Origin of the sequence: Neolewinella marina (assembly GCF_002631205.1) — a bacterium.
Classification (GTDB): domain Bacteria; phylum Bacteroidota; class Bacteroidia; order Chitinophagales; family Saprospiraceae; genus Neolewinella; species Neolewinella marina.
On the sequence record NZ_PDLO01000004.1, the window covers coordinates 115344 to 173014 of the forward strand.

Sequence of the window (57671 nt, forward strand, 5' to 3'; positions counted from 1 at the left end):
TGCCGTCCGCCATGACGGTGGCGCCGATCAGGGGGTCCGCCGCGTCGGTGACGGTACCCGTAAGGGCCCGCTGGGCGCCCAGGCTGCCGGAGAGCAGTAACAACAGCCCGCAGAGGTGGTGTAGAGGTAGTTTCATATACTAGTGGAATGCTGCCCTGTAAGGCGTGAGAAATGGGGGTCAATTCAGGAATCCGATCGGTCAAACTGTTACCCAAAGTTGACGAGGCGCCGCGGAGGGCATCAAATCAGAAAGAAGTCTATTTTGTGATGGGATAATCCGGTGCCGGGCCGGTTTCCGGGGTGCTACTTGCCGGCTATCGGGTGGAAACCCGGGATCCATCCGGCTCACTCCGCGCATATTTTATCCGGCAACGGGCGCATCCGTACTGACACATCACCTCCGTTTTGCTATGTCAATTGCCAAAAAAGAGCTCCTGATCGAGCTGATTCAGAGCCTGGACAGCTCCGAAAAGCGCTTCTTTTCCCGCCAGGCCCGCGCGGAGGGGGAAGGGGAAGACGACAAATTCTACCGCCTTTTCCGCTTTCTGAGCGAGGGCGGCTCCCTGGATGACCCCGAACTGCCCACCCGGCTGGGGATTTCCGGCCCGGGCCAACTGGCCAACCTGCAGCGCCACCTCTACGGCCGCCTGCTCGACGCCCTGCGGCTGCAGCACCGCCGCCGCGACCTCGGCATTCAGGTCCGCGAGCAGATCGACTACGCCAACCTCCTCTACGACCGCGGGCTCTACCTCCACGCCCTGAAGCTGCTGGCCCGGGCCAAGGAGCAGGCCATCCGCTTCCACCTGGACCTCCACCACCTCCTGATCGTCGACTTCGAGAAGGTGATCGAGAGCCGCCACATCACCCGGGCTACCGCCGAACGGATGACCTCCCTGACCTCCGAAAGCCGGCGGCGGCAGGAAATTATGGGCAGTACGGTGCGCCAGTCCAACCTGCAGCTCATGCTGCAGCGCCACTTCATCCAGCACGGTCACGTGGGCTCCCCGGCCGAGGCGCGGAAGTTCTACCAGCTGTTCCACCACTACTTCAGCGACCCGGTACCGCCGGGAGCTACCTTCCAGGAGCGCATCCTGGGGCACCAGTGCCGCTTCTGGTACCACTACAACCAGCTGCAACTCGCGGAGGCCGCCCACCACGCCCGCGCCTGGACGCTACAGTTCGCCGGGCGGCAGGAACTGCGGGAAAGGGACGTGAACTACTACATCAAGGGGCTGGACCGCTGTCTGCTGGTGGCCTTCTTCCGCTACGACGCCCCCGAACACGCGCGATTGCTGGAGGAGTTGGTGGCTTTCGAGCAACAGAGCCGCCACACCCGCCAGCAGCGCAACAGTCAGATGATGGCTGCCCTGGTCCGCCTACGGGCCGAAATCAATCAGCACTTGCTCACCGACCCCGGCACCTGCGCCCCCGCCACGGTTGCCGCCTTTGCCCGCCGGATCGCGGAGCTGAGCGGGGTGGACCGCCACAAGCAACTCGTGATGTACTACAAACTGGCGGTGATCAGCGTGGTGAACCACCGCCTGGCGGAGGCCCTGGACTACCTGTCGCCCGTCCTGGCCGAAGGCAGGCCGCTGCGCTACGACCTGATGGTGTACGCCCGGCTGCTACAGCTGGTCTGCCACTACCGCCTCGGCCACCTGGAGTTCGTCGGGTACGGCGTCAACAACCTGGCCCGCTACCTGGGGCGGATCAGCTACCGCAGCGAATACCCCACGCTGGTGATCCAGCTGCTGCGGGGACTGATGCGGGAGGAAGTGGACGCGCCGGCGGCCTTCGAGCGGGGGCTGGCTCCCCTGCGGGAGCGCATTTTCAATCTGCGGGAATTCAGGTACTTCGACGCGGCAGGGCTACTCGCCATGTAGCAAACTCCTATATTGTCGCACTTTCCAAGGTCGGCGTCCCACCCCGCCGGCCCCACTCATCCAAAACGTCATCATGCAACTAGGCCAACTGGGTACGATCGATACGGTCATCTTCGGAGCATACATCATCGGAGTAATCGTCTTCGGAATCTGGATCGCGAACCGGGAGAAGACCTCGACCGCCAGCGACTACTTCCTGGCCAGCCGCAGCCTGCCCTGGTGGGCGGTGGGCGGCTCCCTGATCGCCTCCAACATCTCGGCCGAGCAGATCATCGGCATGAACGGATCGGGCTTCGAGCTGGGGCTGGCCATCGCCGCTTACGAGCTCATGGCCGCCATCACCCTCATCCTGGTGGCCAAGTTCTTCCTCCCCGTCTTCCTGAAAAAGGAGATCTATACCATGCCCCAATTCCTGGAAGACCGCTACAACGGCACGGTACGCACCATCATGTCGGTGTTCTGGATCGCCCTGTTCGTCTTCGTCAACATCGCCACCGTGATCTACCTCGGGGCCCTGGCCATCGAGACGCTGCTGGGCGTGGACCTCATCTACGGCATCATCGGGCTGGTACTGTACTCCGCTTCCTTCTCCATCTTCGGCGGACTGAAGGCCGTGGTCTGGACCGACGTGGTGCAGGTGGTCGTCCTCATGCTCGGGGGCACCATTGCGGCCTACGGCATCCTCAGCGTAGTCGGCGACGGCAGCGTATTCACCGGCATCGCCAACCTGTACCAGGCCCTGCCCGGTCACTTCGAGATGCTCTTCGAGCCGGGTGATACCTACCTGGACGTAGCCAACGCCCACGAATTGTCGACCGGCGTGACGCCCTACGGCGAGCCCACCGACCTGGAGCCGGGAGCGGAGGTGAAGTCCAGCTTCCAGCTGCTGCCCGGCATGGCCCTGCTGCTCGGGGGCATGTGGATAACCAATAGCTACTACTGGGGCAACAACCAATACATCATCCAGCGGGCACTGGCCGCCAAGGACCTGCCCGAAGCCCAGCGGGGGGTAGCCTTCGCGGCCTTTATGAAGCTGTTCATTCCCTTCTTCGCCGTACTGCCCGGCATCGCCGCCTGGTACCTGCTGCGCGAACAGGATCCCGCCAACCTGCCCATCACCAAAGCCGACCAGGCCTTCCCCTGGGTACTGGCCAACTACGTCGGCGTGGGCTTCACGGGACTGACCTTCGCCGCCCTGGTGGCCGCCATCGGTTCCTCGGTGAGCTCGATGGTTAACTCCACCTCGACCATCTTCACGATGGACATCTACAACAAGTTTATCAACCCCGGCGCCACGGAAGGCCGCCAGGTAAAGGTGGGGCAGATCTCGGCCGCCGCCGCCCTGCTTATCGGCGCCGCGGTGGCTCCGGCCCTGGCGAACGCCGGCCAGGTATTCCAGGTCATCCAGGAGTACACCGGCTTCATCAGTCCCGGCGTACTCACGGTCTTCATCTTCGGCTTCTTCTACCGCCGGGGCACGGCCCAGGCCGCCCTGGTGGTAGTGCTGGCCTCGGTGCCCCTGTCGTGGGCCTTCCAGCAGCTGATGCCCGACCTGCCGTTCCTGGACCGCATGGCCTTCATCTTCCTCATCTCGGCGCTGCTGATGGTGGTCATCAGCCAGTTCACCGGCCGGACGAAGGCCGAGGCGGCCGCGGAGGGCGGGTTCAATGCGGAAGAGAAGCGCCAGATGGGCGAAAAGGTGATCAAGGACGTCAAGCTGCGCAACGGACTGTCCGTGGCCGTCATCGGCATCGGACTGGCCACCGGCGTGCGCCTGCTGCTGCAGCCGGTCCCCGGCGTGCCCCTGAGCATGTCAATCATCTTCATCATCCTCTCGTTGGTGGTGATCGCCCTGATCTACACCGACAAGACGGCCGACGACTACAAGGCCATCGACCTCCACCCCTCCCTGTTCCGCACGCGGATGGGCTTCAACATCGCCGCCCTGGCCATCATCCTATTGCTCACCTTCATCTACACCTGGCTGGCCTAAACCAGACCTGGGCCATCTGGTAACCGACCAGGTGGCTCAGCCCCGGGTCCGAAAACGACTACGCCCCCATCCTGCCGAGGCAAGATGGGGGCGTAGTATGTCCGGCAAACCGGGGGGAGTAGCGGCCTAGAGGCCGTTGAGGTCGGCTCCGTCGCCTACGGAACCCACGGCCAGGGCCGTCAGGATACACAGGGTGAAGAGGGCGATCGCAAGGCCCCAGGTGACCTTCTCGATCACGTCGGTGGAGCGGGACGCGCCGAGCATCTGGTTCGCCTGGCCACCGCCGAAGGTCGAATCGATACCGCCGCCTTTGGGGTTCTGGATCAGGACCACCAGCATGAGCAGCAGGCAAACGACACCGGTCAGGATAGTAAGGAGGTTGACCATGGGGCTATAATTTTTCCTTCAGTTTTTCAATCAGGCCGGCAAAGATCGGTTTTTTCTCCGGATAAAGCAAGATCAGCCGGCGGTACATCTTGATCGCGCTCTGGTACTGCTCCTGGCGGACCAGGAGGGCGGCCAGGGTTTCGCTCACCACCACCCCTCCCTCACCGCCGGTATCGGGCGAAGATTTGCGGGGGCTGGCGGCCTGTTGTCGCCGCCGCAGCTTGCGCAGCCGGTCGCTCAGGTTCGCGTTCCGGCTGCGGGGGGCCACCTTTGCGGCGAATACCGCGGGGTCTTCCGGCCGCGCCGCCCGCACCAGCGCGGGCAGCAACTGGCTGTAGGTGGCCGCCACGGATACCCACTCCACCATACCCGCCCGGGAGGGCGGCGGGGGCGGCTCCTGCCGTGGCGGCAGAATGACGGGCTCGTCGGGGTAATCCATATCAAAGGAGACCGGGGCGGGCTCCGGGGTGGGCAGTTCGTTCAGCCGGGAAGGCAGGGCTTCGCTGAAGGTATTCTCCAGAGGCGTGAGCTCCAGCTCTTCCAGTTCCAGCAGCTCCAGCACCTCTCCCCGCTCCTCTTCCTTGAGGTCGAGGGAAGCCAGCAGGTTGTAGAGGTGGGCCCGGTCGAAGGTGGCCGAGGCGAAGCGACTGAGGTATTCTTCGTAGCGGGGATCCTTTTCCTGTCGCGCCTTGAGCAATAGGAGTAGCCGAAGGTTCGTTGCATAAGGGTAACGCGCAATCAACTCCAGCAATTCGTCTGAAGAGATTTCCGCAAGCAGCGCAGGCCGCTCAATGTACTGCAGTAACGACTGTTGCATAGGCCACGAGAACGGACCCAAGGTCGGGGGAAACCCCGGAATTCCCGACATCTGGCACCCGGTTTCTGCGCTTTCAAAAAAAATTGAATCCTTTTTCGGCTTTTGTGTTGTGATTAATGTCAGTTCGACTATCTTTGTCAGCGCCGAGAAAAAATACAGGCCCAAAACTGGGCATCTTTAAGATCTTGTGTTGTTCATAGTGTTTGTTATGTAGCCTTTAACCGAGCGTTAAAGGCTTTTTTTTGCCCCCTACCCTCGTACCGCTCCGCCCTTTCTGGGTTCGCTCCTTGTTTCCAACTGGCAGAGGCGTTATATTAGGAACGGTTATACTGTAAACCATGTCCAACTCACCCAACCCGCCCTCGCCGGACGATTCTGACAAGAGCACACTAGTAGACGCTTCCACCTTATCCAAGGCCGTTTTACTGCTGCGCGCCCTGAATCACGATTTGCGCCAGCAAATCATTCGCCTGCTGTCCGACAAGGAGCAACTTACGGTTACCGACATCTTCATTTCGCTCCGGGTAGAGCAGTCGGTGGCCTCCCAGCACCTGGCCATCCTGCGCAAGGCCAACATCGTCAAGCGGGAACGGCAGGGCAAGTACATCCTGTACAGTCTCGACCACGAGCGGCTGACCCACGTCAACCAGCTGGTCAAGCGCCTGGCCGCCGACCTTTAGCGTTTAGCGGCGGAACGGCCGACTGAACGTGGCCCGGTTGCCCCGGGCGTCCACAACTTCCAACTCGAACTGGTGGGTGGTATTTCCCCCGATCGGATGACTCTTCTCAAAGGTGTGGGACAGGGTGCCCGACTTGGCGTCGAACTCCAGCAGCACCCACTTCCCGTCCACCGTTGCCCGGTACGTCAGCTCTCCCCCCACGGCGTCGTCCACCAGCAGGCTGAAGGCCGACCGCCCCCGCAGGTCGGTGGGAAAATCGCGGATCCGGATGCGGGGCGGCTCGCGGTCCAGTAGAATGGCGTAGTCTCCGAACGAGCCGATCTCGACCAGCATACTCCCGTCGGGTTGCCAGGTCCCGCCTACCGCCCGGGGGCTGCCCCCGTTGCCGCACTTGCCGATGTAGGCGCGGGAGCGCAAGGAATCGGGTACCGCTACCCGCGGGCGGATGCGCAGCCGGGCACGACCGTGGAGGGCCGTCTCGGTATCGTGCAACTGGTGTACGTCGCTCAGGTACCCTTCCGAACCATCTACCAGTCGGGTGTAGCGAAACCGCAGGTCCTCGTACAGGGCGGGGGCTTCCAGTTCAAGCCGCATGCCCCCGGTGTCGATGATGCTGGCCTCCCCCGAGGGCAGGTAGTATTGGTAGCGCGGAGCTGGCGGTGCCGTCGTGCCCGCCGAAGGCGAGTCTGCCGGACGGTGGACCACCACCAGGCTGACGGCGGAGGTGTTCCCGGCGAAATCGGCGGCCGTGATGCTGATCCGTACCGGCACCCCCGGGCACAGTTCAATCAACCCGGCACCTGCGGCGGGCGCCGTATCGGCCCAGAAGGCCGCCTCCGCGACGGGGGTGAACAACCGGTAGTACCACGAAGAATTCCGCTGCCACTCCCCGTAGTCGGTGAGGGCATTGATGTACTGGGTCTTTTCCAGGGGGACCCGGTCGAAGTCGAAGGAGAACACCTCGGTACTGTCGGTGCAGAGTGTGGCCCGGTAGATCCCGTTCCAGTTGGGCATGGAGTTCTGGCGGTCGTAGGCCTTCAGTCCAAACCCGATGCGGGTGGCGTCCACCACCAGGGTATCCGGCAGTTCCTTGCGGATCAGGTCGTAGGATTTGGCGGTGGGATCCTCCCCACCTTCTTGCCAGGTATACACCCGCAAATTGCGCAGCTGGGGGGTACGGGTATCGGCCACCGCGTAGCCCAGCGAGAGGGGGTTCAATTGAGCGTCGGTAGCCGCTTCCCGCAGTTCGAAGTGCAGGTGGGGGCCGAAGCTGAATCCGCGGTTCCCTACCCCGCCGATGGTCTGCCCCCGGCGCACGGGAAAGGCCGTGGAGTCGGGACGAAAGTCGATCTCGAAGGACTCCCGGGCGTACTGCAGCCGGCGAATGGTATCCTTCAGTTCGGGGGCCAGTACCTCCAGGTGGCCGTACACGCTCCGCTTCCCGTCGGGGTGATCCACGTACACGGCCTGGCCGAAGCCACCGCTACTGATCTTTACCCGGCTGACGAAGCCGTCGGCTACCGCCAGTACCGGCGTACCCACCGCGGCGCGGAAGTCCAGTCCGCCGTGGTAGTGGTTGCTGCGCAGCTCCCCGAAGGTGCCGGTAATCAGCAGGGGGCCGCGCAGGGGAGGCGCGTACTGACCAGCAAGAGAGAACGAAAGCAGCAGACAGAAAAGGATCCAGAAAGGGTAACGCACGGACGCAGGATTGGGGGCGCCAAAGATAACATTACCCCGCAGGGCCTGGAACCGGTCGGCTATCCGAAAGCGTTGAGGCCGGTGATGTCGTGACCGGTGATGAGCAGGTGGACGTCGTGGGTACCCTCGTACGTCAGCACCGTTTCCAGGTTCATCAGGTGGCGCATGATGGGATACTCGTTGGTGATGCCCATGCCGCCGTGGATCTGCCGGGCCTCGCGGGCGATCTCCAGGGCCATCATCACGTTGTTCCGCTTGGCCATGCTGATCTGGGCCGGGGTGGCTTCTCCGCGGTTGGCCAGGGTACCCAGCCGCCAGGCCAGGAGCTGGGCCTTGGTGATCTCGGTGATCATCTCGGCGAGTTTCTTCTGCTGGAGTTGGAAACCGCCGATGGGCTTGCCGAACTGCTCCCGCTCCAGGCTGTAGCGCAGGGCCGAGTCGTAGCAGTCCAGCGCCGCGCCGATGGCTCCCCAGGCGATGCCGTAGCGGGCCTTACTCAGGCAGCTCAGGGGTCCGCGCAGCCCTTTGATGTCGGGGAAAACGTTCTCCTTAGGTACGCGCACGTTTTCGAAGACCAACTCCCCGGTAATGCTGGCGCGCAGGCTCCACTTGCCGTGGATTTCCGGGGCGCTGTAGCCCGGGGTGCCGGCCTCGACGACCATGCCCCTTACGGTGCCTTCTTCATCCTTCGCCCAGACGACGGCCAGGTCGGCAATGGGGCTGTTGGTGATCCACATTTTGGAGCCGTTGAGGAGGTAGGCGTCGCCGTCGTCGACGATGGTGGTGCGCATTCCGCCGGGGTTGGAGCCGGCGTCCGGCTCGGTCAGGCCGAAGCAGCCGATGAGGTCCCCGCTGCCCAGTCCGGGCAGGAATTTTTGCTTGATTTCCTCGCTGGCGTAGCGGTAGATGGGGTACATCACGAGGCTGCCCTGCACGGAGGCCATGGACCGCAGTCCGCTGTCGCACCGCTCGAGTTCCTGCATGATCACCCCGTAGGCGATCTCGTCCATTCCGCCGCCGCCGTACTCCACCGGGAGGCTGGGACCGAAGGCCCCTACCCCGGCCAGCCCCTTGAAGAGGTGGGTGGGGCACTTGCCCCGCATGGCGGCGTCCTCGATGATGGGGCTCACTTCGGCCTTCACCCAGTCGCGTACGGCCTGCCGGGCCATGCGGTGCTCTTCGTCCAGCAGGTCATCGACCAGGTAGTAGTCGTGGAACTGGAAGCGGTCGGCGCGGGCCTGCTGGTGAAAGTCTTCCTTGGTGGTGAATCCGGCGCGGGATTGGGCGGTGGTATCGGGCATGAGTTTATGGTTGGTCTGGCAAGGTAAATGTAATTAATAAGCCCCCGACCTGCCGCCACTATTGCCGCCGGCGCCGCGGTGGCGCCAAAGAATACCTGGCAAAGTGTAATTTACCCCACAACATCTCCTCCATGCTGAAGTACCTCCTGCTCCTCTTTGCCTTTCCCCTGGCCGCCCAGAGTGGCTACGTGAACGACAACCTCAGCGTCACCTCCCGCATCCTGGGGGGAGAACGGCATTACGCCGTCTACCTCCCGCCCGATTACGAGGCTTCCGCACGGAGCTACCCGGTACTGTACCTGCTGCACGGCGGCGGGGACGACCACAGTGGCTGGGTGCAGTTCGGCGAGGTGGCCCGCATCGCCGACGAGGCCATCCGGTCCGGCAAGGCCACCCCCATGGTCATCATCATGCCCGATGCCAACACCGGCCACCGGGGTTACTTCAACCGGGTGGGGGGCAACTTCCGCTACGAGGACTTTTTCTTCGAGGAGCTGATGCCTGAGGTGGAAACCCGCTACCGCATCCGCCGGGAGAAGCGCTACCGCGCCGTGGCCGGGCTGTCGATGGGCGGGGGGGGAACCTTCATCTACGCCCTGCACCGCCCCGACCTGTTCTCCAGCGCCTGCCCGCTGAGCGCGTCCATCCGGCTGCTGGACCGGGAGGAGATGGCCGCGCGGCTGCGGCAAGCGGGGGATACGGTATTCACCGACCAGCAGCTGGCCGACTACCACGAAAAGTACAGTGCCCTGGAACTGGTACGCAACGGCGATCCGGAGCAGATCGGCTCCGTGCGCTGGTACATCGACTGCGGCGACGACGACTTCCTCTACGAGGGCAACAGCCTGATGCACATCCTGATGCGCGAGCGGGAAATCGCACACGAATACCGGGTGCGCGACGGCGGCCACACCTGGACCTACTGGCGGGAATCGCTGCCCGAGGTACTGGACTTCGTCTCCCAGGCCTTTCACCAACACTAACCCCTCCCCCGGAACCCGCGCGCCGGCGCCAACCTTTCAGCAGCATGAACGCCATCATTACCGGAGCCTCCCGGGGAATCGGCCGGGCCTGCGCCGAAACCTTCGCCGTGGCCGGCTACCGGGTGACGGCCGTGGCCCGCACGGAAGCCCAGCTGCGCGAACTCCAACGCAGCCACCCCACGGTGGAGCCCCTGGTGGCCGACCTCACGGTGAGCGTGCCCACTGGCATCTACGACGTGGTGATCCTGAACGCGGGCTACTACGCCCCCGGCGGACTGCTCGATCCCGGCCGCGACGTCTTCGGGGAAAGCTGGGAACTGAACGTGATGGCCAACCACCGGCTGGCCCGCGCCCTGCTGCCGCCGCTGCTGGAACGGGGGCATGGCCACCTCGTAGTCATCGGCTCCTCAGCGACGGACGATACCTCGGCGCACATGACCGCTTACGGCGCCACAAAAAAATGCCTCCGTATACTCTACGAAGGCTGGGAACGGGAACTGAAGGGTAGTGGCGTACGAACTACGCTCGTTGCGCCTGGCGCTACCCTGACGAGCAGTTGGGCGGAAGAAACTCCCCCGCCCAACATCCTGCAGCCCGCAGCGGTGGCCGAACTGGTGCTCCGCTGCGTAACGGAGGGACTCACCGGCCGAGTGACGATCTAGGCATAGTGGCTCTCCATGCCGAGCTCCTTCAGTACCAGGTAGTAGAACACGGCGCGGTGCTTGCTGCGCTCGGTGTACTGCTGACAGGCGGCCTGTACGGCGTTCATGGCCTTGTCATTGTCGGTCACTCCGAGTTTCTTCTTGCAGAAGTTGTCCACGACCCGCTGCAGTTCGGTCTTGTCGCTGCAGGCTACCTTGTTGGAGTCGTTGTTGTAGATGGACGGACCGAGCCCCTTGGCGACCTTGCGGAGCAGCTCCAGGTCGGGCTTCACGTTGATCTTGGCCATGGAAGCCTCGTAGGCGGTCATCTTCTCATCGAATTTACTCACGTGCGGAATGTGTTGTACCGGCGCGGTGCCGGCGGGTGATAAAGTGGTAAAATAGGAAATTGCCGACAGTCGGGCCCCACCGCGGGCGGGCGAATCCGGAGTATATTCGTTCAACCGCCATGTTTCTCCGCCGCGCTACCCCATTGCTGATCCTCCTCCTGCTGTCTCCCGGCCCGGCCCAGTCCTCTACCGTCTTCCCCGAAGACCGCTACCGGGAACTCCGCGAAGAGGTCCGGTTCCTGCCACCCGCGCCCCGGGAACAGCCCGGCCCCGCTAACCCCGCGGACTGGGACTGGCTGTACTGGCCTACCCTGGTGCTGCTCTCCGCGGTTTCCGTAGGGGGGCTCGCATTTCTCGGGTACCGCAGCTGGCACGAAGGCCGCCGCGGAAGTGGAGTGGCGGAAGCGCCAGCTACCGTCAGCAACCGCAACCCAGCAAAGGAGGAAACCCTACCCCAAGACGCGCCCGAGGAGCTGCTCCGCCTGGCAGAAGCCCAGGGCAGCTACGACCTGGCCGCCCGGTTGTTGTTCCTGGACCTGCTGGCGGAGTTGCAACGGGCCGGCACCCTGGTGTACCGCCGGGACTTCAGCAACCGGGAGTACCTGCGGCAACTCGCGGACCATCCCCTCGCGGTGGATTTCGGCGCCGTTACCGCGGTTTACGAGCGTGGGTACTACGGAGGCTACCCCCTGGACCGCCTGGGTTACCGGGCCCTTCACCACCGGATCACTGCCTTGCGCCAGCGCCTGAGCTCACCACCGACCGTATGCGCTGTTCCCTGACCGTCCGGCTGCTGGTAGCTACCGGCTGGTTGACGCTGTGCGGCTGCCGGCCCATGGACTGGTCAGAGGGTTACCACATCGACGGTAAGGACCCTTACGACCTCTATGCCCTTTACGAACTGCTGGAAGCCCGCCCGCCCGGCCTGACTTTGCTGAACGATTCGGCGGACCTCGCCCAGCTGCACAATCCCACCGGGACCAGTTACGTATTCGTGGGCCACCACCCCTACTACGATACCGCGGCGGTGACGGCCCTGCTCGGCTACGTCGAACGCGGCAATACCGCCTTCCTGGCCACCGGGGAAGTGCCGGAAGACCTCGCCAGTCACCTCTTCGGGGCAGACTGCTACGCGGCACCCCTTGCCGCTGGAAAGGAGCGGTTTCCGGCCACCTGGGCCGATTCGGTAATCGCATTTCTTTTCCCGGCCGGCGACAGCTTCCACCTGGTCAACATCCGCTACTGGGAGGCGGCCCCCGCGCTCCTCCGCACAATGAACGACCAACTGTTGTGCGACCCGGCTTTCGACCTTGAGGTAATGGGTAGCCTGGACACCCTGGGGGTTAATTTCCTGCGCGTCGGCTGGGGAGCGGGCAATTTCTATCTCTTCACCACCCCCCGCTACCTGACCAACTGGTACGTCCTCGACTCCACCACGGTCCCCTACCCCGCCGCGGTGCTCTCCGTACTGGATACCGGCCGGGTGTACTGGGACGAGCACCACCGCCGGTACCGGCAGGACCCCGCCACCGCGACCGCCGATCCCCCGCCGGCCTACACCGGCGGCCGTAACCTGCTGCAAGGCAACCCTACCCTGCGCTACATCCAGCAGCACCGGGCGCTGGCCCTGGCCTGGTACCTCATCATTGCGGGGGGGCTGCTCTACATCCTGTTCCGGGGGAAGCGGCGGCAGCGGGTCATCCCTGTGGTGGCGCCCCGGCCCAACGCCAGCCGCCGGCTCATCGAGACCATCAGCCGGCTGTCGTACCAGCAGGGCAATCACGCCGCCCTGGCCCGGCGGGAACTGGCCCAACTGCGCTTTTACCTGGCCCATCGCCGCGGGGTAAACTGGCGGGAGGGGGAGCCGCCGCCGGCTGACCTGTCCGCGCGGCTGGGGCTGTCAGCGGCCGTGGCCGACCGGGCGCTGGCCGAAATCCGCAGGGCCGGAGAGGGGAAGGTGCTCCGGGAAAAAGATTTGCTGCGGTTCTACCGGGCGATCGAGCCCCTGTACCGCTGAAACTGCTGGCCTAAAGGATCTTGATGTCGTAGCTCATCTCGTAGACCTCGTTGGGCTCCAGGCTGATGATGCCTTCCTTGTGTTCGAACTGCCCGTCGCTGTGGGCGCTGTCGGCCAGGCCGATCCAGGGTTCGATGCAGACGAAGTCGCCGTGGGGCTTGGCCCAGATGCCCAGGTGGGTCCAGCCGGCGTAGTCCAGCTTCAGCACCGGACCGTGGTTGCGGGATTCGAGCAGGACGCTGCGGGAATTGAGGTCCTTGAAGACGAGGGCATCCTGGCGGAACAGGTCGTGGGTCAGGGGCAGTACGGTCCCGTTCTCCGTCCAGGGTACTTCATGGGTGTCGTCGCCGATGGTGCCGGCGTCGGTCACTTCGTAGGTCCGGCTCGTTTCGGGGTGCTCGAAGCGCAGCAGGTAATCCTCGTAGCGGTCGCCCTCGAAGAAGGGGACGCGGAAGGCCGGGTGGCCCCCCAAGTGAAAGAGGATGGGGCGCTCATCGGTATTCATCACCTCGTGGTAGATGATGAGGTGCTCATTGCGCAGACGGAAGGTGATCCGGAAGTCGAAGTGAAAGGGGTAGCGCTCCAGGGTATCTTCGTTGGAGCACAGCCGGAAGATGATGCGGTCCTCGACCTTGGAGAAGAACTCCAGCTGGTCGTTGTGGCGGATCAGCCCGTGCTTCGGGATACGATATTCCTTGCCGTCGATCGTTGTCTTACCGTCCTTCAGGCTGCCGATGATCGGAAACAGTACGGGGGCGGTGCCGGCCCAGACGTCGGGGTCTCCCTCCCACATATACTCCTGCCCGGTTTCTTTCTTGATCAGGCTCTTCAGCTCCGCGCCGGTGCCGTTGATCTTAATACTGAGCTGGTCGTTTTGCAGGCTGAAATCCATGGGGAATTTGGTAAGTTGTTGCGGCTGATGCCCGCCACAAAGTAATCATTTAAGGCATACTCTTCTTGCACCTGCTTCTGCCCATTCTGACCGCCTTGCTCTGTGCCCTGTCCGCCCCGCTGCGGGCGCAGGAGGGGCTCGTGTTGGAACCCACGCCGGGCAGCTACGTTACCGATCAGGAGGTGGTGATCCGGGGCGGGGACGCGGGTGCCGTGTACTACACCACCGATGGTTCCCGGCCCACCCTCCAGTCCTCCCGTTACCCCGGTGGCCCCATTCACGTGGGCCATTCCCAGGTGGTGAGGGCCGCCGTATTCGCCGACGGTGAACGCCGGGCCGAGGTGGGGGGCAGCTACCTCATCGACGAACCCCGCAGTCCACTGCTCACCCTCTCGGTGGGCATCGACCCGGGGCGGCTGTTCCATCCGCGCACCGGCTGGTTCGAAGCCGGGGACACCCCCCGCCGCCCGAACTGGGACACCCACCGCGAACACCCGGTCCACGTCGACCTCCTCGAGGCCGACGGCACCCCGGTGTTCGGGGGCACGGTCGGCTTCCGGCTGTTCGGGGGCACCAGCCGCTCCCACCCCCAGAAGTCCTTCTCCCTCTCCGCCCGCAAGACCTACGGGAAAAACAAGATCGAGTATCCGCTCTTCGGTCCCAACGGGCTCGACGAATTCCGCTTCCTGGTCGTGCGCAACGGCGGCTCCGACTGGGGGCGCAGCTACCTCCGCGACGCCCTGATGACCGGCCTGCTGCAGGACCCCAGCTGGGACCTGGAGCGCCAGGACAGCCGCCCCGTACGGGTGTTCCTCAACGGCCGGTACTGGGGCGTTTATCACCTGCGCGAAAAAATCAACCCCCGCTTCCTGGCCGACCACCACCGTGGGGTCGACAAGGACTCCCTCAGCCTACTGGAACACCGGCTCACCGCCAAGCACGGCAGCACCACCGAGTACGAGCAGCTGCTCTCCTACCTGGAGCGATCCGACCTGAGCGACCCCGCCGCCTACGCCGGGCTCCAGGAGCTGATGGACGTCGACAACTTCCAGCGGTTGCAGATCGCCCAGACCTACTTCGACAACCGGGACGCGGGCGGTAATATTCGCTACTGGCGCCCCGACGGGCCCGACGGGCGGTTCCGGTGGATTCTCTACGACGTGGACCAGGGCTTCGGCCTCCACCGTGATTCCGGCTGGACGGCCAATACCCTAGAACTGCTCACCGCCCCCGACGGGCCGGTCTGGCCCAACCCCCCCTGGGCTACCCTCTTCCAGCGCAAATTGCTCGCCAATCCGACCTACCGGCGGCAGTTCGTCAACCGCACCCTGGACTACCTCCACACCGACTTCAGCGCCGAGGCCGTCACCGAGCGCCTCGAAGCGGCCATCGCGGCCGTGGAACCGGAAATGCCCCGCCACCTGCGGCGGTGGGAGCAGCGCGAACACTACTGGCGCTACCACCTCGACCAACTGAGGCGCTTCGCCCTGTTCCGCCCCCGCTACCTGCGCGAGCAGTTCCGCGACTACTTCGGTGGCGGAGCGGACCGGGAAGTGGCCATCACCGCCGGGCGGGGCGGCTACATCGTCCTGAACCAAAACCTGCACGTCGGGTCGGACGGGCTGGAAGGACAGTACTTCTCCCGTTTTCCGATCAGCCTGGAGGCCGTGGCCGAGCCCGGCTACCACTTCGCGGGCTGGGAGGGGCTTGCCGACCTTTCCCCCTCCCTCGACCTTTCCTTGGCCGAAGACCGCCCCTACCGGCTGAAGGCGAAGTTCGTACCGGCGCGCCACGCCGCCGCGGACGCCGTCATCATCAATGAAGTCTGTCCCCGCCACCCCCAAGCCGGCGACTGGCTGGAGATCCACAACCGCGGCGACTCCCTGGTGGACCTCTCCGGCTGGTACCTGATCGACGACAGCGACCGCCGCTTCGTATTGCCGGACGCGCGGCTGCCGGCCGGGGGATATCTGGTGATCTGCGAGGATACGGCGGCCTTCCGGGCGGCTTACCCCGGCGTTACGGAGGTACTCGGGAACCTGCCCTACGGGCTAAACAAAAGCGAAGACCGCATCGGCCTGTACGCCCACGACAACAGTTACGTAAACGCCATCAGCTGGCAACTGCCCACCACTGCCGACACCATCTTCACCTACGCCCTGGCCCTGCCGGGACTGGACAATGGCCGCCACCGCAACTGGGTACAGGAGGCCGGCGACGGCACCCCAGGAGGGCCGAACCCGGAGCACCTGCAGGCGGCCATCATGACCCGGCAGCGGTTCTGGTTGCGGGTGGGCATCGGGCTGGCGGTCCTCCTCCTCGTGGGGGTGGTCCGGACCTGGCGGCCGGATTAAGCCCGACGGCCCCGGCGGCGCTATCTTGCGGCATGAAACAACGCGACGATCTCATCTACGGACGCCATCCCGTACTCGAAGCCCTGGCCGCCGGCCAGCCGGTAGACAAGGTGTACCTACAGCAGGGCACCCGCGGTGAATTCGAAAAGGAACTGCGCGCGGCCTGCAAGCTGCACGAAGTGCCCATGACCATCATCCCCCAGGCCAAACTCCAGCGGATGGTGCGCGGCAACCACCAGGGCGTGGTGGCCCAGCTCGCCGCGGCCCGCTATCAGCAGGTGTCGGACGTGCTGCCCCAGCTTTACGAAAAGGGGGAAACGCCCTTGGTGCTCCTCCTCGACGGCGTAACCGACGTGCGCAACCTCGGGGCCATCGCCCGGTCGGCGGAAGTCTGCGGGGCCCATACCCTCATCATCCCCCAGAAGAACAGCGCCGGGCTCACCGCCGACGCGGTCAAGAGCAGCGCGGGAGCCCTCAGCCGCCTGCCCGTCTGCCGTGAGAAAAGCCTGGTGAATACGGTAAAGGAGCTGCAGCTCAACGGGGTAAAGGTGATCGCCAGCGACCTGGCCGCCGAAAAGCAGCTGCACGAACTGGACCTGAGCGGCCCCCTCTGTATCGTGCTGGGCGCCGAAGACGAGGGCATCAGTACCGGCGTGGGGCGCGCCGCCGACCACACCTTCCGCATTCCCCAGGTGGGTACCCTCAACAGCTTCAACGTTTCGGTAGCCGCCGGCATCCTGCTGTTCGAAGCCATGAAAGTGCGCCTCGCCAATGGCACGGTGACCGACGCGGCGGGACTTTGAAGACAAGCCGGTGAACCGTATATTTACCGCAAATTGTTTTAAAATCGGATGTCCTCTCCCGTGACCAAGGCCGGTTTACTCGATCGCGGCATCGCCACCGTCAAGGGCATCGGCCCGGCGAAGGCCGAACTGCTGGCCAAGGAGCTCGGCATCTTCTCCCTCGGCGACCTGATCCACAGCTACCCCTTCCGCTACGTGGACCGGACGCAGTTCCACCGCATCATTGACATCCTGCCGGACCAGGGCACCGTGCAGGTCAAGGGAAAGCTCGTCAACCTCACCGTCAAGGGGGAAAACCGCAAAAAGCGGCTGGTCGGGCGACTGCGTGACGAAAGCGGGGCCGCTCTGGAACTGGTCTGGTTCCGCGGCATCCACTACCTGGACCGCACCTTCAAGATCGGGGAGGAATACGTCTGCTACGGCAAGGTAGAGGAATTCAACGGCCGGATGAGCATCACCCATCCGGAGATGGAAGTGGTCCAGCAGGCGGTGCCGGAAGCCTCGGCCACCTTCGAGCCGGTGTACGCCAGCACCGAGAAGTTGAACAAGCGCGGCCTGGACGCCCGGGGCCGGCGCAAGATCATCCGCGAGATCCTGGACGCTCTCCGCCCCGCCGACCTGCCGGATATGCTGCCCGAATACCTCGTGCGGGAGCTGCGACTGCTCGGGCACTACGAGGCCGTACGCGCCATCCACCTGCCGGCTAACCAGGCCGAACTGGACGCCGCCCGCCGCCGCCTGAAGTTTGAGGAACTCTTCCTGCTGCAACTCCGCCTGCTGCAGCTCAAGGTGAGCCGGGAAGCGCGGGTAGCCGGCTACGCCTTCGCCCAGATCGGCGAAACCTTCAACCGCTTTTACCAGCACCACCTGCCCTTTGAACTGACGGGCGCCCAGAAGCGGGTGCTGCGGGAGATCCGCCAGGACCTCGGCCGCGGCATCCAGATGAACCGCCTGTTGCAGGGCGACGTGGGCTCGGGCAAGACCATGGTGGGGCTGATGTCGATGCTGATGGCGATCGACAACGGTTTCCAGGCCTGCATGATGGCCCCCACGGAGATCCTGGCCTACCAGCACTACGAATCCCTGAAGGAATACCTGCAGGGAATGGACCTCCGGGTGGCCTTCCTCTCCGGCAACGTGAAGGGGAAAGCCCGCAAGGAGATCCTGGCCGACCTGGCGGAAGGCAATATCCACATCCTGGTGGGTACCCACGCCCTGATCGAGCCCCCGGTGGTGTTCCAAAACCTCGGGCTGGCCATCATCGACGAGCAGCATCGCTTCGGGGTGAAGCAGCGGGCCAAACTCTGGAAGAAGAACCTGCCCTACCCTCCCCACATCTTGGTCATGACGGCCACGCCGATCCCCCGCACCCTGGCCATGACGGCCTACGGCGACCTCGACGTTAGCGTGATCGACGAACTGCCGCCCGGCCGCACCCCCATCAAGACCGTCCACATTACCGAGCACCGCCGCGAAAGGGTTTTCGGGCGTATCCGGGAGGAGATAGCCAAGGGGCGGCAGGCCTACATCGTCTACCCCCTCATCGAAGAGAACGAGAAGCTGGACCTGCTGGCCCTGGAAGCCGCCTACGAGGAAATGCTCCACCGCTTCCCGCGGCCGGAGTACCAGATCAGCGTGGTCCACGGCAAGATGAAGCCGGAAGACAAGGATTTCGAGATGGCCCGCTTCAAGAACGGGGAAACCCAGATTATGATGGCCACCACGGTCATCGAAGTCGGCGTCAACGTGCCCAATGCCACCATCATGGTGATTGTCCACACGGAACGCTTCGGGCTCAGCCAGCTCCACCAGCTGCGCGGCCGGGTGGGCCGGGGCGCCAAGGAGAGCTTCTGCATCCTGTTGTCCAGCGTAAAGCTCAGCAAGGAAAGCCGGCAGCGCATCAATACCATGGTGGAAACCACCGACGGTTTCAAGATCGCCGAGGCCGACCTGAAACTCCGGGGCCCGGGCATGATCGACGGTACCCAGCAGAGCGGGGTCCTGCAGATGCGGATCGCCGACCTGGCCCAGGACGGCCGGATACTGTCCGCCGCCCGCGACCGCGCCAAGGATATCCTCGAGGCGGACCCAGAGCTCCAGCGGCCGGAACACCGCCTGCTTTCGCGCTACCTCGATCGCCATTTCCGGGCCATCAAGGGGTGGAGCCTGATCTCCTAGAATGTTCAGCCCTGGGTAAAAGCAAACGGCCCGGAAGGAGTTTCCTTCCGGGCCGTTTTGCGGTCCAGTTTACCGTCGGTTCGGCTACTGCAGCTTCACGAACTTCCGTAGCAGCTGGCGGTCGGCTTCAAGTACCCGCAGGGTGTAGGTACCCATGGGCAGCTGGGAGATGTCGAATCCGTCCTGCAGCAGGGCGTCTTCCTTATCGTAATCCATCTCCCGGATGGCGCGTCCGTGGATGTCGGTAATCATCACCTTGACCCGGCCGAGGTGGCCGCTGCGCAGGGTGAAGTTCAGGCGGTTCACCGCGGGGTTCGGGAAGAGGTCGACGACCGGTTCTTCCGCGTTCATCCCCGTAGGTCCGACCAGCGGGGTATCGGAGAACTCCAGGTCGGAATCACCGGCTTCCAGGTTGGTCGCACAGTTGCTGGCCGCATCTCCCATTCCGGTCGGAGCGGTACGGGTCTTGGTGATCAGCAGCTTGTCCAGCAGGGTGTAGGACCCCCGGTTCGCGATGCGAATGGTGTGGGGGCCGGCATCGAGGAAGAAGGTCATGTCCACTCCGCTGTTGTTCAGCTTCACCCACTGGAACCCTTTGGTTGTGATGGGGCTGCCTCCCACGAAGGTGGAGAGATTGATCCACGGGGAGTTATCTACCTGTACCCAGAAGGAGTTACTGTTGCTGCGCCAGGCGTGCATCCGCAGGAAGAGGTGGAAGTTTCCATCCTCAACGATGTCCACGTTGGCTACCAGTTGCGAACCGGGATCCTCACTGGTGGGGGCGGCCATTCTGCTCAGTCCACGGTAGGTACGGTACTTGCGGTTCGACGCTGCCGAACTGGAGGCCTCGAACCAGTTGCCGGGGTTATCCAGGCATTCGGCTTCCAGCCAGTAGTTACCATCGTGGGTGACGGGTTCCTGGCAGGCGTCGCCTACTCCGTCGCCGTCGGTGTCAGCCTGGTCCGGGTTGAAGGTAGCGGGGCAGTTGTCGCCGAAGGTGGCGACGTAACCTTGTGGCTGGGTGCACCCGAAGGTGTACTGCCGGGAATCCCCGATGCCATCGTTGTCCGGATCGGCGTAGTAGATGTGCTGGTAGACCACGGTGGGATCCAGGGGATCACAATCGTACTGATCGGCCGTGCCATCATTGTCGTCGTCGGGGTCACAGGGGTTGCCGATGCCGTCGCCGTCGGTATCCGAGAGATCCGAGGAGCTTACGGTCGGACAGTTATCCAGGCTATTGGCCACGTACCCGTCCGGGGCGATACACGCCTGAACGAAGCTGGCCGGATCACCGTAACCGTCACCGTCGAAGTCGGCGTAGTAAGTCGGCAGGGTCTGGTCCGGGTTGGCAACCGTGGGACAGTTATCGGTTTCGTCGGGCACTCCGTCACCATCGGTGTCATTGGGCGCGGGGTCGACCACGACGGTCACCGTATCGGTGCCGGTGGCACCATCGTCATCGGTTACCATCAGTACGATGGCGTAGGTGCCGGGGTCGGTCAGTTCGACCGAGGGCGAATCGCCCGAGGCCGTACCACCGCCGGTCCACGACCAGGCGTAGGTAACGATCGTTCCGTCACTGTCCGAGGATCCGGTACCGTCCAGTTGCACCTGCAGCGGGGCTTCTCCCGTCGTCGGTGTAGCCAGGGCTACCGCCGTCGGGGCCACGTTGGCCGGGTCAACCACCACGGTCACCGTATCGGTGCCGGTGGCACCATCGTCGTCGGTTACCGTCAGTACGATGGCGTAGGTGCCGGGGTCGGTCAGTTCGACCGAGGGCGAATCGCCTGAGGCCATACCGCCGCCGGTCCACGACCAGGCGTAGGTAACGATCGTTCCGTCACTGTCCGAAGATCCGGTACCATCCAGCTGCACCTGCAGCGGGGCTTCTCCCGTCGTCGGTGTAGCCACGGCTACCGCCGTCGGCAGTTCATTCGGCCGCTCCAGTACCGTTACGGACATGGTATCCGAATCCGTAGCTCCGAGGTTGTCGGTAACGGTGAGGATAATGTCGTAGACGTTCGGGGTATCGAAAATTATGGTGTCAATAACCCCCGTGGTGCTTCCGCCTTCCCACCGCCAGTCGTAGCTGACGATCTCCCCGTCCTGATCCGAAGACAGGCTACCGTCCAGGATGACGGTTAGGGGGGCGTATCCGCTGGTCACGCTGGGGTGTCCGCTGGCTACGGGGAAGATGTTTTCCGGTTCCGTAGCACAGTTGTTGGCGGCATCGCCTTCACCGGTGGGCAGGGTGCTGTCCTTGTCCACGTGCAGCTTATCGAGTTTGGCACCCGATTCACGGAAGGCAAAGTCGATGGTGTTCCGTCCGGTGTCGAGGGTTATCGGGCTACCGGCAACGGCATCCCAGACGAACTGGGTGTAGGAACTGAATTCGTTCCATTTCACCCATGCTCCGCCGTTCACCCGGACCCAGTAGGAATCCGAAGCGAAGTCGTCACCCCATACCCGGGCAAAGAGGTGGAAGGATCCGCCCTCCGCGTCTTCCAGGACGAAGCGGACGTAGTTTTCGGCCAGCTCGGCAGGCGGTGCATCGCCGGCGTCGGTTCCGCGGTAGACGACAAGGGTGTCGTTGGAGGCGGCCGCATCAACTTCTCTCATCCAGGCTCCACCCACTTCGGCGCACTCGGCCTCAAGGGTGTAGGAGGTATAGCCCACCACCAGGTCGTCGCAGACATCACCTTTGCCATCGCCGTCGGTATCCTTCTGATCGGGATTGGAGATTGCGGGGCAGTTATCGGTATTGTCCAGGACGTATCCCTGCGGTTGCGCACAGGCAACCAGGGGATCGTTCGGGTCACCGAATCCATCGTCATCGGCGTCGGCGTAGTAGGTTAAGGCCGCACCGATTGCCGGATCCAGGGGATCACAGTCGTCGGCGTCCGGCACGCCGTCGCCATCGTCGTCATCGTCACAGGCGTCGCCGAGACCGTCATTGTCCGTATCCGTCACGTCGGTAGAACTGACGGTCGGGCAATTATCGTCGGCGTTGGTGACGTACCCGTCCGGGGTTTCACAGGCCTGGATAGAATCGTTGGGATCACCCAGCCCGTCTCCGTCGGCATCGGCGTAGTAGACCGTAAAGGTCTGGTCGGGGTTGGGCGTCAGCGGACAGGTGTCTTCCGCATCCACTACCCCGTCGCCATCAGTGTCTACCCCGGCGTCGAACACCTCGATGGTAACCACATCGGTGGCGGTGGCCCCGTCGTCGTCGGTTACCGTCAGCGTTACCGAGTAGCTGCCCGTCGTGAAGACGTGGGACACTTCGGCTCCGCTCAGGGGGTCTTCACCCCAATTCCAGCTGTAGGATACGATGCTGCCGTCGGAATCGGAGGAGCCCGCCGCGGACAGGTTTACGGTCAAGGGTGATTCACCGCGGTCCGGAGTGGCGGTCGCAACCGCTACCGGGCCCACGTTGTCGGGCTCGTCTACCGTGATGGTTACCCGGTCGGTGGCCGTGGCTCCCTGGTTGTCGGTGACCGTCAGGGTAACCGTGTACACGCCGGGGGTATTCAGGGTGATACTGGGGCCGACGCCGCTGGCCGAACCGGTTTCCCAGCTCCAGTTGTAGCTGACGATCGAGCCATCGGAATCCGATGAACCTCCTCCGTCGAGCTGTACCGTCAGCGGGGCCTTGCCCTGGGTCGGCGTAGCGGCCGCCAGGGCTACAGGGCGGAGGTTCTCCGTGGTAGTGGAGCCACAGTTGGTGGCGCTGCCCCCCATATCGGTCGGCAGGCCGCTCTCGTAGTCGAGGTGAAGTTTATCCAGTTGGGCCCCGTTCTCGCGGACGGCTACATCGATGGTGTTGTATCCTTCGCGCAGGTCGAATGGCCCCTTCGGCACTTCGTTCCAGTTGAACTGTCCGTTGATGATGATTCCGGTAGACCACTGGATCCAGGTACCGTTGTTGACGCGTACCCAGAAGGAGTCGTCTCCATTGGTCGGTGCCAGTACCCGGGCATACATGTAGTAGCGGCCGGCCCGGACCTTGTCCATCACGAACCGGATGCGGTTCGCCGGGATGTCCTGGGGGGTGGCACCCCGTTCTTCCGCGACGGGGCTGACGGCGTACTTGCCGTTGGAGGCATTGGCGTTGTTGACTACCGACCAGTATTCACCTACCTGGGCGCACTCGGCTTCCAGCCAGAAGACGTTGACTCCGGGAATGGAGGGGTCGCATACGTCCCCGATGCCGTCGTTGTCGGCGTCCGTCTGGTCTGGGTTGGAGATCGAGGGGCAGTTATCCGTATTGTTCAGGACAAAGCCGGCCGGCTGGTTACAGGCGGTGATCGACTCGTTCGGATCCCCGAAGCCGTCTCCGTCGCGGTCAGCGTAGAAGGTGGGTCCCGTACTGCGGGAGGGATCCAGCGGGTAGCAGTCCTGCCCATCGGCCACGCCGTCGTTGTCGTCGTCGGGGTCACAGGCATCGCCCAGCCCGTCGCCATCGGTGTCGGTCAGGCTGGAGGAGGTTCGGTCGGGACAGTTGTCCAGGTTGTTGTCGACGTATCCGGCCGGGGGTTCACAAGCCAGGATGGTGTCGTTCGGGTCGCCGTATCCGTCGTTATCGAAATCAGCGTAGTATACATTCTGGCTCTGGTCCGGGTTGGCTACGGTCGGACAGTTGTCCTCCACGTCCCGGATGCCATCGCCATCGGTATCGGTGTTGTTGCGCTGGACGTTGATGGCTACGACGTCCGTATCGGTGGCCCCGTCATCGTCGGTGACGGTGAGGGTTACGTTGTAGCTGCCGTCGTTCAGGGTAACCTCCGGGTTAGGCCCGACGGCGCTTCCGCCGCCGTTCCAGGCCCAGCCGTAGCTGATGATGGTGCCGTCGGCATCCGTGCTTCCGTTACCGTCCAGCACCACTTTAAGGGGGCCGAACCCGGAAGTGGGCGAAGCCGTGGCTACCGCAACGGGTGCCTCGTTCGGCTCCTCACCGCAGTTTGAAGCGATGGCTCCGGTGCCGGTGGGCATTACCCCGGTTACGTTCAGGTGGATCTTGTCCAGCTGTCCGCCGTCTTCCCGGTAGGCGATATCAATGGTGGAGGTACCGTCGGGGAGGGAGAAGGGACTGTCCAGCAGTTCGTTCCACTGGAAGGTGGACCCGCTCTTGATCCCGCTTGACCACTTCACCCAGGAGCCGCCGTTGACGCGGAACCAGAAAGAGTCATCGCTCGCGTCCTGTGCCTTGATCCGGGCGTAGACGTGGTAGGTTCCGGGCTGGGCCTTTTCTACCACGAAGCGGATGCGGTTGGCGGGTACGTCGGCGGGGGGCTCATTGTAGGAGTTGCCGCTGGGGAACACCACGTACTTGCCGCGGGAAGCTCCCGCGTCATTGCCCTGCGTCCAGTTGGCGCCAACCTGGGCACATTCCGCCTCCAGCCAGAAGCTTTGGCGGCCGGTGACCGAAACATCACAGGTATTGCCGATGCCGTCGTTGTCGCTGTCCATCTGGTCCGGGTTGTAGACCGAGGGGCAGTTGTCGGTATTGTCGACCACGTAACCGTCGGGGCGGGTGCAGTCGGTAACGCTGTTGGCGGGATCACCGAAGCCGTCGTTATCGAAATCCGCGTAGTAGGTCGTGAACTGGCCGACCCGGGGATTAAGCGGATTACAATCTTCCGCATCCGGAACTCCGTCGCCATCGTCGTCGTCATCACACTGGTCGCCGATACCGTCGTTGTCGGTATCCGTCCGGTCGGTGGAGGTGAAGTTCGGGCAGTTGTCCAGTGCGTTGGACACGTAGCCCGGGGGAGCCTCACAGGTTTCCACGTATACGGAGGGGTCACCCAGTCCGTCGTTGTCGGCATCCGAGTAGAAGGTCGGCAGCAACTGGTTCGGGTTAGCGAACAGCGGGCACACGTCCTCGTCATTGTTGATGCCGTCTCCGTCGGTGTCCTGGTCCGGGTTCAGTACCCGCAGCGTCTTGGTAGCGGTGCCAGCGGTGCCCTTGTTGTCCAATACCGTCAGGGTGATATTATAGGTACCCTCGTTGAAGGTCACCTTCGGGCTGGCGCCCTCGGCGGTGCCGCTGCCCCAGTTCCAGGAGTGGCTGGCGATGGTGCCGTCCGGATCGGAGGAGCCGGTGCCATTCAGGGTAACGGTCAGGGGGGCGTTGCCGTAGGGTGGCTCCAGTACGACTACCGCCTTGGGCACCTGGTTCAGGGCCGGGGTACAGTTCTGGGCTTCACCGCCGAGTCCGCCGGGAGCACTACCCTCCAGCGACATGTAGAATTTGTCGAAGAGGACTCCGGGCTCACGGTAGGCAATGTCGATGACGTTTTCGCCGTCGGGCAGTACGAAGCCGGTCTGCGACAGGGCATTCCAGGCCCATACGCCATACTGGAAGTTGTCCTTCCAGGCTATCCAGCTTCCGCCGTTGATGCGAATCCAGTAGGAGTCATTGGCCGGGCTGGTGGCGAAGAATCGTCCATAGATGCGGTAGCGTCCGGCCTGGACGCCAGGGATGCGGAAGGTGATCAGGTTGTCGGCGTTATCGGCCGGGGGGTTCGCGGTCGACTTTTCTCCTTCGTAGACCACGTACTCCCCGTTGGAGACGGTGTCGTTGCGCACGCGGTTCCACTTGAATCCTACCTCGGCACATTCCGCTTCCAGCCAGAAGACGGAGGATCCGGCGGCGGATTCGTCACAGACGTCGCCTACACCATCCCCGTCGCTGTCCGTCTGGTCGGGGTTGTAGTTGAAGGGGCAGTTGTCGAGGTTGTTGGCTACGTAGTTTTCCGGCGCCAGGGCGCAGGTGCCAAAGCCGTTGTTCGGGTCGCCGAAGCCGTCGCCGTCAAAGTCGGCGTAGTACATGGTGGCCCGGCCCACGCGGGCGTTGAAGGGCTGGCAGTCGAATTCGTCGGCCACCCCGTCGTTGTCGTCGTCCGGATCACAGCCGTCACCGATTCCATCACCGTCGGCGTCGGCCAGGGTTTTGGAGTGCACGGTCGGGCAATTGTCCGCCGCGTTGGTGACGTAGCCCGGGGGTACGACACAGGACAGCAGGGGATCGTTGGGATCACCGTACCCGTCGCGGTCGATGTCCGAGTAGTAGGTTTGGGGAGCGGTGATGGTCACCTGCAGCTTGGCAAAGTCATTGCCGCATCCATTCTTCCCGCCGACGGTATAGGTGTATTCACCCGAGGCGTAGGTCTGGGGATTGAACTGATCGCCGACCACCACGCCATTGTAGGTCCAGGTACCGCCCGCCTGGGGGTTGCCGCCCAGGGCGGCCAGCTTGGCGTACAGGCTGAAGGATTCGCTGTTGCCACAGACACTGATCGCGCCGTCGGCACCGGCGCTGGGCGCCGACAGGTTCTGGTTGATGATGATGGATTTGCTTACGACACATCCGTTGGCGGAGGTCGCCTCCACCCGGTAGGTACCGGCCTGGGTCACGGTGAGTCCGGCCGAGGAGCCCAGCAACTGGTTGCTGGCATTGTACCACTTGTAGGTGGCATTGGCGTCTCCCGATTTACCGGTGAGGTCGATCGAGGAAACCGTACACGTCAGGCTGTTATAGGGTGCCTCGATCACCAGCGTAGCGGGGGTCGGCCGCGCGGCTACTACCACCGAGCTGGTCAGCGGGCAGTTGGGCGCGTTCGTGCGCAGGGTATACGTACCGGCCACCGATACCAGCGGATTCTGTTCGGAGGAGGTAAATCCGTTAGGTCCGGTCCACTGGTAGCTGCCGGCTGAGACACTGCCGCTCAGGCGTACGGTGCCCGTGTTGCAGTCCAGCATCTTGGGTTGTCCGTTGGCGTTGGCATTTACCGTACAGTCGATGTCGGTATCCCGTACCGTGATGTTGAAGGTGGAACTGACCGTGATATTGTTGAAGTCGGTGGCCCGTACGGTCACCCGGATCTGCTGGTTGGCTTGCGCTACACCAGGGGTGATACGGAAGGTTCCCAGCAGGGAATCCAGTTGTACCCAGTTCGGAAGGGGCTGCCCATTCTCCAGGGTAGCGGTATAGGTAAGCCGGTTGCCGGGGTACCCCTTGTTGAAGGACGAGGTAACGTCGTAGTTCCGCTCTTCCAGTACGTCCAGTGTCACGTTGGCAATGGCCGAAGCCGAGGGCTGGTTGACCGGGCGGACGTTGATCAGGTACACGACGTTGTCCTGGAAGTCACAGTTGCCCTCACCGGGTCCGCAACCGTTGCCGATGGCGTCCTGGATGGCGATGTACTCATTGGGAATGACCTGGCCGTTGCGGTCGATGGCCTTGTAGATTCGGACCCCGAGGATCTGATCGGCTAGCTGGCCCTTGTTATTACCTCCGCGTGAACTGTACCCGTCCATCGAAATCGAGAAGGGAACGTCAATCTGGTTGTTGGAGACGCCGGTCAGGAAAGCCAGGTCGTCGCGGTTCCAGGGTAGAACGGACTGGAACCAGGAAGGTCCGTGGTCCATTTCCATCCGGTTGATCTTGACCTTATTGGCGTCGTAGAGGATGGTCTTGTTGGCGCCCCGTGCGTGCAGGGCTACCAGCTGAACCATCTCTACCGGCTCATTGGGGTTGGCCTGGACGAAGAAGTCGGTCAGGATCATGTCCCCTTCCTTGCCGGAATCGATCTGCTCCTGGGTTGGGATGTATGATCCGGGGTTGGTGATGTATTTGCCATTGGCATCCTTGCCCATTTGGGTTTTGAAGCCGAAGGCCTCGAAAACCTGCTGGGTAGTGATTTCACTACTTCCTTCGGGAGTGTCCATCCAGGCCCCTACGAGGGTAGCCTCAGTTTCCAGGGCGTTGTCGGCGTTGGAAGCGATCACCAGCTTTTCGGTGATCAGGCGCCGGTAGGGGGGCGCTTCGTTGACGAAGCGCATCACCACATCAATGTACTGTCCGGGCTGCACTACCAATCCGCCGGCGGGAACCGAAGGTTGGACGATGATGAAGTGGTCCAGGTCGGTCGTCGTGAGTTGATCGATGACCAGCGGGCTCGTTCCGTCGTTGTGGATGCGGGCGGTATTCTCCAGACGGGTGGTCGTGGGAGTGCCCTGGAAGTTAATTGGCCGTTCGATCTTGTTGAAGACGAACCAGTCCTCCGCGGGGATGCCCCGGTCGCGGAAGCGGATGGTAGCCATGTTCTCCAGGCGGATGCGCGCCCCGGTACTCTTGATCAGGGTAAAGGGACGGTTGAGCGTACCTACGTTCCCCCGCCCGTCGGTCACCGTAACCTTCAATTGGTTGGCCTGGGCCGTCATTCCGGCGGGAATCGTCACCTGGAAGGGTCCGGTGTACTTGGTGGAGCTGCCTCCGTTCAGGGTGTAGAAGATATCTCCCAGGGGTCCGCCACCGGAACGATCCGCGGCGGTAAGGGTAACCGTCACGCTGCCGTAGTACTCTCCGGCCTGGTTCTGGTTACCAACGATATCGGCGGTGATCTGGGGCGCGAATCCGCTGCTGTCTACCGGGACGATATTGACGTAGATGATCTTGGTGTTCCCATCTTCGGGAGCCCCCACATCGTCAATGGTCAGCTTGCCGTCGGAGACCCGGATGGTGTCGATCCCCACCTGGAAGGTGCTGTTCGACGAGGGGATGAAGCGATCGATGATGACCTGTCCCTCGGCGCGCAGCGTGTGCTTGCCGTTGGTACTGCTCTGGTCGCCGGCGGCCAACTCTACCTTATACAGGCCGTTGGGCAGGGAGATTTCCCAGTCGTGGGGGGCGTTCAGGCCCGGGACATCTAACTGGTTGAAGGAGCGCAGCAGCTTATCCTGGTCGGAGCTCAGCGAAGTGATTCCCCGCTCGTCTCCGCGGGCGGCGGAGGTATTGTCGAGGGGCTGCTTGGTGGTCGGGTTGATCCACCCATAGGTGAGTCCGTTGCCGCGGGGGCCATAGGGCAGACCAACGTCCGCCACGTAGCCGGCCGGTGGATCAAAGGTATCGTCTTGGAAATTGACTTTGACCGTTCCGGCCTTCTCCTTCTCATTCACGGTAGCCACCACGCGTAACACGCCGGAGGCAAATCCGGAGGCCCGCGCCGTCACGGTTCCTTCGTACACCCCGAACTGGAGTTGGGAGGCATCGATGGTTACGTCGATGAGTTCACCAAAGGTGAAACTGGTGGGCAGAATGATCCAGGGGTGACTGGCCGAGAGGGTTACGGCGTTGTCGGCGATCGGCGTATTGGACGTCAGTTCTACGGTGTAGCGACCGGAGAGTTGCCCCGTAACCACGTTGGCCTCTACCGTAGCGGGCTCAAATGCCAGCGCCGGAGGGGGGGCCACGTAGGGCTGGGCATTGGTGATGAGGAACAGATAATCCTGGTAATCCCCGTTGGTAGCGTCCTCAAAGCCGACCAGGTAACTATTGGGAATGAGCTGCCCGGCCCGGTCGCGGGCGGGGTACACCCGGGCCCGGTGGGGAACTTCCTGGTTCAGTTCGTCCTGGGTGTAGTTGTACCGGCCGAAGGTGTTGGAGTAGACGTACAGTCCGAAGGCCCCACGGGGGTTGAAAGTCGTGGTCTGGTTGCCGGACTCCCGCGGGGGGTAAAGCATCTGGGAGGCGGGGACACCGTCCTGGAGTACCCCGATCTGGTTGCGGATGGTGTTGCCATTGCCGTCCACCTGGTACCAGCCGAAGGGCAGGCGCTCGGCCGGAGAGTAACGGGCAATAGCCGTAATCTGCACCCCTGCGGAGCTGGCCGCCTGGAAGAGGGGTTCGGCTACTTCCTCGCCCTGCAAGGTGGCGTCGGTGGTGTTATTGAGGGTAGTCCAGCCAACGTTGACGTTGTAGCCCAGGGTTTTCACCACGTCCTGCAGGGGCGGCTCGCCGCCGCCACCGGAGCCCCGTTTCTTGAGGCCGTGGAGGCCGAGGACGAAGGTGCCCGATTCGGTGTTGGTCTGGAAGGTCAGTTTCGCTTCCTGGTAACCCAGGTTGTCCCCGTTGTTCGGCGGGTCAAAGATGACGGTGTACTGCTGTTTCGAAGCGGGTTCCAGGGTTACGTTCTGGGGGCCCGTGAACTTGTAGTTGTTCTTGATCTGACCACCGAAGGGACCACCCAGGGTCACGGAGGTGATATTCAGGGTGGCGTTGCCGCTGTTGGTGAGGGTCACCACGGCGGTGTCGGCCTGGGGTCCCTGGGCCAGTTCCATGGCCTCAAAGATCAGTTCCGGCGGGGTGGCCGTGATCCGGGGGGCCAGGACGACATCCGCGGGTTCGACGTTGCGCACCAGCACTACCAGATCCTGGTAGTCGAAGCCGTCGATGTGCTCCTCGAAGGCAATGATGTAGGTGTTGTCGACGCCCGGAATCTCGTACACCCTCACGTGGTGGGGGATGGCACTGGGGAACTGGTTCAGCACATCCTCGGAATACAGGTAGCGGTTGCCGAAGAAGGGCCAGCGGCTGTAAAAGCCGAATACCTTGCTTCCGGCGTTGAACTGCAGTACGCCGTTCTCCACGGGGTTCAGGGTCTGCCCGTTACCGGCCACGTTGTTGCGGATGGTGAACAGCTCCGACGCCGAGGCCGTAATGCCGCTTTCGTACCAGCCGAAGCCCACGATGGGGTCATTCGCCTCGGGTCCGAAGACACTCAGGATTTCTACTTCGATCGGCGCATCGGTGGCCTGCTGGAAGTACTGAATGGAGGTCTCATCCCCCAAGAGGGAGTTGTAGTTCTTGCCCGCGGGCAGGTCGATCTTGTTGGTCGTCGGATCGGTATCGCCAACCGCGATCGGGAAGCCGTAGGTATCGAAGATCTGCTGGAGGGACGGTTCGTTTCCGCCACCGGTTCCCTTCTTGCCCAGGCCACTCAGGGCGACCTCAGCGGAGACCACGGCATTCTCACCGGTGATGACGATACTCGCGGTCTTGGTACCCGGGGTGGTAGGGTTGAAGGTCACCAGGAAGGAGGCCGACTGGGGCGCATCCAGCACCTCTTTGGGTACGGTGGCCAGGTTCAGGGAGAACTGGTCGGCGTCCGGTCCGGTTAGGGTAACCTTCGGCTTGCGCAGGGCGGCGGTACCGGTATTGGCGAAAGTGACAAGGATTTCCTTGCCGGGATTGCCGTCCGCTACATCGTCCGTAACGATGGAGGTGGGGGTTACGGTGATGGACGGCTGGGCAACTGAGTTGTCGCTCGGCTTGACCAGCACGATGCTCCGCTCTCCGTAATCGGCGATATAAAGGTTACCCGTTTCCCGGTGCTCGACGATATCGAGAGGGTCCTGGAAGCGGGTGAGGCCGGGAATGCCGGCCTTGGCGGTAAGGATGTCACCGTTGGGGCCGTTGGGCACCAGGGCGATGATATCGCTGCCTCCGCTGTAGCGGCACACCAGCAACGCGCCCCGGAGCTTACCACCCACGGCGGAACTCTGGTATTCGATGACGCCGTTGGGCGAGATGCCGTAGTCAAAGTTGTAGGCGAAACCCCGGTAATTTGGGTCGGGCTGGATGCTGTTGGGGTAGCCGTCGACGTCGACCGGTCCGCGGTTCAGCACGAATTCACCGCGGCGGGGGTTGGCGTGGCCGAAGTAAGGCAGGGGTTCGGCCAGGGGGTCTACCCGGAACAGGAAGTCGCGCTGGGTATTGTTGCCGAAAGTGGCCGGTATCACGGGGTATTTACCGGAAGGATCCTGGTAGTCGTAGAAAGTGCCGTCGGGGCGGCGGGTATCGTCGACGGAGGCTGGAGTGTTGCTGCCGCCCGCGGTACCGTTGGTCGGGATGTACAGCTGTCCGTTGGAGTGCCACACCAGGTCGTAGGCGTTGCGCAGTCCCGTGGCGTACAGCTTCAGGGGGGCATTGACGTAGTAGGGGTTATAGGTTCCGTCGTCGGGGTAGGTTACTCCGTTTTCGGTATAGGTGCCCGTGCCGGTGCCCAGGGTAGGCGAATTGACGTTGGCGGCGTTGATGGCCGACTGGTCCATGGTCGTCTTGGCGTCCAGGGGCCACTTGCTGGGGGGCAGCAGGTCGAGGTCCAGGCGCAGGGTAGCGCCCGAGAGGAGGGTTTCCTCGCGGAAGCCCCAGGCCTTGTCCGGTGCACCACCCGCGGTGTTACTGCCCACGTTGAAGTACATCACGCTGCTCTGGTTCGGATCGAATACGATGCCGTTGGTCAGGTGGTCGCGGCGGGAGCGCGGCAGGTTGGTGACCACCAGTTTCTCGGTGCCCAGGCTGGGGCCCGTCAGCTGGCTGATCTTGCCATCCCAGGCCGGCGCGTTGTTCAGTACGCCCGTGGAGTGGGTTACGTAGACAATGGGCTCGCTGAGGGTAGACAGGGGAGAGAAAACCATCCCGATGGCAGCCCGTACTCCGTATTTATCTTCCAGGGTACGAATGGTTTCCTTGTTGCTCAGGCTCCCGTCGGGCTCGATCCGCCAGCGGTCGATGGTGCCGGACAGGCGCAGGGCGTACAGCTTCTGGTCGGGACCAACGGCCAGCGAGGAATAGGTTTCCCCGGTAACCACGTTGCCCACCTTGGTGAAGGATACCCCGTCCAGGGCGGATTCCTTGCCACTGTTGTCGACGGCGGTCGTAAAGGTGGCGGTATAGGGCTCGAAGGTGGCGCCGGTAAGGTCCTTGACGCCGTTGATCTCGAAGCGGTAGGTGGTGTTCGACTGCAGGGAGAAGGTAGGAGAAAGCACGATGGCATCTCCGCCCCCCGTGCCGTTCACCGAGGCACTTACGTATTGATTGAGCTTGACGTTGAAGAGCTTGACGGTCTGCTCAGTGATGGTAGCGTTATCAACGCCGAAAATGCCGTCCTTGTCGTTGGGGATATACAGGTCGTCGGCCCGGACGGAGGTCGTCAGGGTTACGCCGGTAGCACCGTTGGCCGGTATGCTGCTTTCCACCCGGGGGATGGAGCTGGCCGCCGAAACCTGCAGGCTGATGTTCATCTGGGCCGGCTCGTAGTTCGCCGCCGTGGCCGTCACCGTCGTGCTGTAGTTACCGATCGGCAGGTTAGGCTGGGTATAGAAGTAGTAGGTGCCGGGCTTGTTGGCATCGGCGGGCATCACGAGCCAGCTGTCCGAATCGGGATTATCCGTCAGGGTGATGGTCGGGTTCTTGCTGTCGTTGGCCAGCAACCGGACCTCCACCCGCGCCGGATCGTCGCCCTCGTACTGGGTCAGGTTGACCGTACCGGGTGACAGGATAAGCGAGGGCGTGAAGGGGGCAACCTCGATACTGAAGTTGTCAAAGGAGAAGACGATGGCCTCCGCGGTGGGGGCCAGGCGGTGGGTGGTGAAAAGTCCGCCATAGGTAAGGTTGGGGGTAGCGGAGCTTCCATCGTGGTCGGTTCCTGCACCGAAGGAGTCCGGCAGTGGCAGGGTGCTCTTTTGGGTATTGCTTACCTGTACTTCGCTGCCACCATCGATGGTGAAGAATCCGCTTACCGTACCGAAGACGGGGTCAACCCGCAACCGCAGCTTGATCTGGCCGGCGTCGCTGCGAAAGGTACTCGAAGACAGCTCTTCGATGATGACCTGGCTCGGGGCGCTAGGGTTGATGCGCTCCACCTGAAGTTGGACTTTTTGGACCTGCTCGGAAACCTTTACCAGGGCGAGTTTGACGTAATTGTCTTCGTCGAGGCCGTACCATAGTCCGCCCTGCTGCTCGCCGGCGGTGGCGCTGGAGCTGAAATCGGGCTGGGCGAGCTCCACTTCCAGGTCAAACACGCTGCCCGGCGCCTGAAAACCGACGCCCAGGCCATTGACCTGGGTATTGTTGTCGCTTCCGGCCGGGGGAAGTTCATGGCGGGTACCGCGGGTGCTGGTGATGTTGAAGCGGCCGTTGTTCACGTTGAGCAGGCTGGCTTCGAGGCCCGGCACGCCCGGGTTCGACGGAGTGGCGGGGAACTGGTTAACCGAAGGGGGATCTACCATGGTGAATCCCGTTCCCAAATCCTGGCGATCCTGAATTCCCCCCTGGGCATTGCCAAAAGTGAGGACAAAGGGCAGGGCTACCTCAATCTGGTTACAGTCGAGCGTACTGATCGGGGAACACCCCGCCACGCTGGTGGCGGGCAGCGTTTCCGGGTGCCCGGTACCGGGGCCAGCCAGAACCAGAACCGAGAAAAGCAGCGAAATCGATGTCAAAAAGGTGCGTAAAGTGTTGTTCATTAGTGTCAATTTGGGTACCCTGCGTACCACTTGTCCCGGTACATCCCCCAGGACAATCAGGGTTAAAAAGTAAGATCCGGAAGGCCAGTCGGAACCTGAATGTGTATCCCAAGCAAGGGATACTATAGCTGTTGTGTAGGGTTTCCGCTGAACAGGTGCTAGGCCGACAATGCTCGAATACTTACGACGAAAAGCGGTTGGATAGTTTGCCGCACCGGCCGCACAGCGGCGCGTACCGGGGCAGTTGATAGCAACTCTGATGAAGGGACGAAGGTACGCTATAAAGCACGCCAGCCCCAACCATCATGTCATCAACATGCACAATGGACGACAAATGTCTGCATAAGTAGAAATGGGTTAAACATAGATTTCAGTCGAGGTTATGAGATGTCCTCACCGGCATCATACCGTTCCGTTTCCGGTGTTGAGGTCACCCTATAATCCCCTTGTACTAGCTAAAGTTACTGACCAGGGGGCAAAACCGGAAACTTTAACGTTTAGTCAATTCCATTCCCACCCCACCATATTTTCCCCACGGGCCGGCCCGCGGGCCACTGCCGGCCCCGGAGTTGTCGACCGCCGGCGGCACCCGCGGACGCGCCCATTTGCAGAACCCCTCCTGCCGCAGTAATTTTGCCCTATCTTTTACCGTGCAGGCCGCCCAGGACAGTTTACGGCCAGGTTGATCATGGATCATTACAGGTACTGAGTGCTTTTGAAGCTCACCGCCACAACGAACCCAACCCTCCATGTATCAAGGACGTACACCGGTGCCCTACCAATCCGCCACTACGATTTTTTGCCCCGTGGCCATACAACAGTCCTGCCCCCATCCGTTGTATTCACCGTCAAGGTCGATTACTTGTGTAAGCGCTTGCATCCCCTTCCCATCGCGACGGGAGTTCGGAACTATTCCCGATCCTACCCTGCAAGATTCGAAGCTCTTCATCCGGTCCGGCTACACCTTATCACTTACCACAGGCGCCCTATTCACCGGGGAGACTGGCGGGCCACAATACTGAAAAACCCACGAGAAACGGAAGGCTGCACCCGTCTTCCCCAATGAATTTGGTACGCTTGCCAACCCGGGCCGGAGGTTCTGAACTTGTGTCGCTTCGACACATGGAGGCCGGAGGCGTATCGAGAATATCCTAACTTCACCGAACACACTCACTTCGAATCATGCGCTTCCCCCCGTTTTACCTCCTGGCCATTGCCTACCTCCTGTGCAGCCTCCCGGCTTGTGTCTCCTATCAGGAGCTGGTGAACTTTGAAGACATCCGCGCGCCCCGGGGGCAGGCCACCGAGATCGAGAATGCCCTGGAGGTGAAGATCCAGGCCAAGGACCTGCTGCGGGTGGACGTGGAGAGCATCGATCCCGAAGCCGCCCTGCCCTTCAACCAGGGGGGTGAGATGACGGGGGTCTCCCAGGCCAGCAACCAGAACATCCAGCTGTTCCAGGGCTACCTGGTGGATGAGGACGGCTACATCGACCTGCCCCTGCTCGGACGGGTAAAGGCGGCGGGGCAAACCGTGGAATCCCTCCAGTTCCTCATCCGGGGCAAGCTCAAGACCTACCTGCGGGACCCCGTGGTGAACGTGCGCTTCCTCAACTTCAAGGTGACCATCCTGGGTGAAGTCAGCAATCCCGGCATCCTCAATATGTCCAACTCCCGGGTGACCATCCTGGAAGCCCTGGGTATGGCGGGAGACCTTACCGACTACGCCAACCGTTCCTCCATCCTAGTGGTGCGGGAGCAGGACGGCGAGCGCAGCTTTCAGCGGATCAACCTCCAGACCGACGAAGTTTTCAACTCGGAGTATTACTATCTGAAGCAGAACGACGTCATATACGTGGAACCGATCCGGGCCCGTACGGCAACGATCTCCGACCCGGGGCAGCGCGTGCTCGCCTACCTGGGCCCCATCCTTTCGGCCATCACGCTCGTCGTGGCACTGGCCAGCAGAAACTAGTCCCCGCGCTACGGCCCAAGATCATCAATACGCTATGAAAAACTACCCCGACGAAATAGCCCCGCAGAACTGGCGGACCGGTGGCCCGGGCAAGCAGGACTTCGCGCCCGCCGTCCAGCTTGACTACACTTCCCTGTTCAACCGGCTGAAGCGCAACTGGTACTGGTTCGTCCTGGCCATTGCGGCCTGCGTCGGAGCGGCCTGGCTGCACCTGCGCTATACCACCCCGGTGTACCTGGCCCAGACCTCGATGCTGATCCAGGAGCAGTCGGGTGGGCAGGCCGGCCTGTCCAAGGAGGTTATCTCCCAGCAACTGGGCTTCGAGAATACCTACGTGATCGACAACGAGATCTACATGCTGCGGTCCAAGTACCTGATGGAACGGGTAGTGAACCTGCTCGGACTGGACATCAGCTACGTCCACCAGGGCGCAGTAAGGAACGTTGAGATCTACAACCCGAAGAACTTCGGGCTGGTGCTGCTCGACACCCTGGCCGAGGAGGGGGAACCGATAGAGTACGGCAGCGTGATGGTGCGCTTCGACAATCCGAACACCTTCTCCCTGATCCGGTACGCGGGAGATACCACCAGCCTCAGCTACGGAGAACCCTTCCCCATCGGGAACCGGGAATTTGCCCTTACCATATCCGAGGATGACCCGCCCCAGGACAATGCCTCCATCTACGAGGTCAACGTCATGAACCCCACCCGGGTAGCTTCCGGCTACAGCAGCTCCCTGAGCGTAAACCAGGTGGAGCGGTCGGGGGTGGTCACCCTTTACTGCAGCGACCCGATCCCGGAAAAGGCGCGGGACATCCTGAATGCCCTGGTGTCCGTCTACGAGCAACAGATCGTGGAGCAACAGAGCCAGACCGGGGGGCAAACCCTGAGCTTCCTTGAGGAGCGCCTCGACTACGTGACGGATGAACTTTACGAAGTGGAATCCAACGTAGCCAGCTTCAAGCGCAGCGCCAACCTGAGCGTGGACATCCAGACCCAAGGGGCCAATTACCTGGCGCAGATGAACGAGGCCGACGCCCAGCTGTCCGAACTGCAGGTCCGGCGGGAACTCATCGAGGACATCCGCAACACCCTGACCGCGAGCGACGAATTCGAGATGCTGCCCGTGGCCTCGGAAATCATCTCCGGGGTGCTCGCCCAGCTGATCACCGAATACAACGAGCAGATCTTCCGCCGCGACCAGCGGCTGGAGACGGTTACCGCGGATCACCCCATGGTGGCCACTTTCGACGAGAAGCTGAGCGACCTGAAGCGCAGCATCCTGCGCAGCGTAAACGCCCTGCTGCGGGAAACCAACGAGCGGGTATCCAAGATCGAGGGCCGCATCCGGCCCCTGCAGGCGCAGATGACTCGCATCCCCGGCAACGAGCAGCGGCTGCTGCAGATCATGCGTCAGCAGGAGATCAAGCAGAACCTATTCATGTTCCTGCTGGAAAAGCGGGAAGAGGCCGCGCTGTCGATTGCCGCCCAGGTACCCAACACCCGCATCATTGACCGGGCCACGAGCAGCTCCTCCCCCATTTCCCCGAACAAGCCGGCCATCTACCTGCTGGCCATCGGCATGGGACTGTTCATCCCGGGCAGCCTGATCTTCCTGCGGGAATTGCTGGGTACGACGATCGGTACGGAGCGGGAGATCGTCAAACATATGCCCTACCCCGTGGTCGGCCGCATCATCAAGAGCCCGAACCACGGTACCGTGATCGTGACCAAGACCAACCGGACCGGTGCCGCCGAGGCCTTCCGCCTGCTGCGCACCAACCTGGGTTTCCTCCTGCCCAGCGAACAGTCGTCGGTCATCCTGGTCACCTCCAGCGTCAGCGGGGAGGGCAAGAGCTTTATCGCCACCAACCTTTCCGCGGCCCTGGCCCTGTCCAAGAAGCGGGTCGTAGTGGTGGGGCTCGACATGCGCAAGCCGCGCCTGGCCGAGATGGTTTCCGACGAGTCCATCGACCACAAGGCGGAGGGTCTGTCCAACTACCTGATTGGCAAGTCAGCCTACGAGGACATCATCCGCCCTACCAACCAGGAGGGCCTCTTCCTCATCACCAGCGGTCCCCTGCCGCCCAACCCGGCCGAACTGCTGATGGAAGGGCGGATGACCAATCTCGTCCACCGCCTGCGGCAGGAGTTCGACATCGTTATCCTGGACGCCCCGCCTGTAGGCATCGTCACCGACGGACTGCTGATGAAGGACCTGGTCAACGTAACCCTCTTCATCACCCGGGTCGGGGTCACGCCCAAGAAGAGTACGGGCTACATCAACGAGATGGTGGAAGCCGGCAAGATGCCGCGCGTCAACCTGGTCATCAACGGCATCGATCCTAAATCTTCTTACGGCTACGGCTACGGTTATTACGAATAGCTTCCGATTGCAGTCTTTGTCCAAACTTGCGGCCCGTGCTCCCCGACTGGTAAAGTGGGGCAAGCTCCTCAGCGTTACGGGCGGGGCGCAGCTGCTCATCCAGGGGGCCGGATTCATCTGCGGTATTTTCATCATCCGCATCCTCTCCACCGACCAGTACGCATACTACACCCTGGCCAATACGATGCTGGGCACCATGACGGTACTGGCCGACGGCGGCATCTCCACCGGCGTCATGTCGGAAGGGGGTCGCAACTGGAGGGACAAGCCCGAACTCGGCAAGATCCTGGCCACGGGCATGCACATGCGCAAGCAGTTCGCCGTGGGCAGCCTGCTGGTGTCGGTGCCCATCCTCTATTACCTGCTACAGGAGCAGGGCGTGGTGTGGTGGCAGTCCGTCCTGCTGATCCTCTGCCTCACCCCCACTTTCTGGGCCCAGCTGTCGGGCTCCCTGCTGCAGACCGTCCCGAAGCTTCACCAGGACATCAACGACCTGCTGAAGGTCAACGTACAGATCAATGTGCTGCGGCTGCTGATCACCATCCCCAGCCTCCTCCTGTTTCCCTTTGCCGCGGTGGCGATCCTGGCCTCCGGGGCCAGCCAGGTGAGGGGCAACCTCCAGTTCCGCAAGCTGTCCCTGAAGAAAGCCGACTGGCAGACGGGCAGCAGCGAGCACTACCGGAAGCGCATCATGAAGACCGTGAAGCGCATTTTGCCGGGCAGCATCTACTACTGTATTTCGGGTCAGATCACCGTATGGCTGATCGCCATCTTCAGCACCACGGAAAGCATTGCCCAGATCGGGGCCCTGTCGCGGCTCATGATGTTGCTCACCCTGGTCCGCCTGTCGATCGACATGCTCATCGTGCCGCGTTACGCCCGCCTGCCGGCCGTCCGCCGGGTAATCATCCTGCGGTTCTTCCAGGTGCTGGGCCTGCTGCTGGTGCTGTCGGGCTTCATCGTCGGGGCGGTTTACCTCTTCCCCGACCTCTTCCTCTGGATCCTGGGCAGCAAGTACCAGGACCTGGAGACCGAAGTGGTGCTGATGACGCTGGGCAGCTGCCTGACCCTCATCAGTGGGGTTGCCCACGTGATGTCCTCCTCCCGGGGCATCATCCCTAATCCTTACCTATTCATTGCGGCCACCATTATTAGCCAGGTTTCCGTTCTTTACTTCCTCGTGGACTACACCACCTTGACCGGAGTAATCCTCTTTTCGGTGTACTCCGCCATCCTGATCATTGCCTACCGAATCGTTGACTTTCTCTACCGCACCCTGGTCCGCAACGAGGGCGTGGAGGAAGAGGAGACGGTCCCCACCACTGTATAACCCCCACCGCCGCAGGTACCTGACCCCCGTTTATTCCGCTGTATGAAGATAATGACTACCCTCGCCGAGCGCGATTACTTTCTTGGCCTGGCCGCCCTGCTCAACTCCATGGCGCACCACGGCACCTACGTCGACAAGGTCATCGTGGGGTACCGTGAGGCCCTGCCCGACTGGTTGCCCCCCCTGGCCGCTTCGCGCAACGGACAGTCGTTCACCACTTCGGGCGGGGTGGAGGTGGAGCTCGTCGAGCTCAACGGCAGCCTGCACATGGTGCACGAAAAGCCGAAGTGGTTCCTCCACGTGACCGAGGTGCTGGCGCCGGAAGCCACGGAGTACTTCTTCTTCGACTCGGACATCGTCATCAACACCCGGATGAACTTCTTCGGGGAGTGGGTACGCGAAGGCGTGGCCATCTGCGGCGACGTGAACTTCGTCTTCAACCGCCGCCACCCCATCCGCCAGAAGTGGGCCCGCATCGCCGAGGAAGGAGGCCGCCGGATCACCAACCAGCTCGACGACTACTACAACAGCGGCTTCCTGGGCTGGACGCAGGAGACCAAGTCGTTCATCCAGGACTGGAACGACGCCTTCGCCCTCCTGGCTCCCCACAGCGGGAACATGAATGAGTTCCGGGTATTCGACCGCACCGCCGTTGTGCTGAGTACCAACCAGGACTCCCTGAACCTGGCCATGATGATCACCGAACAGCCCCTCTCCCTGATGGGCCCCGAAGCCATGGGATTCATCTACGGACTGCGGCTGATGCACCACCCCATCGGCCCGAAACCCTGGACGCGCAAGTTCACCCGGGAGTTTTTCAACGGCAAGCCGCCCCGCGACTCCGACCTGATCTTCTGGCAGAACGTCAACGGTTCGGAATTGCGGCCGGTCCCCGACAGCCAGGTGCGCAAGATGCAGCGGCTGTGCAAGGCCCTCCGTTTCGGAGGCCGTTACTACAAGAGCCTCGGATAATCGTGACCCACCGCCTGCTCTTCCTGTGTGGCTCCCTGGTACCCGGCAAAGACGGGGTGGGAGACTATACCCGCAAACTGGCCGCCGAACTCGTCGCGGCCGGTAAAGGGGTGCTGCTGGTGGCGACCCACGACAAGGGAATCTCCGCCGTAGCAGAAGAGCAGCAACCCGAAGGCAGGGAAAGCATCCCCGTACTGCGCATCCCCTATCATACACCAGGGGCAGACCGGGCGCGGTTGCTGCAGCGGGCCATCGAGGACTTCAACCCCGACTACCTCAGCCTGCAGTACGTGCCCTATTCATTCAGTCCCTACGGACTGCCGTTCGCCTTCCTCCGGCAACTGGGCCGGCTACGACACCGGGGCCAATGGCACATCATGTTCCACGAACTCTGGATCGTTCACCGTGGTCTGCTCACCCCGAAGGCAACCGCCGTATCCGCCCTGCAGCGGCTGGCGGTGCGGATCGCGGCGACCACCCTCCGGCCCGGGGTGGTGCACACCCACATACCAGGCTACCAGGAGAGATTGCGGCGGTTGGGGGTTGCGGCGCTGCCGCTGCCGCTCTTCGCGAACATCCTTCCGCAGTCAACCGACGGCGGGCCGGCTGCGGCGCATCCCGTCGATATTTTCCGGCTGGGCTTTTTCAGCCAGTTCATTCCCGAGCGGGTGATTCCTTTCATCCGCGACTTGGAATCCTGGCTTACCGCCAGTGGCCGACGGCTTGAAATCCGCCTTCTGGGCGGAGGGACGGCCAAGGTGGAACAACCCCGGCAGACCCTCGCCGGCCAATTTCCGAACGCCAGCCTGGTGGCTCCGGGCTTCCTGTCACCCGGTGCCCTCAGCCGGGAACTCCACGCCCTCGACCTGGGCATCACCCCCGTGGACCATCACCTCATCGGCAAAAGCGGCACCGTGGCGGCCTTCCTTCACCACGGCGTTCCCGTGGCGGCGCCCTACCGCACGGAGCATGCCACCCCTTTTTTCACGCCGGGGCTGTCTGCGGCGGTCATCGAAACCTTCACCCCCGAGGGGCTGGCGGGTGCGACCCACGCCGCTCGGGCCCTGGATACCCACCCCATATCGCCCGCGGGGGTGGCCCGGCGCTTCGGGGACGACCTGGGCCTCACCGCCGGCCAGGACCTTCACCACAGCACCTCCGATTCCGCCCACCGGCGGCGTTAAGCAGTCTCACCCTATGATCATCGTATCCCACCCCACCGGTAACGCCAACGTTCGCGCCGTACTCGACGGCCTGCAGGAGCGGAATCTCCTGTTGCGGTTCCACACCTCGATCGCGAGTTTCCCCGGCAACCTCTGGGACAAGATCGGCCAGCTGCCCCCCCTTCACGAATTCGAGCGCCGCCGCTTTCGGCCGGAGCTCAGTCCCTACACCCGGCAGCACCCCTGGAGGGAGCTCGGCCGCCTGGCAGCGGGCCGCGCAGGGCTGAAGTCCCTCACGGCCCACGAGACGGGGATGTTCAGCGTGGACCACATCTACCACGCCCTCGACCGCAAGGTGGCGGAGGACGTACGCGCTTCCCAGGAGGCTACGGCGGTCTACGCCTACGAGGACGGCGCCCTGGAATCCTTTCAGGCGGCCAAGGAACGCGGCCTGACCTGCGTATACGACCTGCCCATTGCCTACTGGGAAACCCTGCGGGAACTCATCAGCGAAGAGGCCGAACGCCGCCCCGACTGGGCTCCTACCCTGGGCGGCGGCATCCGCGACAGCCAGCAAAAACTCGACCGCAAGACCCGGGAACTGGAACTGGCCGACGTAGTCGTGGGCCCCGGCTCCTTCGTCATGGACTCCCTGCCCGACTGGGCCGCCGACAAGCGGCGGATCGTCTCCCCCTTCGGCTCTCCGGTTTCCCCCACGGAACCCGCGGCCGCGCCCCCCTCCAGAAGCGGCGGCAAGCTGAGGGTGCTCTTCGTGGGCTCCATGGGGCAGCGCAAGGGATTGGGCGACCTCTTCGAGGCGATGAAGCTGCTGAACCACCCCGGCATTGAGCTGGTGGTGCTCGGCAGCCTGCAGGCCCCCATGGAATTCTACCGCCGCGAATACCCCGACTTCACCTACGAAGCCACGCGGCCCCACGCCGGAGTGCTGGAGCTGATGGCCAGCTGTGATGTCTTCTGCCTGCCCTCCATCGTGGAGGGGCGCGCCCTGGTCATGCAGGAGGCGATGAGTCGCGGCCTGCCCGTCATCATCACCCCGAATACCGGCGGTGCCGACCTGGTGATTCCCGATGAAACGGGCATCCTCGTACCCATCCGTTCTCCACGGGCCATCGCCGAAGCCATTCAGTGGTTCCACGACCACCGCGAGGAATTGCCCCGGATGTCGGCCGCCGCCCGCCGCCACGCCGCGGCCTATACCTGGCCGGCCTACGGCGGCACCGTTGCCCGGGAGCTTTCCGAATTGCTACCTTCTACCGTATCGTGACCACCTCCACCCTGCACGAGCCCCTGCCGGTACAGGCCGGCGTTACGGACCGCCAGCACCGGCTGCTGAAGCAGCTCATGTGGCTGTACCTGCTGTTGCTGCTCTTCGAGGGCGCGCTGCGGAAGTGGTTCCTGCCCGCCCTGCAGGCGCCCCTGCTGATCGTGCGGGACCCCCTGGCGCTGCTCATCCTGCTGCAAGCGGCCAACCGCCACCTGCGCCTGCTGAACCCCTATACCCTGGTGATCTTCTTCACCACCATTCTCTCGTTCCTGATGACCTTCCTGGACGGTCACCAGAACCTCTTCGTTGCCCTCTACGGTATGCGCATCACGGTGCTGCACTTCCCCCTGATCTTCGTTATGGGGCAGATCTTTGACCGCAGCGACGTAGAGCGCATGGGCAGTTTCCTGCTCTGGGTGGCGCCCTTCATGACGGTGCTCATCGCCCTGCAGTTCTACAGCCCGCAGTCCGCCTGGGTCAACCGGGCCGTCGGCGGGGGCGAGGGCGGCGGTTTCGACGGGGCCATGGGATACTTCCGCCCGCCAGGCACCTTTTCCTTCACCAATGGTACGACCCTGTTCTTCAGCCTCACCTCGGTGTTCGTATTCTACTTCTGGCAGGCCACCCGCAAGGTCAACTTCCTTATTCTGGTGGCCGCCAGCGTGGGCATCCTCGTGGCGATCCCGCTCGCCATCAGCCGGGGGTATCTTTTCCAGCTCGTCATCACGGCCTTCTTCTTCGTGGTCGGCAGCCTCGTGGGCGGTGGCCGCGCCGTGGGCCGGCTGGGCATCGCGGCGGTGGTCCTGCCCGTCCTGCTGCTCATCCTGAGCGGATTCGACTTCGTACAGAACGGCATCACCGTATTCGCCGACCGCTTCACCAAGGCCAGCCTTTCGGAGGGTGGACTGGAGGGCACCCTCGGCGACCGCTTCATCGGCGGCATGATCAGCGCGGTGGGCGGCGCGGACGAGCTGCCCTTCTGGGGGCAGGGGCTCGGCAAGGGCACCATCGTAGGGGCCACGCTGCTGACGGGTTCCTCCAGCACCTTCCTCGTTGCGGAAGGCGAATGGGGGCGCATCATCGGGGAAATGGGCGCCCTGCTCGGGATCCTCACGGTATTCACCCGGGTGATTCTCGCCGTCCACTGCGCGGTGCGGAGCGTATTCTACGTCTTCACCCGCCGCCCCTTACCGTGGCTGCTGACCAGCGTCGGATTGATACAGATCATTACGGCCAACTGGTCGCAACCCACCGCCCTGGGCTTCGCCATCATCACGGCCGGATTACTGGTGGCCAGCTTCAACGATCCGGTGGAAGAAACGGGGACCTATGCGGCTTAACCTTTTTTACCGCAAGGCCTACCCTACGGCCTTCAGCATCGAGCGGTTGTTCGACCAGCTTACCGGGGTGTTTGCCGCCCGGGGCCTCGACGTGCGGCGGCTGGAGCTCCCCGAATACAACAATACCCTGGGCAACGTACGGACCAACAACCGTTGGGCGCGGGCGCAGGTGCAGGGTTCCACTTCCGAGGGGCCGTGCGTACACCACATTACCGGCGACGTCAATTCCATCGTCTTCGCCCTGCGGGGCCCCACGGTGATTACCATCCACGACTGCAACCCCCTGCTGCGTTACCCCCGCTGGCACCCCCGCTACTGGTTTTACCGCTGGGTCATCTTCGAGGGACCGGCGCGGCGGGCCGCCGCCGTAACGGTGATCTCCGAGAAGACCCGCCGCGAACTGCTGGACCTTACCCGTGTTGGAAGCTCCAAATTGCACGTGATCCCCAATTTTGTGGACCCGGCCTTTACCCATCACCCCCGGGAATTCAACGATTCGCGCCCGACCATCCTCCAGATCGGCGTGAAGCCCAACAAGAACCTGGCCCGGCTGGCGGAGGCGCTGGCCGGAGTCCCCTGCCGCCTGGAGATCATCGGTCAGCCCTCATCCGGCGACCTGGCGGCCCTGGAGGCCAACGGTGTTGATTTCCACTGGGCCACCGGGCTATCGGACGAGGCCGTGCGGCAACGCTACACCGACTGTGACCTGCTGGCCTTTGTCTCTACCTACGAGGGCTTCGGCCTGCCCATCCTGGAAGCCCAGGTTACCGGCCGGGCCGTAGTGACCAGCGACCTCTCCCCCCACCGGGAGGTGGCCGGCGACGGGGGGGCGGAGTTGGTCGACCCCCTCGATCCGGCTTCCATCCGTGAAGGCATCCTGCGGGTGATCCAACAACCTGATTACCGAAAACAGCTCATCGAACGCGGGCGACAGAACGTCGCGGACTACCACATTGAGGCCATCGCCGACCGTTACCTTGACCTATATTCCAGTCTGCTTTGAAAAAACTCAAGATTCTTTTTCCTGCGGGAAGCTTTTATCCGGCCCAGACGGGCGGTCCAGACAACACCGTGTACTGGATCACCAAGGCCCTGACGCGCCGGGGGCACCAGCCCACCATTTCGACCACCGACCGTGGCCAGGGCCTGCCCATGCCCCGCGACCGCTGGCTGGACACGGACTACGGCACCATCATCTACACCCGCAACCCCCACCACTACCTGCCGCTGAACCTGGTGCGGCGGGCCGTGGGACAGCTGGCCAAAGCCGATGTACTTCACCTTTCGATGATCACCTACCCGGCCTCCCTCCTGATGGCGGTGATCAACTCCTGGTTCTACGGCAAGCCCATGCTCTGGTCCTCGCGCGGCGACCTGGATCCGCCCATGCTTCTGCGGTCCCCCAAGCGGAAAGCGATGATGATCAAGCTCATCAATACCCTGGTAAAGAAGGACCTGCTCTGGTTCCACTCCACCTGTGATGCGGAAACCACCTACATCCGCAACAACTTCGGCCAGGATTCCAAGGTGATCCAGATCCCGAACTACATGGAGCTCCCCGAGCGAATCGTGACCAACAAGGAAAAGTACTTCCTCTACATCGGCCGGATCGACCCGAAGAAGGCCATCGAGAACCTGATCGAGGCCATGTCGCGGTCGACCACCTTCCTGAACAGTGAGTTCACCCTCAAGATCGTCGGCGACTACTACAACGACTACGGCCGTGGGCTGGTCAAGCAGGTAGAAGACCTGGGCCTGACCCACAAAATCCGCTTCCTGGGCCACCGCGACGGGCGGGAGAAAGAGGAACTGCTGGCCGCGGCCTGGTTTACGTTCATGCCTTCCCATACCGAGAACTTCGGCATCGTGGTGATGGAAGGGCTGGCCCAGGGCACTCCGGCCGTCGCCTCGACCGGCACCCCCTGGGAAATCCTGGAAAAGCACGAAGCCGGCTACTGGATCCCCAACGATTCCGACAGCCTGCTGCGCATCATCGAGCATATTCATACTATTTCCCCCGAACGAATGAAGGTCATGAACAAGAATGCCCTGCGGCTGGCCCGTGAGGAATTCAGCATTCACGCCAACGTCGGTGAATGGGAGGCCGCCTACCAAAAACTGATTTCATGTACCACCCCCTGACCATCGTTATCCTCACCTTTAACGAGGAGGCCAACATTGAAAACCTGCTGAACTCGCTGGCCGGGGTGAAAGCCCCCGTATTCGTCGTGGACTCCTACTCCACCGACCGCACGCTGGACATCCTGGACCAGCGGGGCATTCCCTACGTTCAGCACCCCTTCAAGAACTACGCCGCCCAGCGCAACTGGGCCCAGAGCAACCTCCCCTACGACGGGGAGTGGGTACTCCACCTGGACGCCGGCGAGCGACTGACCCCCGGCATGGTCACCTGGCTGAACGATTCCTTCGACCCCGAGGTCCGTACCGTAGACGGCTACATGTTTGCCCGCCGGGCCATCTTCCTGGGCCGGTGGATCAAGCATGGCGGCTACCACCCCATTTACCACCTGCGCCTGTACCGCCGCCACCTCGGCCACTGTGAGAACAAGGTTTACGACCAGCACTTTGTCGTGGATGGCCGCACCGCCCGGGCGGGCAAGGGCGCCGACCTGGAGGACGGCGTGATGAGCAGCCTGCGCGACTTTACCGTCAGCCACGCCCGCTGGGCCGTCTTCGAGGCCGTGGAGTCCATCCTGGCCGAAGGGGAGCCCGGGGAGGTAAAGGCCAAGCTCACCGGTAACCCCATCGAGCGCAAGCGGTGGCTCAAGAGCAAGGTTTTCCAGCGCTCCCCCCTGTTCCTGCGCAGCTTCCTCTACCTCTTCCACCGCTACATCATCAAACTGGGCTTCCTGGACGGGAAGGAGGGGCTGATCTTCCACTTCCTGCAGGGCTTCTGGTTCCGCTTCCTGGTGGATTCCACCATCTTCGAGATCAAGCAGGAGATGAAGCACCGCCCCCTCGACGTGGTGGTCCAGGACAAGTACGGGCTGGACGTCAACGTTTTTCTGAACAAGGAACCGGCGGCCGTCTGATATGCAGCGACGATACCAAGACCTGAGCACCTTCGTGCTGCCCGAAAATTTCCGGGGCCGCCCGGGCTGGGTGGTACAACTGTGGTGGATCGTGGAGGCCCTGCTCTTCCGGCCCTCCCCCCAGTTCCTCTACGGGTGGCGGCGGTGGCTGCTGCGCGCCTTCGGTGCCCGGGTGGGCCGGGGGGCCGTCATCCGGCCCACGGTACGCACCCAGTTCCCGTGGAAAGTCTCGATCGGCGAATACGCCTGGATCGGCGACGACGTGGTACTGTACAGCCTGGGCGAGATAAGCATCGGGGCCCACGCCGTTGTATCCCAAAAGAGCTATATTTGTACCGGTAGCCATGACCCCGCGAGTACGGCCTTTGCCATCTACAGCCGCCCTATTAATATAGGCGCGGAGTGCTGGATAGCAACCGACGTTTACGTTGCTCCGGGGGTCACGATAGGCCACGGCACCCTGGTGGGGGCCCGATCCTCCGTGTTCAAGGACCTACCGCCCGGCAAGATCTGTATGGGATCTCCTGCCCGGGTTATAAGGAACAGAGTTGCCGGCGGCGATGCCGGTGGTTTGACAGTAAATCCCAGTTAGCCCGCCCGCAACGGCTGGCCTTTAATCCCTTCCCGGCTTGATACCGGAGGGCAGTAAGTAGTGAAAGTACTAATCTACGGCATCAATTACGCCCCGGAGCTTACCGGCATTGGTAAGTATTCGGGTGAAATGGCAACCTACTTTGCCGCCCAGGGCGACGAGGTGGAAGTCATCACGGCCCCGCCGTACTACCCCCACTGGAAGGTGAAGGAAGGGTACGCCAACGCCTTCCGCCAGGAAACCGTCGACGGGGTAAGGGTGCTGCGCTGCCCCCTCTACGTACCCGAGGAGGTAACCGGAATGCGGCGCATCCTCCACGAAATGAGCTTCGTGCTCAGCTCACTGCGCTACTGGATCCCCCGCTACTTCCGGTCTTACGACGCGATCATCTGCGTCAGCCCACCCTTCCACCTTGGCTTCCCGGCCCTGGTGCACCACTGGCTCCGCGGCACCCCGGTGATCAACCACATCCAGGACCTCCAGGTGGACGCCGCCCGCGACCTCGGCATCATCCGGCAGAACGGCCTGCTGCGGCTGCTGGAGCGCAGCGAGCGCTGGCTGCTGAACCGCGTGACGGCCGTTTCGACCATCAGCGACGGCATGCGACGGAAAATCCTGCAGAAGGGCATCCCGGCAAATAAAATCATCATGTTCCCGAACTGGGTGGATGGTAATCTTGTATACCCAGTATCGCGGACCGATTCCGCGCGTGAAGAATGGGGTTTTGGCGATAACGATCGCCTTGTGTTATACGCCGGCAACCTGGGTGAAAAACAGGGGCTGGAAAACATTCTTCTACTCGCTGATCGGATGCGCGACGTTCCACGTCTCACCTTCCTGATTATCGGGGAGGGGGGTGCTAAGGCCCGCCTTGTGGCGGAAGCTGAAAGGATGGAACTTTCAAACGTGATTTTCAAACCCCTGCAGCCCCTCGAACGCCTGGCCGCCAGCCTGGCCGCCGCGGATGTCCACCTGGTCCTCCAGAAAAAGGCGGCCGCGGATCTGGTAATGCCCTCCAAACTGACCAATATCCTGGCAGTGGGTGGGCACGCCTTGATCACGGCCGAAGCAGGGACTACCTTGCATGACCTGGTGCAGACGCATCATCTCGGAACCCTGGTGGCCCCCGAGGACGTAAGTGCCCTGGAAAACGGATTGAGAAAAATTTTAGCGGGCGAATGCGAAGCGAATTACCGCGGCGCCCGCACCTTTGCCGCCGAGCAATTGGACAAGCGTAATATTCTTTTTGGTTTTAGACAGATTTTGACACAGAACACTAAACAACACAACACATGGAATTCACCTCTCAGCTAACCGCTGCCTCGAGATCGAGGGAGCTGCGGTCGACACCACACCGCTATGACCTGATTGCTACCGACTTTTTCCTGATCAACCTATCGTTCCTGCTGGCCAGCCTGATCACCTACGGGATGCTGGACTACAGCAGCGCGATGACCGGCCGCAACCTGGCCCTGATCGTTTTCGTCAACATTGCCTGGGGATGGCTTTGCGTGTACTTCAATGCCTACCGCTGGTACGAGCGGGTCAGGATGGAGCAACAGTTGTCAAAGGTCTTCAAGATCCTGATCTTCCTGCTGGCCTTCACCTCGCTGTTCTACTACAACGTGCTGGGTGAGGCACCCCACACCCCCTTCATTCTGCTGGCCCACGGCCTGGCCCTGATTCTCATTTCCACCGGCCGCGTCTTCCACCGGGTCCGGGAGGAAAGCCCCTTCGAGAAGTTCCGCTACGTGGTGGTCGGCGGCAAGGCCGAAAACCTCCAACAGCTGTTCAAGGCCTTCGACTACTGCTTCCCCGGCAGCGCTGAGCTGGTGGGCCGCTTCGGCAATACGCCCCACGCCAACGTGACCAACATCGGCAACTACGCCGACCTGAAGGACTACCTGAGCAGCCAGCCCAACATCGACAAGCTGATCTTCTTCTACAGCGACCTGACCCTGGACGAGGAGCGGGAGATCATGCGCATCTGCGAAACCCAGTTCATCGACGTAGAAGTCGCTCCCCGGGAGACCACCCTCTTCCCTCGCACCTACAAGAGCCAGCAACTCGGCGACCTCTCGATGCTCACCCTCAAGGAGGAACCCCTGACCGCCCTGCGCAACAAGGTGCTGAAGCGGACCTTTGACCTCGTGGTGAGCACTTTCGTCATCCTCTTCATCTTCCCCATCCTCATGCCCATCGTGGCCATCGCCATCTACCGCGAGGACCCCGGGCCCATCTTCTTCCGCCAGGAGCGGACGGGCTACCTGAACAAGGTGTTCAAGATGTGGAAGTTCCGCTCCATGCGACTGAACGACCGCGCCGACGACAAGCAGGCCACCCGCGGCGACGACCGCATCACCAAGGTGGGCGCCTTCCTGCGCAAGACCAGCCTGGATGAATTCCCCCAGTTCATCAACGTCTTCCTCGGCGACATGTCCGTGGTGGGCCCCCGCCCCCACATGATCAAGCATACGGAAGAATACTCCCGCCTGATCGACAAGTTCATGATCCGCCACAAGGTGAAACCCGGCGTGACGGGCCTGGCCCAGATCAACGGTTACCGTGGCCCCACGGACGAGGTCTGGAAAATGGAAAAGCGGGTGGAGTACGACGTGTGGTACCTGGAGAACTGGAGCATCCTGATGGACATCCGCTGCGTGGTCATGACCGTCTACAACGCCATCAAAGGGGAAGAGAACGCGCTGTAAACCTCTACCTCCCTCCGCATCAAGGCACCAAAGGCCTGCTGGCCAGCTGCCGTAATGTTATTCCCAACGGTTTGGGCCCTGCCCCCCGACTCCCCGGAAACAGCTTTGGCTTCCGGGCCGCGGGGGCTGCCTTTTTCCCTATTGGCCGGAAAAGTGCAATCCAAACCCGCTGTTACTCCCATCCACTGCTATGAAGATTTTACTCTCCACCCCGGTCTTTAAGCCGATGGTCGGGGGGATAGAAACCCTCGCCCTCAACACGGCCCGTCACCTGACGGATCGCGGCCATGAGGTAGTGGTGGTCACCCCAATACCGAGCCCCGAGCCCGATATCGAACCCTTTCGGGTGGTTCGCCGGGCCTCACCCCGCGAATTGCTGGACTGGGTCCGCTGGTCCGACCTCGTATTCTGCAACGGTGCCAGCCTCTACATCGCCCCCTATACCCTGGTCGTCGATCGTCCGGTGGTCATGCGTCACGATGGCTATCAGGTATCGTGCATCGAGGGCGCCGGCTGGTACGATCACGGCCCGGCCCCCCTGCGGCCGCTGCCCTCCTTCTGGTATCACCTGAAGCGGGGCCACCCGGGGTACGCCCTGCGGGGCATCCTGAAGGTGATGGCCCTGCGGCTGTACGCCAACCGGGTCGTGCGGGCGAACGTGGCCATCTCGGACTGGATGAAGGACCGCCACCCCCTCGCGAACCACCTACGGATCCATAACCCCTTCCCGATCTCTAAATTTGCGGATGCCCGCAACGTAGACGGGCAGTACGACTACGACTTTTTCTTCCTTGGCCGCCTGATCTCGGAGAAGGGAGTAGACGTCCTCATCGACGCCTTCATCCGCCTGCAGGAACGCCGCGACGGCGCCTACCGACTATGCATCATTGGCGATGGCCCGGAGCGCGCCACGCTGGAGCGCCGTGTGGAGGCGGCCGGACTTGCGTCCAGCGTCCGCTTCACGGGTATGCTGACCGGGCGGGCGCTCATCGACGCCCTCTACCGTTGCCGCATTGCCGTGCTGCCTTCCACCTGGGAGGAACCCTTTGGCGGAGTGGCCACCGAACTGATGGCGGCCGGCAAAAACCTGATCGTATCCCGGGACGGAGCCCTCTCCGAACTGGTGGGCGAGGCCGGGCTGTCCGTACCCAACGGCGACGCGGAGGCCCTCAGCCTGGCCATGGAACGGCTCATTACCGATCCTGAATTACGGGCCCGGCACCTTAAAAGTGCCGAGACCATCGTTACCCAATTCGACGAGGAGCGCCTCATCGACGCCTACGAAGACCTTTTCCTTCGCGTTTATCACAAACAGAGCATTCACCCCATTAAATCGTAACTTAAGGCATGGCCAAGAAAGCAATCATCACCGGGGTTACCGGTCAGGACGGCGCCTATCTCACCGAACTTCTCCTCCAGAAAGGATACGAGGTCCACGGCATCAAAAGACGGGCTTCCCAGTTCAATACCGACCGCATTGACCACCTCTACCAGGACCCCCACGTCTCGGACCGCAACCTGATCCTGCACTACGGTGACCTGACCGATTCCACTAACCTGGTGCGGATCGTCCAGGAGGTGCAGCCCGACGAGATCTACAACCTGGCGGCCATGAGCCACGTGAAGGTCAGCTTCGACATGCCGGAATACGCCGCCGACGCCGACGGTATCGGCACGACCCGCCTGCTGGAAGCCATCCGCCTGCTGGGATTGTCGGAAAAAACCCGCTTCTACCAGGCTTCCACTTCGGAACTGTACGGTTTGGTACAAGAAGTACCCCAGTCGGAGACCACCCCCTTCTACCCGCGCTCGCCCTACGCCGTAGCCAAGCTGTACGCTTACTGGATCACGGTGAACTACCGCGAGGCCTATAATATGTATGCCTGTAACGGCATCCTCTTCAACCACGAAAGCCCGCTGCGGGGGGAAACCTTCGTGACCCGCAAGATCACCCGCGCCGTAGCCAAGATTGCCCTCGGCCTGCAGGACCACCTTTACCTGGGCAACCTCGACGCCCAGCGCGACTGGGGCCACGCCAAGGACTACGTGGAAGGCATGTGGCGGATGCTGCAGCAGGATCAGGCCGACGACTACGTGCTGGCCACGGGCATCACTACCCGCGTCCGCGACTTCGTCCGGATGTCCTTCCGGGAAGTAGGCGTAGAACTTGAATTCCGCGGCGAAGGCGCCGAGGAAACCGGCGTAATCTCCGAGGTGCGCAACCCCGAGTTCCCCCTCGCGGTAGGAACCACCGTAGTTTCCGTTGACCCCCGCTACTTCCGCCCCACGGAGGTGGAACTGCTGCTGGGCGACCCCACCAAGGCCCGCACGAAGCTGGGCTGGGAACCTACCTACGACCTGGCCTCGATGTGCTCGGAAATGGTCCGCGCCGACATCGACCTCTTCCAGCGGGATCAGCTCCTGAAACGGGAAGGATTTGCCGTTCGCAACCAGTTTGAATAGGGCTTTTAAAAAAATGTTTGCCCGCGTAAAAAATATTTTTAGGGTTTGTTCAGTTTAATACACGACACTGACCCACCCCGTCAGCCCAACAGCAGCCTTACATTCCGGGCGTTGGGGGCGGGGGGAAATGAGCTTTCCCGTGGAAGCGAAACTGCTGTCCGCACAAAATTGCCCGCCTTCGGTTTGCAAATTTCTGTGGACACCTGTAGTTTTGCTGCCGCTTAGACACCTGAGCATCAGACTTTTTTGTAGTCACACGGTATTCCAATTTGCATAACTCTCTTGATTAGATCTGTACGACGCAAGCCGTACAGGACTCACCTGATTGTTCTACATTATTAAATACCTGTGATTTGTCCTACCAGTCTAGTCAACGGTTTTCAACGGCTATCGTCTCTTTAGCCCCATTTTCTGGAACCTGGGACCGCCAAAAAGCAGCGCACCTGCTTCGCCGCACCGTCCTCGGGCCACGAATCGATGAAATCAACCGCGCCCAGCGTGACGGCCTGAGCCGCACCCTGGACCTGCTGCTCTCCCAAGCCCCCATTCCCTCCCCCCCCGTCAAGTACCGTACGGACGACGACGAGTACCTCCAGATGGGCGAGACCTGGGTCGACAAGAGTTGCCTCGGAAAGAACCAGTACCGCAGCCACTCCCTGAAAGGGTGGTACTACAATAATATGGTCCAGGCCGACCGCCCCTCCAACATTCAGGAGCGGATGTCTTTCTTCTGGCTGAACTACTTTTCCATCTCGGCCCCGAACTCGGATCCCCGGGCCATGTACAAAGACATTCGCCTGTACCAGGAGTTCGCCGTAGGCAACTTCCGCACCCTGCTGCAGAAGATCACGGTAGATCCCCGCATGCTGCGGTGTTTGAACGGCGACGTCAACAGCAAGGAGAACCCGAACGAGAACTACGCCCGGGAACTCATGGAGCTGTTCACCCTGGGCAAAGGCCCTCAGGTTGGCCCGGGTGATTACACCACCTATACGGAAGATGACGTGGCCGCTTTGGCGCGGGCCCTCACCGGCTGGAAGATCAAGCCCTACCGCTTCGCCAAGGATAACACCCCCGTCGAGAGCTACTTCGATTCGAGCGACCACGACACCGGCGACAAGAAACTGAGCCCCCGCCTCGGCAGCCAGGTGATCAAGAATGCCGGAGCCGAGGAATACAAGGTTATCATTGACATCCTGCTCAAGCAGGACGCCGCCGCCCTCCACTTCTGCCGGGAGCTTTACCGCTACTTTGTCTTCCACGACATCAACCCGACCATTGAAGCCCAGGTCATCGAGCCCCTGGCCCGGACGCTGCGCGATAATAACTACGAAATCAAGCCGGTACTGAAGCAACTGCTGAGCTCCGAGCACTTCTACGAGGCGGCCCACACCGGTGCCATCATCAAGAACCCCCACGATTTCCTCTGCAGCATCGTGCGGCCCTTCCGCGAGTTCTGGCACGACAAGCCGATGCAGGACCTGCGGATGCGCTACGAGCTGGGGGGCAAGTACGCCGACTACATGTACGACCTGGGCATGGAGTTTCTGGACCCGCCCACCATCTCCGGCTGGAAAGCCTACTACGACTCCCCCCAGTTCTACCGCCACTGGATCAGCCCCGCCCTGATGCAGCGCCGGGTACAGATCTCCACCGCGATCATCGATGGTGACTTTCACATCAACGGTACGCGGCTCAGTATTGACTACTACTCCTTCCTGAAGGACTTTACCAACCCGACCGACATCAACTCCTTGATCGACGAGATCGTTCTTGTTTTCTTGCCTCGTCCGATTTCAACTCAACAAATTGCCGCGCTAAGGGAAACCATTATGGGTGGCCTGGAGGACAAGGAATGGACCATGAGCTGCCGCGACTTTCTCGCGAACCCGGGTAACGACAACTACGCGAAACCCATCCAAAGCCGCATGGCCCGATTCTTTGTGGACCTTTTTGCCTTAGGTGAATTCCAACTCCAGTAAAACCCTAATTACCATGAAACGTAGAAATTTCCTCCAGACCGCGGCCGCCCTTACCATTCCTGCCATTATGCCCCTGCCGGGCATGAAGGCCAACAGTTCCCGGTTTACCTCCCTTATAAACCCCGAATCTGACCGGATCCTGGTCATCGTTCACCTGTTCGGCGGCAACGACGGCCTCAACACCGTAATTCCCCTGGACCAGTACGACGGCATCACCGCCGTACGGCCCCTGCTCTACCTGAAGGAGAGCGTGACCCACAAGATCACCGATACGGTAGCCCTCCACTCCAGCATGGCGGGAATGGCCAACATGTTCAAGGACGGTCGCCTCAAGATCGTCCAGAGCGCCGGCTACCCCAACCAGAACCGCAGCCACTTCCGGTCGACCGACATCTGGACCACAGCCTCCAAGGCCGATGAATTCCTGAACACCGGCTGGATGGGCCGCTACCTGGATACCCAGTACCCTGGCTACCCCGCCGGCTTCCCCAGCGCCGCTCAGCCCCACCCCCCGGCCATCTCGATCGGCAACGTAGCCCACCCCACCTGTGAGGGTGCCCAGATCAACTTCAGCCAGACGGTCAACGACCCGCTGAACACCACCGAACTGTCCGGGACCATGTCTGACATGATGTCCAACGACCGCTACGGCAGCGAGCTGCAGTTCATTCAGACTACCATGCAGCAGACCAACGATTACAACAGCGTAATCAAGGAAGCTGCAGCCAAGGGAAAGAACGCCGTCCCCTACCCCGGCAACTCCAACCCCCTGGCCGTCCAGCTGCAAAAGGTAGCCCGCATGATCAGCGGCGGACTCAAGACCAAGGTTTACACCGTCTACCTGGGTGGATTCGACCTCCACGCCAAGCAGGTTGAAGCCAACACCACCATCGGGGCCCACGCCGACCTGCTCCGTCAGGTAAGCGAAGCCATCGACACCTTCCAGCGCGACATGGTCGCCCAGAAGCAGGACGACCGCGTGATGGGCATGACCTTCAGCGAATTTGGTCGCCGCATCCGTCCCAACGCCAGCTTCGGTACCGACCACGGCACCGCCGGCCCCATGTTCCTCTTCGGCAGCTGTGTCAACGGAGGCATCATGGGCGACAACGTGGAAGTCCACAAGGACGTAAACCAGGGCGCTGGTGTTCCCATGCAGTTTGACTTCCGCGACGTGTATGGCTCCATTCTGGTCGACTGGTTCGACGTCCCGGCCCTCAGCGTGAAGAATATGCTGCACCAGGATTTCAAGTACCTGCCCCTGGCCGGCAAGTGCAACGAAACGGTCACCGACAACACCGATTCTACCAGCGAGGGCTGGACCTTCGGGGAAGCTTTCCCGAACCCGGCCAGCAAGGACGTCTACATCAATGTAGGCAGCCCGGACAAGAACCGCCTGCGCTACTCCCTTTTCGATTCCCGCGGCCGCCTGGTGCTGGCCAACGAGATTGCCGTCGACGGCAAGTCGGACCACATGCTCTTCTCCCGCCCCAGCCGCCTTCCCTCGGGAACCTACAACCTGCGCCTGGCTACGGAAACCGGCGGGACCGTCTCGCGAAAGGTGGTATTCGAATAAACAACCCCCTTTTTTGGACTAAAGGACACATCCGGAAAGACACACTTGTCACCTTCATGTTACCAGGGGAGCCCGTCGCTCCCCTGGTTTTGCTTTTAGGTGAGTACTTTTGACAACTCGTTGTTAAGGAAAAACTTTCCGGCTCCCGAACCGCTTATTTCTAAGAACCCCCAGTATGCCTACAGTCTTAATTACCGGCGCCGCCGGCTTCCTCGGTTCCCACCTCTCGGACCGATTCATCGCGGAGGGCTTCCGGGTCATCGGGATGGACAACCTCCTGACCGGCTCGATGGACAACATCGCCCACCTGATGCCGCTCAAGGAATTCGAATTTTACTACCACGACGTCAGTAAGTTCGTCCACGTCCCCGGTGATCTCGACTACATCCTGCACTTCGCCAGCCCGGCCAGCCCGATCGACTACCTCAAGATGCCGATCCAGACCCTGAAAGTAGGCAGCCTGGGTACCCACAACCTGCTGGGACTGGCCAAGGCCAAACAGGCCCGGATGCTGATCGCCTCGACCAGCGAGGTGTACGGCGACCCCCTGGAGCACCCCCAGCAGGAGAACTACTGGGGTAACGTAAACCCCGTCGGCCCCCGCGGCGTCTACGACGAGGCCAAGCGCTTCCAGGAAGCCATGACGATGGCCTACCATACCTTCCACGGACTGGAAACCCGGATCGTACGGATCTTCAACACCTACGGGCCACGCATGCGGCTCAACGACGGCCGCGTACTGCCCGCCTTCTTCAGCCAGGCCATCCGCGG

The 57671-nt window shown here is 62.3% G+C and carries 36 protein-coding genes (2 of these 36 cut by a window edge); 28 read left to right on the plus strand and 8 right to left on the minus strand.

Annotated elements, in window-relative coordinates; all coding sequences use genetic code 11:
• Positions 1-136, minus strand: partial view of a SusC/RagA family TonB-linked outer membrane protein gene (locus CGL56_RS11055; RefSeq protein ID WP_099106621.1) — the 5' portion only. The gene continues 3074 nt to the left of window position 1, outside the view; only the first 136 of its 3210 coding nucleotides appear in the window; the start codon lies at positions 134-136; its stop codon lies off the left edge, out of view.
• Between the two features lie 274 nt (positions 137-410).
• Between CGL56_RS11055 and CGL56_RS11060 the strand changes: the two genes are divergently transcribed.
• Complete coding sequence (locus CGL56_RS11060) at positions 411-1883, plus strand: hypothetical protein (protein WP_099106622.1); 1473 nt, start codon at positions 411-413, stop codon at positions 1881-1883.
• Positions 1884-1956: 73 nt separating this feature from the next.
• On the plus strand, positions 1957-3876 hold the full coding sequence (locus CGL56_RS11065; protein WP_099106623.1) for a sodium:solute symporter family transporter: 1920 nt from the start codon (positions 1957-1959) through the stop codon (positions 3874-3876).
• A gap of 126 nt (positions 3877-4002) precedes the next feature.
• On the opposite strand, the gene secG is transcribed toward CGL56_RS11065, so the two are convergent.
• Positions 4003-4263, minus strand: coding sequence for a preprotein translocase subunit SecG (gene secG / locus CGL56_RS11070; RefSeq protein WP_099106624.1), 261 nt, complete (start codon positions 4261-4263; stop codon positions 4003-4005).
• Between the two features lie 4 nt (positions 4264-4267).
• Entirely contained in the window at positions 4268-4960 is a 693-nt protein-coding gene (locus CGL56_RS11075) for a hypothetical protein (RefSeq protein WP_099106625.1), read from the minus strand.
• 458 nt (positions 4961-5418) lie between these two features.
• Between CGL56_RS11075 and CGL56_RS11080 the strand changes: the two genes are divergently transcribed.
• Entirely contained in the window at positions 5419-5760 is a 342-nt protein-coding gene (locus CGL56_RS11080) for an ArsR/SmtB family transcription factor (protein WP_099106626.1), read from the plus strand.
• 3 nt (positions 5761-5763) lie between these two features.
• On the opposite strand, the gene CGL56_RS11085 is transcribed toward CGL56_RS11080, so the two are convergent.
• Positions 5764-7458 carry a M23 family metallopeptidase gene (locus CGL56_RS11085; RefSeq protein WP_099106627.1) on the minus strand — a complete coding sequence of 565 codons (1695 nt, stop codon included), beginning with the start codon at positions 7456-7458 and terminating at the stop codon, positions 5764-5766.
• Between the two features lie 59 nt (positions 7459-7517).
• Positions 7518-8759 carry an acyl-CoA dehydrogenase family protein gene (locus tag CGL56_RS11090; RefSeq protein ID WP_099106628.1) on the minus strand — a complete coding sequence of 414 codons (1242 nt, stop codon included), beginning with the start codon at positions 8757-8759 and terminating at the stop codon, positions 7518-7520.
• Positions 8760-8890: 131 nt separating this feature from the next.
• Here CGL56_RS11090 and CGL56_RS11095 point away from each other — a divergent pair, with 131 nt between their 5' ends.
• Entirely contained in the window at positions 8891-9742 is an 852-nt protein-coding gene (locus CGL56_RS11095) for an alpha/beta hydrolase (RefSeq protein ID WP_099106629.1), read from the plus strand.
• Between the two features lie 44 nt (positions 9743-9786).
• On the plus strand, positions 9787-10404 hold the full coding sequence (locus CGL56_RS11100; protein ID WP_099106630.1) for an SDR family NAD(P)-dependent oxidoreductase: 618 nt from the start codon (positions 9787-9789) through the stop codon (positions 10402-10404).
• Here CGL56_RS11100 and CGL56_RS11105 read toward each other — a convergent pair.
• The gene (locus CGL56_RS11105) at positions 10401-10733 is read right to left on the minus strand and encodes a DUF2853 family protein (RefSeq protein WP_099106857.1); all 333 of its coding nucleotides are present in this window, start codon (positions 10731-10733) and stop codon (positions 10401-10403) included. The two genes, CGL56_RS11100 and CGL56_RS11105, sit on opposite strands and share 4 nt — an antisense overlap.
• A 119-nt stretch (positions 10734-10852) precedes the next feature.
• Here CGL56_RS11105 and CGL56_RS11110 point away from each other — a divergent pair, with 119 nt between their 5' ends.
• Together CGL56_RS11110 and CGL56_RS11115 are read left to right on the plus strand one after the other, a co-directional pair.
• Positions 10853-11515, plus strand: coding sequence for a DUF4129 domain-containing protein (locus CGL56_RS11110; protein WP_099106631.1), 663 nt, complete (start codon positions 10853-10855; stop codon positions 11513-11515).
• Positions 11500-12750 carry a DUF4350 domain-containing protein gene (locus CGL56_RS11115; protein ID WP_099106632.1) on the plus strand — a complete coding sequence of 417 codons (1251 nt, stop codon included), beginning with the start codon at positions 11500-11502 and terminating at the stop codon, positions 12748-12750. Before CGL56_RS11110 ends, CGL56_RS11115 begins: the two co-directional genes overlap by 16 nt.
• A 10-nt stretch (positions 12751-12760) precedes the next feature.
• On the opposite strand, the gene CGL56_RS11120 is transcribed toward CGL56_RS11115, so the two are convergent.
• Positions 12761-13642, minus strand: coding sequence for an aldose 1-epimerase family protein (locus CGL56_RS11120; RefSeq protein ID WP_099106633.1), 882 nt, complete (start codon positions 13640-13642; stop codon positions 12761-12763).
• Positions 13643-13707: 65 nt separating this feature from the next.
• Here CGL56_RS11120 and CGL56_RS11125 point away from each other — a divergent pair, with 65 nt between their 5' ends.
• Genes CGL56_RS11125 through recG form a run of 3 tightly spaced genes read left to right on the plus strand, consistent with a single transcriptional unit; the run spans position 13708 to position 18977 of the window.
• Positions 13708-15996, plus strand: coding sequence for a CotH kinase family protein (locus CGL56_RS11125; protein WP_099106634.1), 2289 nt, complete (start codon positions 13708-13710; stop codon positions 15994-15996).
• A 32-nt stretch (positions 15997-16028) separates the two neighbouring features.
• Positions 16029-16799 carry a 23S rRNA (guanosine(2251)-2'-O)-methyltransferase RlmB gene (gene rlmB, locus CGL56_RS11130; RefSeq protein WP_099106635.1) on the plus strand — a complete coding sequence of 257 codons (771 nt, stop codon included), beginning with the start codon at positions 16029-16031 and terminating at the stop codon, positions 16797-16799.
• 48 nt (positions 16800-16847) lie between these two features.
• Positions 16848-18977, plus strand: a complete 2130-nt coding sequence (recG, locus tag CGL56_RS11135; protein WP_099106636.1) for an ATP-dependent DNA helicase RecG — start codon at positions 16848-16850, stop codon at positions 18975-18977.
• Positions 18978-19061: 84 nt separating this feature from the next.
• Here the strand turns inward: recG and CGL56_RS11140 are convergent, their stop codons facing one another.
• A complete protein-coding gene (locus CGL56_RS11140) occupies positions 19062-34073 on the minus strand; it encodes a PKD domain-containing protein (RefSeq protein ID WP_099106637.1) in 15012 nt (5003 codons plus the stop codon).
• 1182 nt (positions 34074-35255) lie between these two features.
• Between CGL56_RS11140 and CGL56_RS11145 the strand changes: the two genes are divergently transcribed.
• From CGL56_RS11145 to CGL56_RS11230, 18 genes are all read left to right on the plus strand, one after another.
• Positions 35256-36047 (plus strand): polysaccharide biosynthesis/export family protein, encoded by a 792-nt coding sequence (locus tag CGL56_RS11145; RefSeq protein ID WP_099106638.1) that lies wholly within the window; start codon positions 35256-35258, stop codon positions 36045-36047.
• A gap of 34 nt (positions 36048-36081) precedes the next feature.
• Positions 36082-38433: a GumC family protein gene (locus CGL56_RS11150; RefSeq protein ID WP_099106639.1), complete on the plus strand. Its 2352-nt coding sequence runs from the start codon at positions 36082-36084 to the stop codon at positions 38431-38433.
• 16 nt (positions 38434-38449) lie between these two features.
• Positions 38450-39763, plus strand: coding sequence for a lipopolysaccharide biosynthesis protein (locus CGL56_RS11155; protein ID WP_099106640.1), 1314 nt, complete (start codon positions 38450-38452; stop codon positions 39761-39763).
• Positions 39764-39805: 42 nt separating this feature from the next.
• Complete coding sequence (locus tag CGL56_RS11160; protein ID WP_099106641.1) at positions 39806-40735, plus strand: hypothetical protein; 930 nt, start codon at positions 39806-39808, stop codon at positions 40733-40735.
• Between the two features lie 2 nt (positions 40736-40737).
• Positions 40738-41919: a glycosyltransferase gene (locus CGL56_RS11165; protein WP_099106642.1), complete on the plus strand. Its 1182-nt coding sequence runs from the start codon at positions 40738-40740 to the stop codon at positions 41917-41919.
• Between the two features lie 13 nt (positions 41920-41932).
• A complete protein-coding gene (locus tag CGL56_RS11170; protein WP_099106643.1) occupies positions 41933-43183 on the plus strand; it encodes a glycosyltransferase family 4 protein in 1251 nt (416 codons plus the stop codon).
• The gene (locus CGL56_RS11175; protein WP_099106644.1) at positions 43180-44523 is read left to right on the plus strand and encodes a hypothetical protein; all 1344 of its coding nucleotides are present in this window, start codon (positions 43180-43182) and stop codon (positions 44521-44523) included. Before CGL56_RS11170 ends, CGL56_RS11175 begins: the two co-directional genes overlap by 4 nt.
• Positions 44513-45526 (plus strand): glycosyltransferase family 4 protein, encoded by a 1014-nt coding sequence (locus CGL56_RS11180; protein ID WP_099106645.1) that lies wholly within the window; start codon positions 44513-44515, stop codon positions 45524-45526. Before CGL56_RS11175 ends, CGL56_RS11180 begins: the two co-directional genes overlap by 11 nt.
• Entirely contained in the window at positions 45523-46665 is a 1143-nt protein-coding gene (locus tag CGL56_RS11185) for a glycosyltransferase family 4 protein (RefSeq protein ID WP_099106646.1), read from the plus strand. Before CGL56_RS11180 ends, CGL56_RS11185 begins: the two co-directional genes overlap by 4 nt.
• Complete coding sequence (locus CGL56_RS11190; RefSeq protein WP_167641685.1) at positions 46650-47576, plus strand: glycosyltransferase family 2 protein; 927 nt, start codon at positions 46650-46652, stop codon at positions 47574-47576. The genes CGL56_RS11185 and CGL56_RS11190 overlap by 16 nt, the downstream gene beginning before the upstream one ends.
• 1 nt (position 47577) lies before the next feature.
• Complete coding sequence (locus tag CGL56_RS11195) at positions 47578-48168, plus strand: putative colanic acid biosynthesis acetyltransferase (RefSeq protein WP_099106648.1); 591 nt, start codon at positions 47578-47580, stop codon at positions 48166-48168.
• Between the two features lie 60 nt (positions 48169-48228).
• A complete protein-coding gene (locus tag CGL56_RS11200) occupies positions 48229-49482 on the plus strand; it encodes a WcaI family glycosyltransferase (RefSeq protein ID WP_099106649.1) in 1254 nt (417 codons plus the stop codon).
• Entirely contained in the window at positions 49461-50879 is a 1419-nt protein-coding gene (locus tag CGL56_RS11205) for an exopolysaccharide biosynthesis polyprenyl glycosylphosphotransferase (protein ID WP_099106650.1), read from the plus strand. The genes CGL56_RS11200 and CGL56_RS11205 overlap by 22 nt, the downstream gene beginning before the upstream one ends.
• Positions 50880-51069: 190 nt before the next feature.
• Positions 51070-52218 (plus strand): glycosyltransferase family 4 protein, encoded by a 1149-nt coding sequence (locus tag CGL56_RS11210; RefSeq protein WP_099106651.1) that lies wholly within the window; start codon positions 51070-51072, stop codon positions 52216-52218.
• Positions 52219-52226: 8 nt separating this feature from the next.
• Positions 52227-53342: a GDP-mannose 4,6-dehydratase gene (gene gmd, locus CGL56_RS11215; protein ID WP_099106652.1), complete on the plus strand. Its 1116-nt coding sequence runs from the start codon at positions 52227-52229 to the stop codon at positions 53340-53342.
• Positions 53343-53695: 353 nt separating this feature from the next.
• A complete protein-coding gene (locus tag CGL56_RS11220) occupies positions 53696-55324 on the plus strand; it encodes a DUF1800 domain-containing protein (RefSeq protein WP_167641684.1) in 1629 nt (542 codons plus the stop codon).
• Between the two features lie 13 nt (positions 55325-55337).
• Positions 55338-56900, plus strand: coding sequence for a DUF1501 domain-containing protein (locus tag CGL56_RS11225; protein ID WP_099106654.1), 1563 nt, complete (start codon positions 55338-55340; stop codon positions 56898-56900).
• A 175-nt stretch (positions 56901-57075) separates the two neighbouring features.
• On the plus strand, positions 57076-57671 hold the 5' portion of the coding sequence (locus CGL56_RS11230; RefSeq protein WP_099106655.1) for a UDP-glucuronic acid decarboxylase family protein. It continues 364 nt past the right edge of the window; only the first 596 of its 960 coding nucleotides appear in the window; the start codon lies at positions 57076-57078; its stop codon lies off the right edge, out of view.

What these genes read in the sequence shown, in the direction of transcription:
- CGL56_RS11060 (WP_099106622.1), top strand. Translation starts at nt 411, where the DNA reads ATGTCAATTGCCAAAAAAGAGCTCCTGATCGAGCTGATTCAGAGCCTG.
- CGL56_RS11065 (WP_099106623.1), top strand. Translation starts at nt 1,957, where the DNA reads ATGCAACTAGGCCAACTGGGTACGATCGATACGGTCATCTTCGGAGCA.
- secG (WP_099106624.1), bottom strand. Translation starts at nt 4,263, where the DNA reads ATGGTCAACCTCCTTACTATCCTGACCGGTGTCGTTTGCCTGCTGCTC.
- CGL56_RS11080 (WP_099106626.1), top strand. Translation starts at nt 5,419, where the DNA reads ATGTCCAACTCACCCAACCCGCCCTCGCCGGACGATTCTGACAAGAGC.
- CGL56_RS11090 (WP_099106628.1), bottom strand. Translation starts at nt 8,759, where the DNA reads ATGCCCGATACCACCGCCCAATCCCGCGCCGGATTCACCACCAAGGAA.
- CGL56_RS11095 (WP_099106629.1), top strand. Translation starts at nt 8,891, where the DNA reads ATGCTGAAGTACCTCCTGCTCCTCTTTGCCTTTCCCCTGGCCGCCCAG.
- CGL56_RS11100 (WP_099106630.1), top strand. Translation starts at nt 9,787, where the DNA reads ATGAACGCCATCATTACCGGAGCCTCCCGGGGAATCGGCCGGGCCTGC.
- CGL56_RS11110 (WP_099106631.1), top strand. Translation starts at nt 10,853, where the DNA reads ATGTTTCTCCGCCGCGCTACCCCATTGCTGATCCTCCTCCTGCTGTCT.
- CGL56_RS11115 (WP_099106632.1), top strand. Translation starts at nt 11,500, where the DNA reads ATGCGCTGTTCCCTGACCGTCCGGCTGCTGGTAGCTACCGGCTGGTTG.
- CGL56_RS11120 (WP_099106633.1), bottom strand. Translation starts at nt 13,642, where the DNA reads ATGGATTTCAGCCTGCAAAACGACCAGCTCAGTATTAAGATCAACGGC.
- rlmB (WP_099106635.1), top strand. Translation starts at nt 16,029, where the DNA reads ATGAAACAACGCGACGATCTCATCTACGGACGCCATCCCGTACTCGAA.
- recG (WP_099106636.1), top strand. Translation starts at nt 16,848, where the DNA reads ATGTCCTCTCCCGTGACCAAGGCCGGTTTACTCGATCGCGGCATCGCC.
- CGL56_RS11140 (WP_099106637.1), bottom strand. Translation starts at nt 34,073, where the DNA reads ATGAACAACACTTTACGCACCTTTTTGACATCGATTTCGCTGCTTTTC.
- CGL56_RS11145 (WP_099106638.1), top strand. Translation starts at nt 35,256, where the DNA reads ATGCGCTTCCCCCCGTTTTACCTCCTGGCCATTGCCTACCTCCTGTGC.
- CGL56_RS11150 (WP_099106639.1), top strand. Translation starts at nt 36,082, where the DNA reads ATGAAAAACTACCCCGACGAAATAGCCCCGCAGAACTGGCGGACCGGT.
- CGL56_RS11160 (WP_099106641.1), top strand. Translation starts at nt 39,806, where the DNA reads ATGAAGATAATGACTACCCTCGCCGAGCGCGATTACTTTCTTGGCCTG.
- CGL56_RS11170 (WP_099106643.1), top strand. Translation starts at nt 41,933, where the DNA reads ATGATCATCGTATCCCACCCCACCGGTAACGCCAACGTTCGCGCCGTA.
- CGL56_RS11180 (WP_099106645.1), top strand. Translation starts at nt 44,513, where the DNA reads ATGCGGCTTAACCTTTTTTACCGCAAGGCCTACCCTACGGCCTTCAGC.
- CGL56_RS11190 (WP_167641685.1), top strand. Translation starts at nt 46,650, where the DNA reads ATGTACCACCCCCTGACCATCGTTATCCTCACCTTTAACGAGGAGGCC.
- CGL56_RS11195 (WP_099106648.1), top strand. Translation starts at nt 47,578, where the DNA reads ATGCAGCGACGATACCAAGACCTGAGCACCTTCGTGCTGCCCGAAAAT.
- CGL56_RS11205 (WP_099106650.1), top strand. Translation starts at nt 49,461, where the DNA reads ATGGAATTCACCTCTCAGCTAACCGCTGCCTCGAGATCGAGGGAGCTG.
- CGL56_RS11210 (WP_099106651.1), top strand. Translation starts at nt 51,070, where the DNA reads ATGAAGATTTTACTCTCCACCCCGGTCTTTAAGCCGATGGTCGGGGGG.
- gmd (WP_099106652.1), top strand. Translation starts at nt 52,227, where the DNA reads ATGGCCAAGAAAGCAATCATCACCGGGGTTACCGGTCAGGACGGCGCC.
- CGL56_RS11225 (WP_099106654.1), top strand. Translation starts at nt 55,338, where the DNA reads ATGAAACGTAGAAATTTCCTCCAGACCGCGGCCGCCCTTACCATTCCT.